Annotated in this window: 40 protein-coding genes and 3 tRNA genes (2 of these 43 only partly in view); 19 read left to right on the top strand and 24 right to left on the bottom strand. The window is 66.1% G+C overall.

The annotated features are described in order from the left end of the window. From VSR71_RS08430 to VSR71_RS08380, 11 genes are all read right to left on the bottom strand, one after another. Positions 1 to 1,855, bottom strand: partial view of an acyl-CoA dehydrogenase gene (locus tag VSR71_RS08430; RefSeq protein WP_342913421.1) — the 5' portion only. Its footprint begins 8 nt before the window's first position; 1,855 of the gene's 1,863 nt are visible here — the first part of the coding sequence; it begins with the start codon at positions 1,853 to 1,855; the stop codon falls past the left edge of the window. Positions 1,856 to 2,104: 249 nt separating this feature from the next. Continuing rightward, a complete protein-coding gene (locus VSR71_RS08425) occupies positions 2,105 to 3,283 on the bottom strand; it encodes an acetyl-CoA C-acyltransferase (RefSeq protein ID WP_342913420.1) in 1,179 nt (392 codons plus the stop codon). Between the two features lie 45 nt (positions 3,284 to 3,328). Next, positions 3,329 to 3,973 carry a bifunctional nicotinamidase/pyrazinamidase gene (gene pncA / locus VSR71_RS08420; RefSeq protein ID WP_342913419.1) on the bottom strand — a complete coding sequence of 215 codons (645 nt, stop codon included), beginning with the start codon at positions 3,971 to 3,973 and terminating at the stop codon, positions 3,329 to 3,331. Between the two features lie 30 nt (positions 3,974 to 4,003). Further along, positions 4,004 to 6,085, bottom strand: a complete 2,082-nt coding sequence (locus VSR71_RS08415) for a 3-hydroxyacyl-CoA dehydrogenase NAD-binding domain-containing protein (RefSeq protein ID WP_342913418.1) — start codon at positions 6,083 to 6,085, stop codon at positions 4,004 to 4,006. Positions 6,086 to 7,531: 1,446 nt separating this feature from the next. Next, positions 7,532 to 9,778: a TonB-dependent receptor gene (locus VSR71_RS08410; RefSeq protein WP_428979363.1), complete on the bottom strand. Its 2,247-nt coding sequence runs from the start codon at positions 9,776 to 9,778 to the stop codon at positions 7,532 to 7,534. Between the two features lie 379 nt (positions 9,779 to 10,157). Next, on the bottom strand, positions 10,158 to 10,871 hold the full coding sequence (locus tag VSR71_RS08405; protein WP_209761145.1) for an ABC transporter ATP-binding protein: 714 nt from the start codon (positions 10,869 to 10,871) through the stop codon (positions 10,158 to 10,160). Then, positions 10,871 to 11,644 (bottom strand): ABC transporter ATP-binding protein, encoded by a 774-nt coding sequence (locus VSR71_RS08400; protein WP_342913417.1) that lies wholly within the window; start codon positions 11,642 to 11,644, stop codon positions 10,871 to 10,873. Before VSR71_RS08400 ends, VSR71_RS08405 begins: the two co-directional genes overlap by 1 nt. Continuing rightward, complete coding sequence (locus VSR71_RS08395) at positions 11,641 to 12,954, bottom strand: branched-chain amino acid ABC transporter permease (protein WP_342913416.1); 1,314 nt, start codon at positions 12,952 to 12,954, stop codon at positions 11,641 to 11,643. Before VSR71_RS08395 ends, VSR71_RS08400 begins: the two co-directional genes overlap by 4 nt. Positions 12,955 to 12,958: 4 nt before the next feature. Next, positions 12,959 to 13,906 carry a branched-chain amino acid ABC transporter permease gene (locus VSR71_RS08390; protein ID WP_342913415.1) on the bottom strand — a complete coding sequence of 316 codons (948 nt, stop codon included), beginning with the start codon at positions 13,904 to 13,906 and terminating at the stop codon, positions 12,959 to 12,961. A 214-nt stretch (positions 13,907 to 14,120) separates the two neighbouring features. Beyond that, positions 14,121 to 15,371 (bottom strand): branched-chain amino acid ABC transporter substrate-binding protein, encoded by a 1,251-nt coding sequence (locus VSR71_RS08385; protein ID WP_342913414.1) that lies wholly within the window; start codon positions 15,369 to 15,371, stop codon positions 14,121 to 14,123. 140 nt (positions 15,372 to 15,511) lie between these two features. After that, complete coding sequence (locus VSR71_RS08380) at positions 15,512 to 17,137, bottom strand: 3-(methylthio)propionyl-CoA ligase (protein ID WP_342913413.1); 1,626 nt, start codon at positions 17,135 to 17,137, stop codon at positions 15,512 to 15,514. Positions 17,138 to 17,572: 435 nt separating this feature from the next. Here VSR71_RS08380 and VSR71_RS08375 point away from each other — a divergent pair, with 435 nt between their 5' ends. The 6 genes from VSR71_RS08375 to VSR71_RS08350 all read left to right on the top strand — a co-directional run bounded on the left by VSR71_RS08375 (position 17,573) and on the right by VSR71_RS08350 (position 21,827). Then, on the top strand, positions 17,573 to 19,156 hold the full coding sequence (locus tag VSR71_RS08375) for a protein adenylyltransferase SelO (RefSeq protein ID WP_342913412.1): 1,584 nt from the start codon (positions 17,573 to 17,575) through the stop codon (positions 19,154 to 19,156). A 134-nt stretch (positions 19,157 to 19,290) separates the two neighbouring features. Further along, entirely contained in the window at positions 19,291 to 19,755 is a 465-nt protein-coding gene (gene msrB, locus VSR71_RS08370; RefSeq protein WP_342913411.1) for a peptide-methionine (R)-S-oxide reductase MsrB, read from the top strand. Positions 19,756 to 19,797: 42 nt separating this feature from the next. Next, a complete protein-coding gene (locus tag VSR71_RS08365; protein ID WP_342913410.1) occupies positions 19,798 to 20,337 on the top strand; it encodes a septation protein A in 540 nt (179 codons plus the stop codon). A 38-nt stretch (positions 20,338 to 20,375) separates the two neighbouring features. Next, positions 20,376 to 20,657 (top strand): BolA family transcriptional regulator, encoded by a 282-nt coding sequence (locus tag VSR71_RS08360; RefSeq protein ID WP_342913409.1) that lies wholly within the window; start codon positions 20,376 to 20,378, stop codon positions 20,655 to 20,657. A gap of 35 nt (positions 20,658 to 20,692) precedes the next feature. Next, the gene (locus tag VSR71_RS08355) at positions 20,693 to 21,487 is read left to right on the top strand and encodes a peptidylprolyl isomerase (protein WP_209761151.1); all 795 of its coding nucleotides are present in this window, start codon (positions 20,693 to 20,695) and stop codon (positions 21,485 to 21,487) included. Between the two features lie 40 nt (positions 21,488 to 21,527). Further along, complete coding sequence (locus VSR71_RS08350) at positions 21,528 to 21,827, top strand: hypothetical protein (protein ID WP_342913408.1); 300 nt, start codon at positions 21,528 to 21,530, stop codon at positions 21,825 to 21,827. An 809-nt stretch (positions 21,828 to 22,636) separates the two neighbouring features. Here the strand turns inward: VSR71_RS08350 and purL are convergent. After that, positions 22,637 to 26,683, bottom strand: a complete 4,047-nt coding sequence (purL, locus tag VSR71_RS08345) for a phosphoribosylformylglycinamidine synthase (protein WP_342913407.1) — start codon at positions 26,681 to 26,683, stop codon at positions 22,637 to 22,639. Between the two features lie 359 nt (positions 26,684 to 27,042). Between purL and VSR71_RS08340 the strand changes: the two genes are divergently transcribed. From VSR71_RS08340 to pgi, 8 genes are all read left to right on the top strand, one after another. Continuing rightward, positions 27,043 to 28,407, top strand: a complete 1,365-nt coding sequence (locus tag VSR71_RS08340) for an amidase (protein ID WP_342913406.1) — start codon at positions 27,043 to 27,045, stop codon at positions 28,405 to 28,407. A gap of 116 nt (positions 28,408 to 28,523) precedes the next feature. After that, complete coding sequence (locus VSR71_RS08335; RefSeq protein WP_342913405.1) at positions 28,524 to 29,489, top strand: TRAP transporter substrate-binding protein; 966 nt, start codon at positions 28,524 to 28,526, stop codon at positions 29,487 to 29,489. A gap of 74 nt (positions 29,490 to 29,563) precedes the next feature. Then, the gene (locus VSR71_RS08330) at positions 29,564 to 30,115 is read left to right on the top strand and encodes a TRAP transporter small permease (protein WP_342913404.1); all 552 of its coding nucleotides are present in this window, start codon (positions 29,564 to 29,566) and stop codon (positions 30,113 to 30,115) included. Continuing rightward, positions 30,115 to 31,425 carry a TRAP transporter large permease subunit gene (locus tag VSR71_RS08325; protein WP_342913403.1) on the top strand — a complete coding sequence of 437 codons (1,311 nt, stop codon included), beginning with the start codon at positions 30,115 to 30,117 and terminating at the stop codon, positions 31,423 to 31,425. Before VSR71_RS08330 ends, VSR71_RS08325 begins: the two co-directional genes overlap by 1 nt. A gap of 54 nt (positions 31,426 to 31,479) precedes the next feature. Then, on the top strand, positions 31,480 to 32,775 hold the full coding sequence (locus tag VSR71_RS08320; RefSeq protein ID WP_342913402.1) for a D-amino acid dehydrogenase: 1,296 nt from the start codon (positions 31,480 to 31,482) through the stop codon (positions 32,773 to 32,775). A gap of 6 nt (positions 32,776 to 32,781) precedes the next feature. Continuing rightward, positions 32,782 to 34,389, top strand: coding sequence for an NAD(P)H-hydrate dehydratase (locus VSR71_RS08315; RefSeq protein ID WP_342913401.1), 1,608 nt, complete (start codon positions 32,782 to 32,784; stop codon positions 34,387 to 34,389). Next, complete coding sequence (locus VSR71_RS08310) at positions 34,386 to 35,360, top strand: DMT family transporter (RefSeq protein WP_342913400.1); 975 nt, start codon at positions 34,386 to 34,388, stop codon at positions 35,358 to 35,360. The genes VSR71_RS08315 and VSR71_RS08310 overlap by 4 nt, the downstream gene beginning before the upstream one ends. A 131-nt stretch (positions 35,361 to 35,491) precedes the next feature. Further along, entirely contained in the window at positions 35,492 to 37,135 is a 1,644-nt protein-coding gene (gene pgi, locus VSR71_RS08305) for a glucose-6-phosphate isomerase (protein WP_342913399.1), read from the top strand. 4 nt (positions 37,136 to 37,139) lie between these two features. Here the strand turns inward: pgi and VSR71_RS08300 are convergent, their stop codons facing one another. Then, positions 37,140 to 37,838: an ABC transporter ATP-binding protein gene (locus VSR71_RS08300; protein WP_133096871.1), complete on the bottom strand. Its 699-nt coding sequence runs from the start codon at positions 37,836 to 37,838 to the stop codon at positions 37,140 to 37,142. Here VSR71_RS08300 and VSR71_RS08295 point away from each other — a divergent pair. Further along, complete coding sequence (locus tag VSR71_RS08295) at positions 37,837 to 38,532, top strand: arylesterase (protein ID WP_342913398.1); 696 nt, start codon at positions 37,837 to 37,839, stop codon at positions 38,530 to 38,532. The genes VSR71_RS08300 and VSR71_RS08295 overlap by 2 nt on opposite strands. 115 nt (positions 38,533 to 38,647) lie before the next feature. Here VSR71_RS08295 and VSR71_RS08290 read toward each other — a convergent pair whose 3' ends face one another. From VSR71_RS08290 to mnmC, 8 genes are all read right to left on the bottom strand, one after another. Beyond that, positions 38,648 to 40,579 carry a SurA N-terminal domain-containing protein gene (locus tag VSR71_RS08290; RefSeq protein ID WP_342913397.1) on the bottom strand — a complete coding sequence of 644 codons (1,932 nt, stop codon included), beginning with the start codon at positions 40,577 to 40,579 and terminating at the stop codon, positions 38,648 to 38,650. 140 nt (positions 40,580 to 40,719) lie between these two features. Then, positions 40,720 to 40,796, bottom strand: a tRNA-Asp gene (locus tag VSR71_RS08285). Between the two features lie 50 nt (positions 40,797 to 40,846). Continuing rightward, positions 40,847 to 40,922, bottom strand: a tRNA-Val gene (locus VSR71_RS08280). A 181-nt stretch (positions 40,923 to 41,103) separates the two neighbouring features. After that, a complete protein-coding gene (lon, locus tag VSR71_RS08275; RefSeq protein ID WP_209761164.1) occupies positions 41,104 to 43,515 on the bottom strand; it encodes an endopeptidase La in 2,412 nt (803 codons plus the stop codon). 255 nt (positions 43,516 to 43,770) lie between these two features. Further along, positions 43,771 to 45,048 (bottom strand): ATP-dependent Clp protease ATP-binding subunit ClpX, encoded by a 1,278-nt coding sequence (clpX, locus tag VSR71_RS08270; RefSeq protein ID WP_116321012.1) that lies wholly within the window; start codon positions 45,046 to 45,048, stop codon positions 43,771 to 43,773. A 270-nt stretch (positions 45,049 to 45,318) separates the two neighbouring features. Next, complete coding sequence (gene clpP, locus VSR71_RS08265; protein ID WP_029049269.1) at positions 45,319 to 45,969, bottom strand: ATP-dependent Clp endopeptidase proteolytic subunit ClpP; 651 nt, start codon at positions 45,967 to 45,969, stop codon at positions 45,319 to 45,321. A 126-nt stretch (positions 45,970 to 46,095) separates the two neighbouring features. After that, the gene (gene tig, locus VSR71_RS08260; RefSeq protein WP_342913396.1) at positions 46,096 to 47,454 is read right to left on the bottom strand and encodes a trigger factor; all 1,359 of its coding nucleotides are present in this window, start codon (positions 47,452 to 47,454) and stop codon (positions 46,096 to 46,098) included. 210 nt (positions 47,455 to 47,664) lie between these two features. Further along, positions 47,665 to 49,638: a bifunctional tRNA (5-methylaminomethyl-2-thiouridine)(34)-methyltransferase MnmD/FAD-dependent 5-carboxymethylaminomethyl-2-thiouridine(34) oxidoreductase MnmC gene (gene mnmC, locus VSR71_RS08255; protein ID WP_342913395.1), complete on the bottom strand. Its 1,974-nt coding sequence runs from the start codon at positions 49,636 to 49,638 to the stop codon at positions 47,665 to 47,667. Between the two features lie 144 nt (positions 49,639 to 49,782). Here mnmC and VSR71_RS08250 point away from each other — a divergent pair, with 144 nt between their 5' ends. Beyond that, complete coding sequence (locus tag VSR71_RS08250) at positions 49,783 to 50,640, top strand: 23S rRNA (adenine(2030)-N(6))-methyltransferase RlmJ (protein WP_342913394.1); 858 nt, start codon at positions 49,783 to 49,785, stop codon at positions 50,638 to 50,640. A 23-nt stretch (positions 50,641 to 50,663) separates the two neighbouring features. Here VSR71_RS08250 and VSR71_RS08245 read toward each other — a convergent pair whose 3' ends face one another. Next, the gene (locus VSR71_RS08245; protein ID WP_342913393.1) at positions 50,664 to 51,035 is read right to left on the bottom strand and encodes a VanZ family protein; all 372 of its coding nucleotides are present in this window, start codon (positions 51,033 to 51,035) and stop codon (positions 50,664 to 50,666) included. A gap of 259 nt (positions 51,036 to 51,294) precedes the next feature. Between VSR71_RS08245 and VSR71_RS08240 the strand changes: the two genes are divergently transcribed. After that, positions 51,295 to 51,381 (top strand) — tRNA-Leu (locus VSR71_RS08240). 663 nt (positions 51,382 to 52,044) lie between these two features. Then, the gene (locus tag VSR71_RS08235; RefSeq protein ID WP_342913392.1) at positions 52,045 to 52,392 is read left to right on the top strand and encodes a hypothetical protein; all 348 of its coding nucleotides are present in this window, start codon (positions 52,045 to 52,047) and stop codon (positions 52,390 to 52,392) included. A gap of 153 nt (positions 52,393 to 52,545) precedes the next feature. On the opposite strand, the gene VSR71_RS08230 is transcribed toward VSR71_RS08235, so the two are convergent. Continuing rightward, positions 52,546 to 55,659, bottom strand: coding sequence for an efflux RND transporter permease subunit (locus VSR71_RS08230; RefSeq protein WP_342913391.1), 3,114 nt, complete (start codon positions 55,657 to 55,659; stop codon positions 52,546 to 52,548). 7 nt (positions 55,660 to 55,666) lie between these two features. Continuing rightward, entirely contained in the window at positions 55,667 to 56,893 is a 1,227-nt protein-coding gene (locus tag VSR71_RS08225) for an efflux RND transporter periplasmic adaptor subunit (RefSeq protein WP_342913390.1), read from the bottom strand. A 287-nt stretch (positions 56,894 to 57,180) separates the two neighbouring features. Between VSR71_RS08225 and hpnD the strand changes: the two genes are divergently transcribed. Further along, positions 57,181 to 57,671, top strand: the 5' portion of a protein-coding gene (gene hpnD, locus VSR71_RS08220; protein ID WP_342913389.1) for a presqualene diphosphate synthase HpnD. The gene runs 346 nt beyond the window's last position; 491 of the gene's 837 nt are visible here — the first part of the coding sequence; its start codon is at positions 57,181 to 57,183; its stop codon lies off the right edge, out of view.

The following is a 57,671-nucleotide window of genomic DNA, read 5'->3' as shown; positions in this document are numbered from 1 at the left end:
AGGCGTCCTGCATGTCCAGCGTGGTGCGGTCCAGCGATGCCAGCAGGTCCAGCTGAGGGCCAACCCTGGGCAGCTCGAAGCGGAAGAAGTACGCCGCCGCGGCCAGCTTGCCGCGATAGAAGTCCTGGTCTTCCTTGCCGCTCGCCTGCGCCAGCGCGGCCTGCGCCAGCAGTGCCTGCTCCAGCCAGATCCACGCGACCACCACGTGGCCGAAGGCCTCCAGGTAGACCGACGCATTGGCCAGCGTCACGTTGGCATCGCCGGCGCTCCACAGCGTCTGGGTCACTCCGGCCAGGCGCCTGGTTGCGGCACCAAGCGCGCCCGCCTGCCGCGCCAGTTCGGCATCGTCCGCGGCCAGCGCGCGGCCAATGGTGGCCTGCACGCGCTCGCCCAGCAGCCTGAACGCGGCACCGTCCTTCATCACCACCTTGCGGCCCAGCAGGTCCAGTCCCTGGATGCCGTGCGTGCCTTCGTGGATCGGGTTCAGGCGGTTGTCGCGGTAGAACTGCTCGACGTTGTATTCGCGGGTGTAGCCGTAGCCGCCATGCACCTGGATCGCCAGGTTGTTGGCCTCCAGGCACCATTGCGACGGCCAGCTCTTGGCGATCGGGGTCAGGATGTCGAGCAGCAGCGCCAGGCGCGCGTGCGTTTCCTGGTCGCCGGCGGCGGCAGCGGCCTCTTCCTCGTCCACCAGCCGCGCACAGTACAGGTTCAGCGCCAGGCCGCCCTCCACATAGCTCTTCTGTGCCAGCAGCATGCGGCGGATATCGGCGTGCTCGACCAGCTTCACCTGCGGGCTGGCGGCATCCTTGCCGCCGGGGCCGACAGGGCGGCCTTGCGGACGGTTGCGCGCGTAGTCCAGCGCATGCAGGTAGCCGGTGTAGCCCAGCATCACCGCGCCCAGGCCCACGCCGATGCGCGCTTCATTCATCATGTGGAACATGCAAGCCAGGCCCTTGTGCGGCTCGCCCACCAGGTAGCCGATCGCACCGGCCTTGCCGCCCGGCTTGTACTTCATGCCTTCGCCGAAGTTCAGCAGGCAATTGGTGGTGCCGCGGTAGCCCATCTTGTGGTTCAGGCCGGCCAGCACCACGTCGTTGTGCTCGCCCAGCGAGCCGTCCTCGTTGACCAGGTACTTGGGCACGATGAACAGCGAGATGCCCTTCACGCCTGGGATCAGCTTGCCGTCCGGGCCGGGGATCTTGGCCAGCACCAGGTGGACGATGTTGTCCGACAGCTCGTGCTCGCCGGCGGAAATCCACATCTTGTTGCCGCGCAGGCGGTATTGCGCGCCCAGCGGCGATTCGCCTTCATACTCGGCGCGCGTCGTGATGTCCGACAGCGACGAGCCGGCCTGCGGCTCCGACAGGCACATGGTGCCGAAGAAGCGTCCTTCCATCTCCGGCTTGACAAAGGTCTCGACCTGCGCCGGCGTGCCGTGCGTCAGCAGCAGGTTGGCGTTGCCGATGGTCAGGAACGGGTAGGAGCTGGTGCCGACGTTGGCGCCCTTGAAGTAGGCGAAGCCGGCCTTTTCCACTACGACCGGCAGCTGCATGCCGCCCAGTTCGTAATCCTGGCCCGCGGCCATCAGGCCGGCCTCGCAGAAGGCTTTCAGCGCGGTGCTGACCTCGGGGATGATGCTGACGGTCTCGCCGTCGAACTCGGGTTCGTGCTGGTCGTTCTTCTTGTTGTGCGGCGCGAACAGGTCGGTGGCGATCTTCTCGCAGGTGTCCAGCGCGGCATCGAAGGTCTCGCGCGAGTGGTCGGCGTAGCGCGGAATGCGGGTCAGCTCGTCGACCTTGAGCCATTCGTACAGAATGAAGTTCAGGTCGCGACGGGAAAGGATTATCGACATGGTGTCTCCATGCGGAGCGCTGCGTGGGGCGCTCGCGAATTCATGTAGCTCTCTTGCACGAACCGCCGGAACCCTGGAATACACCGCGTGGATGCTCCCTCTCCCGCTTGCGGGAGAGGGTTGGGGTGAGGGCCGGGCGGTACTACGAAGTCCGGGCCGGCGGCATGCCACCGCCTGCCCTCACCCCCTGCCCCTCTCCCGCGAGCGGGAGAGGGGAGCAAACCGGCAGCGCGCCGGCGTTGCTGGCGATTACAGGACTTCAAACAACCCAGCCGCGCCCTGCCCACCACCGATGCACATGGTCACCACCACATACTTCACGCCGCGGCGCTTGCCTTCGATCAGCGCATGGCCGACCAGGCGCGCACCCGACACGCCGTACGGGTGGCCCACCGCGATGGCGCCGCCGTTGACGTTGAGGCGGTCCATCGGGATGCCCAGCTTGTCGGCGCAGTACAGCACCTGCACCGCAAAGGCTTCGTTCAGCTCCCACAGGCCGATGTCCTCGACCTTCAGGCCGGCCTTCTTCAGCAGCTTGGGCACCGCGAAGACGGGACCGATGCCCATCTCGTCCGGCTCGCAACCGGCCACGGCAAAGCCGCGGAACACGCCCAGCGGCTGCAGGCCGCGAGCTTCAGCCACGCGTGCGTTCATCACCACGGCCGCCGAGGCGCCGTCCGAGAACTGCGAGGCATTGCCGGCAGTGATCACGCCGCCCGGCACCGCGCTGCGGATCTTGGCCACGCCTTCCAGCGTGGTGTCGGCGCGGATGCCTTCGTCGCGGTCGATGGTCACTTCCTTCGTCACCAGCTGGCCGGTGGACTTGTCGGCGACGCCGGCAAGCACCGTCATCGGCACGATCTCGTCCTTGAACTTGCCGGCTTCCTGCGCGGCGGCGGCACGTTGCTGGCTGCGCACGCCGTACTCGTCCTGGCGATCCTTCGAGATGTTGTAGCGCTTGGCCACGTTCTCGGCGGTCTGCAGCATGTTCCAGTAGATTTCCGGCTTGTTCTTGACCAGCCAGCTTTCCTGGACCATGTGGCGGTTCATTTCCTGCTGCACGCAGGAGATGCTCTCCACGCCGCCGGCGACGAAGATGTCGCCCTCATCAGCGATCACGCGCTGCGCGGCCATGGCGATGGTCTGCAGGCCCGATGAGCAGAAGCGGTTGACGGTGGCACCGGGCACGGTGACCGGGCAGCCGGCGCGCAGGGCGATCTGGCGCGCGATATTGGCACCGGTGGCGCCTTCCGGGTTGGCGCAGCCCATCAGCACGTCTTCCACTTCCGCGGCGTCGATCTTGGCGCGGGCGATGGCGTGCTGGACGGCGTGGCCACCCAGCGTGGCGCCGTGGGTCATGTTGAAGGCACCCTTCCAGCTCTTGGCCAGAGCGGTCCGTGCGGTGGATACGATGACTGCTTCGTTCATGTGTTGCTCCTCGGAATCTTGTGTCGTTCAGTTCGGTGGTTGGGTTCAGCCCTGGCCCTTGAGCACATCCGCGGACATCACGCGCGCGACGCCGGCGGCGCCGAGGTCCTGCCATGCCTTGGCCAGCGACCCTTGCAGGTCGATGGCGCGGCATGCATCCTCGATCACCGCGGCCTCGAAGCCCGCGGCGCGGGCATCGAGCGCGCTCCATGCCACGCAATAGTCCGTCGCCAGACCCGCGCAGAACACGCGCTTCACGCCATGCTCGCGCAGGTAGCCTGCCAGCCCGGTGTGCGTGGTGCGGTCCGCCTCAAGGAAGGCGGAGTAGCTGTCCACGTCGGCATGGTGGCCCTTGCGGATCACCAGCCGCGCATGCGGCACGTGCAGGCCCGCATGCAGCGCGGCGCCCGGTGTGTCCTGCACGCAGTGCACCGGCCACAGCACCTGCTCGCCGTACGGCAGTGTGAGCACCTGGAACGGCTGCGTGCCGGCATGGTTGGCCGCGAACGAAACGTGCGCGGCCGGATGCCAGTCCTGCGTCACCACCACATGCCCGAACGCGCGCGCCAGCCGGTTGATGACGGGCACCACCTCATCGCCGTTGGGCACGGCAAGCGCGCCGCCCGGCATGAAGTCGTTCTGCACGTCGATCACCAGCAGGCAATCGTCCGGTCCGATGATGGTGTTCATGGCCGCTCCTGGCTGAACCATCGTGGCGTATTAGCCGTTGAAACCCTTGCCTTCGTCCGCCAGCTTCTGCAGCAGCGGCGCGACTTGCCAGGCTTCGCCGTGATAGCCCTTGGCGTAGCGCTTCATTGCCAGCGCCACGTTGTACAGGCCGACCTGGTCCGCATACAGCATCGGGCCGCCGCGGAACAGCGGGAAGCCGTAGCCGGTCAGGTACACCATGTCGATATCCGAGGCCTTGGAAGCAATGCCTTCTTCCAGGATCTTGGCGCCTTCGTTGACCAGCGCGAACACCAGGCGCTCGACGATCTCTTCGTCAGAGATCTTGCGGCGCGTGATGCCCAGGTCCTTGGAGTGCTGCACGATCATGTCGTTGACCTGCTGGTTCGGGTACGGCTTGCGGTCGCCCGCCTTGTAGTCGTACCAGCCCGCGCCGGTCTTCTGGCCGTAACGGCCCATTTCGCACAGCAGGTCGGCGGTCCTGGAGTACTGGATTTCCGGCTTGTCCACCGCGCGGCGCTTGCGGATGGCCCAGCCGATGTCGTTGCCGGCCAGGTCGCCCATGCGGAACGGGCCCATGGCAAAGCCGAACTTCTCGATGGCCTTGTCGACCTGTTCCGGCAGCGCGCCTTCGTCCAGCAGGTAGCCAGCCTGGCGGCTGTACTGCTCGATCATGCGGTTGCCGATAAAGCCGTCGCACACGCCCGACACCACCGCGGTCTTCTTGATCTTCTTGCCGATCTGCATGACGGTGGCCAGCACGTCCTTGCCGGTCTTCTCGCCGCGCACCACTTCCAGCAGCTTCATCACGTTGGCCGGGCTGAAGAAGTGCATGCCGACCACGTCCTGCGGACGCTTGGTGAACGAGGCGATCTTGTTCACGTCCAGCGTGGAGGTGTTCGAAGCCAGGATGGCGCCCTGCTTCATCACTTCGTCCAGCTTCTTGAACACGATTTCCTTGACGCCCATTTCCTCGAACACGGCCTCGATGACCATGTCGGCGTCCTTGATGTCGTCATAGGACAGCGTGGTGCTCAGCAGGCCCATGCGCTGCTCGACCTTCTCTTGCGTGAGCTTGCCCTTCTTGGCGCTGTTCTCGTAGTTCTTGCGGATGATGCCGACGCCGCGGTCCAGCGCTTCCTGCTTGGTTTCCAGGATCGTGACCGGGATGCCCGCGTTCAGGAAGTTCATGCTGATGCCGCCGCCCATCGTGCCGGCGCCGATCACGGCAACCTTCTCGATCTTGCGCACGGGGGTGCCTTCGGGCACGTCGGGGATCTTGCTGGCGGCACGCTCGCCGAAGAAGGCGTGGCGCAGCGCGCGCGATTCCGGCGTGGTCACCAGGTACAGGAAACCCTCGCGCTCTTCCTTCAGGCCTTGCTCGAACGGCTTGAGCGAGCCGGCCACCGCTTCCAGGCACTTCAGCGGCGCCGGGAAGTTCTTGGCCATCGCGGCCACGGTGTTGCGGGCGAAGCCGAGATAGCCTTCGGGGTTCTCGTGGCGCACCTTCAGGTCGCGCACCTTCGGGTGCGGGCCGCTGGCGGCGCCAGCGTTCTGCGCGAACTTGACCGCTGCGGGCAGCACGTCGCCCTCGACGATTTCATCGAACAGCTTGGTGCCGGCGAACTTCTCGGACAGCACCGGGGTGCCGGACACGATCATGTTGGCGGCGGCCTCGAGGCCGATCACGCGCGGCAGGCGCTGCGTGCCGCCGGCGCCGGGCAGCAGGCCCAGTTTCACTTCCGGCAGCGCGATCTGCGCGCCCTTGGAGGCCACGCGGTAGTTGCAGCCCAGCGCCAGTTCCAGGCCGCCACCCATGGCGACCGAATGCACGGCGGCGACCACCGGCTTGGACGAAGCTTCCAGTACGCGGATCACCGAGTGCAGCGTCGGCTCCTGCATGGCCTTGGGGGTATTGAATTCACGGATATCGGCGCCGCCCGAGAATGCCTTGCCGGCGCCGGTGATGACGATCGCCTTGACGGCGGCATCGTCCAGCGCACGGGTCATGCCTTCGACGATGCCAAGACGGGTGCTGTGACCCAGGCCGTTGACAGGGGGATTGTCGAGCGTGATGACGGCTACGCCGTCCTGAACCTGATACTGCGCTGTCATGCTGGTTCCTTTTGCTAAAGGTTGTCTCGGGATTCGAATTCTCGAATTATTTTTTTGCTGCCAGGTGCGGGGGCGCGGTTGGCAGAGGGTAAACCCGCCGCAATTCCCACTTGCCACAAGCCGTCAGGGGCTTGGGCGAAACAAGCATACACAAAATAGCACGGTCGTTCAATTTTAATTTCGGGGGTTTTGGGGTGGCATGCGCGGGGTGAATTTCGGCCTTTATCACGGTGCATGGACGACGGGCCTGGGCGTATGAGCAATCGTTGGTCGATGACCTATCAGACACATGCGAATGTATTGAGCGCTGGCTCTAGAATCAGTATGGGATTTAAATTCGTTCTGATGCGGGGGAATTTGGAATGGCGTCGGGGGTGCCGGGGCCCGGGTTACCATGGGCGCTATTGATGACATGCCGTCGGGTGTTGAAGCTGGGTTGTCGCTGTTGATGACATGCTGTCGGCCGTTGAACCGCCTGGTTCCGCCCTCCTGGGCGGGTAACTTTTTGTCCGAGCGACAAAAAGTCACCAAAAAGCGCGTTTACGGCCCTGCGGGCGGCCACTCTTATCGTAGTGGGCCGCGGCTTTCGTACGGGGCCTGGCTTCGTCGCAGAGCAAGACCGCTGACGCCCTGGTGCGCCGCGGTGGCCGGGATTGACGCGGTGTTTGAACGAGCCCAGAGCTGTGGGTGGCTCCTGCTACGGGCGTCAACGTAGGGACGCCTTCGGCTGCGCTGCGCGCGGGTCCTAACGTGGCGGAGTTGGATTCCATGTCCTGGATTGCGCTTTGGGCTCGGCCTCGCGCGCTGGCGAGATGGCTGTGCATACGAGGTCTGGCGCGGCGACGGGGAAATTGACCGGCATTACTTCGTGGGGGCTCCGGCCCTCACCCCCGGCCCCTCTCCCGCAAGCGGGAGAGGGGAGCAAACAAGCGGCAGGGAAAGGCTTGCGACTCACCAGCGAAAGCGCCAAGCGAGCGCAGCGACGCGTTCCGTGCCCGGGCCCCTGACCTGAGATACTGCCGGCGCGCAGCGCAGCCGTAGGCGTTCCTGCGTTGACGCCGGCAGCAGGCCGCCTACGCCCTGCATGGGGATCGTTCAATAGTGGGCCGACGCAGCCACTGTCCCAAACTCACTTGGCGTAGCAGGTTTGAACCACTAGCCACATCGAACGGAAATCGCCACCGTCCGAACCACCCACGCCGCCAAATTGATAGCCAGCCGCTCAGGCGACGCGTTTTTTGGTTACTTTTTGTCGCTCGGACAAAAAGTGACCCGCCCAGCAGGGCGGAACCAGGCGGTTCAAGGGCCGACAGCATGTCACCAACAGCGACCACCGCGCTTCAACGCCCGACACTATGTCACCAAGCGCGCCCCAAAAAAACAAAAACGGCCCGCCTCCCGCCAATCGCGAGAGCCGGGCCGCAGGCCAATCCCAAAAAAAACAGCTTAGAACTTGAAGTTAGCCGTCAGCATCCCAAACCGCCCAGCCCCCAGCGCACCATAGTGGTTATGCGCCTTGGTGTAGTAGGTCTTGTCAAACAGGTTCTGCACATTCAACTGCAACGACAGGTTCTTGTTGACACGATAAGCCGCCATCAGGTCAAACCGCCAGTACGACGGCACATACAGCGAGTTAGCCGGGTTGGCGTAGACCTTGTCGACATAGTACGCACCACCGCCCACCGTCAGCGCCGGCAGCACCTGATAGGTGGTCCACAGGCTGAAGCTGTTCTTGGGCGTATTGGGGAACTGGTTCCCATTGTTGGCCGCATTGACAGCCTGCGGGCCGTTATCGATCAGTTCGCTGTTCAGGTACGTATAGCCGCCGAACAGACCCCACTTGTCCGTCAGGTTTCCGGCAAAGCCCAGCTCGAAGCCCTTCACGCGCTGCTTGCCGGCATTCACCGTGGTGTTGGCATCCACCGCCACGCGCGCATTGTTCTTTTCGATCTGGAAGATCGCACCCGTCAGCGACAGGCGCTTGGCCAGCAGATCCCACTTGGTGCCGATTTCCACCGAGCGCGCGGTTTCCGGCTCCAGGTTGCGCTGTGCCGCCGTGATGTTGTCGGCGCCGTCACCGTTGGTCGAACCCGGCGGCGTCGACGAGGTGCCGTACGACACGTAGATGCTGCCGTATTCGACCGGCTTGTAGACCACGCCGGCCTGGTAGTTGAAGAAGTTCGACTTGTTGCGGATGTCCACCTGCGCCACTGCCGCGCCGGTGTTCGGGTTGGTGTAGGCGTTGGTGAAGGCGTGCGTGTCGTAGCTGTCGTAGCGAACGCCACCGTTGACCATCCACTGCTTGGTGATCTCGACCGTATCGAACAGGTAGACCGAGCGCGTGTTGGTGGTGGTGTTGGTGGTGAATGGCATCTTGGTGATATTGCCGCGCCACGGGTCATTCGGGTTCGGGTTGGCCAGCGGCGTGCAGTCGAAGCTGGCTACCAGCGATGCGTTACAGGTGCCGGCGGCGGCCGCGGGATTGGCCGAGACGACGTTGTAAGGCGTGTTGTTGGTATCGTCGCGGCTGAATTCGAAGCCGAACAGCACGCTGTGCTTGAGGCTGCCGGTATCGAACTTGGCAGTCAGGTCAGTCTGGTTGGTCAGCGTTTCGGTGGCCGAGTCACGACTCTTGAAGTTGCGCCAGACAAAGCCGCGCGGCACGTTGCCGCGGCTGTCGTCAGGGTTGGTGACGATGTAGTTGTTGCTGGCGCGGCCCCAGCGCGTGGTGTTGCTGAACACCAGGCCGTTGCGGAAATCATGCTGGACCGTGGCCGTCGCGATATCCGACTGCGTCTTCTGGAAATCGCGATCGGTCAGGCCATAGAAGTTGTTGCGGTCGACGGCAACCGGCTGCGACGGATTTGCCTTGGTCGACTGGCTGGCCGGGCGCGAGTACGGAATGCTGTAGTCCGGCATGCCGTTGCCCTGCAGGTGGTAGTACGACAGTGTGACCTTCGTGTCGGACTTCAGGCCGAACGTCACCGACGGCGCGAAGCCCCAGGAATTCTGGTCGACCTCGTCGCGGCCCGGTACGTTGGCGGTATAGCCCAGCGCGTTCAGGCGCACGGCGGTGTTGTCGTTGACCACGTAGTTGCCGTCGGCCGTGGCGCGGAAGTAAGAATCCGTGCCCACGCCGATCGAGCCCTGCGTGAAGTTCTCCGCCTGGGGAAGTTTCGACACGATATTGATCATGCCGCCGGCCGAGCCCTTGCCGCCGAAGGCCGAGCTGGGGCCCTTGATGACTTCGATGCTTTCGATGTTGAAGGTGTCGCGGGTCTGCGAAGCGGTGTCGCGCACGCCGTCGACATAGATGCTCGACATCGAGTCAAAACCGCGGATGAAAGGACGGTCGCCGATCGGGTTGCCGCCTTCGCCGGCGCCGAAGGTGATACCGGGCGTGGTGCGCAGCGCGTCCTGGAGCGAGTTCGAGCCCGACTGCTGGATCACCTCGGCGGGCACCACGGTCACGGACTTGGGCGTATCAAGCAGCGGCGCGGTGAACTTGGGCGACTGCGCCTCTTCCACCTTGTAGACGTCCTCGCGTTTGCCAGTGACGGTGACCCGTTCCAGCGTCACCGGCGCAGCCTGGCCGGTGGTGGTGGCGGCGGCAGGCTGGCTCTCCTGCGCCGATGCACCCTGCATGGCAAACGCTGCGACGGCACCTGCCAGTGCAGCGGCGAGCGGGGTCAATTCAAACGACTTCTGATTTCCTTTCACGGTCTTGCCTTCCCTGTGTTGTCTTGTAGTTCTTGACGCGAACAAGCGTGGTCATGAAGACAAGCCCAAGGAAGCGCTACCACCATCGCCCGTGAATCAAGTCATCCATCCCCGGCGGGCGATTATAGGGATGCCGGAATCGAAGTACAAATGCGAATCATTCCCAATGCAGAATTAAGACAAATTTACAACAGTGTTACAAAGACGCTTGTTACCAACAGGAAACTTGAGTAGTCAACAGGAACGGGAGAACCCGGCGGCGGCGGGTGGTGAAGGAGCCGCTTTGAACGAAGGCGCGGGTGGAGCGTCAAGTTGCGCCGACGCTACGTGGGACGCAGCGCCGGCGGAACGCTCAAACCTCCAGCCACTCCTTCCGGATCTGCGAGTTCGCCTTGAGCTCGCCAGGCGTGCCCTCGAACACGATATGCCCGTGTCCCATGACATAGACCCGCTGCGAGATATCCAGCGCGATCGCCAGCTTCTGCTCGATCAGCAGTACGGAGACGCCCCGCTCCTTCAGCGTCTTCAGATAGTCCCCCACCAGCGCCACGATCATCGGCGCCAGCCCTTCGGTGGGCTCGTCGATAAGGACCAGGTCGGGATCGCCCATCAACGTCCGGCACAGCGTCAGCATCTGCTGCTCGCCGCCGGACAATACGCCCGCGGCGGTGTTCTCGCGCTCCCTGAGGCGGGGGAACATATTGAACATGTCCTCCACCGACCAACGCGGCCTGGGCTGCCGCGGATTGCGCTTTTCGCCCAGCAGCAGGTTCTGCCGCACCGTCAGCGTCGGGAAGATATCCCGGTTCTCCGGCACATAGCCGATGCCGAGGTGCGCGATCTCGAACGTCCGCCGCCCCAGGATCTCCTCGCCGCGGAACTTCACCGAGCCCTCGGCCTTGACCATGCCGAGGATGGCCTTGGCCATGGTCGAGCGTCCGACGCCATTGCGCCCGAGCAGCGCGACGATCTCGCCTTCGTCGATATGCGCATCGACGCCATGCAGGATATGGCTCTTGCCGTAGTAGGCATGCAGGCCCGTGACTTCCAGCATCCGCTTGCCCATCAGTGCGCTCCTTCGGTGGCGTCTTCGTCCAGCGTGGTCCCCAGGTAGGCTTCCTTGACCTTGCGGTTGCTGCGGATCGCCTGAGGGGTATCGGTGGCGATCACTTCTCCGTAGACCAGCACGGAAATGCGGTCGGCCAGTCCGAACACTACGCTCATGTCGTGCTCCACCATCACCAGCGTCTTGCCGACGGTGACCTTGCGGATCAGCTCGACCGCATGGTCGGACTCGGAGCGGCTCATGCCCGCGGTAGGCTCATCCAGCAGGATCACCTCGGCCCCGCCGGCGATGGTGATGCCGATCTCCAGCGCGCGCTGCTCGGCGTAGGTCAGCAGGCCCGCCTGGGTATTGCGCCGGTGCTGCATGCCGATCAGCTCCAGCACCTCATCGGCCCGCTCGCGCGCATCGCGCAAACCCGTCAGCCGGTGCCAGAATGAGTACTTGTAGCCAAGCGACCACAGCACCGCGCAGCGCAGGTTCTCGAACACCGACAGCCGGTGGAAGATATTGGTGATCTGGAAGCTGCGCGACAGCCCCATGCGGTTGATCACGAACGGCTGCAGCCCGCCGATCTCCTGCCCGTTCAGGCGCACCGTACCGCTGGTGGGCGCAAAGCGGCCCGAGATCAGGTTGAAGGTGGTGGACTTGCCCGCTCCGTTGGGACCGATCAGCGCATGGCGCTCGCCCTTCGGGATGCTCAGGTTCACGCCGCGGATGATGTCCGTCTGGCCGAACTTCTTGCGTACCTCGGTCAGTTCCAGTGCCGCCGTCATGCCGTGCCTCCCGCGATCTCCGCCTGCACCTTGTCCCATTCCGCGCGCGACGCGCGCACCGTCAGCCGCCACGCTGCCAGCCCCACGGCCCACAGCACCGCCGCCACCGCCCATGGCGTCCACGTCGCGGCATCGAAGCCGAAGCCGAACAGCTTCATGGCGGTGCCATTGGCGCTGTCGACCTGCACCTTGTAGACCAGCTCGACCGTCACGATCATCGCCAGCAGCAGCACCACGCCGGCCGCGCCGGCCCTGGCGTAGGACGGCAGCATGCGGCGCAGCTTGCCCTTCGCCGCCAGCGGCAATTGCATCAGCAGCAGGCTGGCCAGGCCGCCCGGCACGAACATCACCATCAGCACGAAGAACAGGCCCAGGTACAGCAGCCACGCCTTGGTCAGGTCCGACAGCGCCACGGCGAACAGCACGAACACCACCGCGCCGATGATCGGCCCGAAGAACACGCCCGCGCCGCCGATGAACACCGCCAGCAGCACGCCGCCGGAGCGCACCGCGCTGACGTTCTCGGCCGAGACGATCTCGAAGTTGATCGCCGCGAGCGCACCGGAAATCCCGGCGAAGAACGCCGACAGCACCAGCACCAGGTAGCGCACGCGCTGGGTGTTGTAGCCGATGAACTCGACCCGCTCGGGGTTGTCGCGCACCGCGTTGGCGATACGGCCCAGCGGCGTCTGCGTCCACGCGTACATGGCCACCATCGACACCAGGCACCACACCGCGATCAGGTAATAGACCTGCCGCCCGGGCCCGAAGGTGAGCCCCAGGAACGAGTCGCCGACCACGCGGTTGGTGGAGATGCCGCCCTCGCCGCCGAAGAACTCGGGGAACATCAGCGAGCTGGCGAACACCATCTCGCCGATGCCCATGGTGATCATGGCAAAGGTGGTACCGGCCTTCTTGGTGGTGACATAGCCGAAGATCACGCCAAAGAACGCGCCGGCCAGCCCGCCCACCAGCGGCAGCATCGACACCGGCAGCCAGACCTTGCCGGCGCCGACCATGTTCAGCACGTGCACGGCAATGAAGGCGCCCAGGCCGGAATACACCGCATGGCCGAACGACAGCATGCCGGTCTGCCCGAGCAGCATGTTGTACGACAGCGCAAAGATGATCATGATGCCCATCTGCGACATCAGCGTGATGGCAAAGCCCCCGGTAAACACCAGCGGCAGCACCAGCATGATGAGAATCGTCAGGCTCCAGATGACCCAGCGCGCCAGGTTCAGCGGGCGGTAGCGCAGGGTGCGGCCGGTCGACACCGGCTCGCGCGGTTGTTGCATCGCTTGCTCCATGGCCTCAGCTCTCCCGGGTTCCCATCAGTCCACGCGGGCGGAAGATCAGCATCACCACCAGCAAAAGGTACGGCAGCACCGGCGCCACCTGGGCCACCGTGAGCTTCCACAAGGCATAGAACGGCGTGGCCTCGCTGACTGCCATGCCAAGGCCGCGCAACAGCCCTGCGAGCGATGCGTCGATCGTGACCGCGAAGGTCTGCAGCACGCCAATCAGGATCGACGCGATGAAGGCCCCTACCAGCGAGCCCATGCCGCCGACCACCGCCACCACGAATACGATCGATCCCACCGCCGCCGCCATCGACGGCTCGGTGACGAAGGCATTGCCGCCGATCACGCCGGCCAGCCCCGCCAGCGCGGCGCCGCCGCCGAACACCATCATGAACACGCGCGGCACGTTGTGGCCCAGCGCCTCGACCATTTCCGGATGGGTCAGCGCTGCCTGGATCACCAGGCCGATGCGGGTACGTGTCAGTACCAGGTAGATCGCCACCAGCATGCCCAGCGACACCAGCATCATGAAGGCGCGGTATTTGGGGAACGTCGAGGTGAACACCTGGAACAGCGGCCCTTCCAGCTCGGCCGGGATGCGGTATGGCACCGCTGCCAGTCCCCACACCAGCTTGACGCCCTCTTCGATCAGGTAGGCCAGGCCGAAAGTGAACAGCAGTTCGGCCACGTGGCCGTACTTGTGCACCGTGCGCAGGCCGAAGCGCTCCACCAGCGCGCCCGCGCCCGCGACCAGCAGCGGCGCGAAGATCAGCGCCGGCCAGAAACCGACCTTGCTGGCGATGGTGTAGGCGAAATACGCGCCCAGCATATAGAAGCTGGCGTGCGCGAAATTGAGCACGCCCATCATGCTGAAGATCAGGGTCAGGCCCGACGACAGCATGAACAGCAGCAGCCCGTAGCTGATGCCGTTGAGCAGGGAGATGACGAAAAATTCCACAGCGTGTCCTTCAAGCTGGTGCCGCCGCAGTGAGGTGCGCCGGCATCCGTCCGGTTGGATTGGGGTGAGCGTCCCCCTCCGCAGGGCGCATGGCGCCCCGGACGCTACCGCTATCGATCCAGAAAGACCGAGAGTATGCACCGCCACACTGTCACGCTCGCTGTCACGTTGTACTACGCCGCGTGTCATCGTGGCCGGCCCGCCATGGACAGGATCAGCCCGGCCGCTTCATCTGGCAGGAAGTGGGCTGCGCGGACACGTACTGGTCCATCTGCGCGTTGGTCTTCCAGCCGTACCCGGTGTTCTCCTGGTCGTACTTGATCTCCTTGCCGTCGATCTTGGTCCAGGTAGCCACCACCAGCGGCTGCTGGGCCTGGTGGTCGGTATTGCGCATCTCGACCAGGCCGTTCATGCTCTCGACCTTGATGCCTTCCAGCGCCTTGGCCACCTTGATCGGGTCGGTCGAGTTGGTGTCCTTGAACGCCTTGGACAGCATGGCGATGCCGGTGTAGGACGCCATCACGTAGAAGTCATCGTTGTACTTCTTCTTGAAGCCCTCGATGACGTCGGAGCCCTTGAACCCCTTGTTGTTGGGGTTGTAGTAGCCCACGTACTTGACGTGCTCGGCGCCGGCCGCGCCCATGGCGGTCGGCACGCCGGTAGTGCCGGCGTAGTAGGTGTAGTAGTTGGTGGTCAGGCCGGCGTCCTTGCCCGCCTTGATCAGCAGCGCCAGGTCGCTGCCCCAGTTGCCGGTGATCACGGTATCGGCGCCCGAGGCCTTGATCTTGGCCGCATACGGCGCAAAGTCCTTCACCTGCGCCAGCGGGTGCAGGTCTTCACCCACGATCTGGATATCCGGGCGCTTGCGCTTCAGGTAGTCCTTGGCTGCCTTCGCCACCTGGTGCCCGAACGAGTAGTTCTGGTTGATCAGGTACACCTTCTTGACGCCGGGATCCTTGGCCAGGAAGGTGGTCAGCGCCTCCATCTTCATGTCCGAGTTGGCGTCGAGCCGGAAATGCCAGTAGTTGCACTTGGCATTGGTCATGTCCGGGTCCACCGCGGCGTAGTTCAGGTAGATGATTTCCTTGCCCGGGTTGCGCTCGTTGTGCTTGGCCACCGCATCCTGCAGCGCCAGCCCGACCGACGAGCCGTTGCCCTGCACGATATAGCGGATGTTCTGGTCGATCGCCTGCTTCAGGATGGTCAGGCTTTCCTGCGGCGAGAGCTTGTTGTCGAAGCCCACCACCTCGAATTTGTGCGCGCCGGCCCAGCCCTTCTGGTTGGCCACGTCGGCCACGAACTGCCAGCTCTTGAGCTGGTTCTGCCCAACGGGGGCCATCAGCCCCGAAAGCGGATCGATGAAGGCGATCTTCACCGTATCCGCGAGTGCCGAACCCGAAACCAGCGCAGAACCCATTGCGGCGAACATGGCCACACCAGCCACCAGCGGACGCATCTTGGTCATACTGTCTCCTTCACTCTTGTCGTTGGCTTGTCGTTGATTGCGGCCGGCGGCGCGGCGCCCTCCTGTTCGCGCCATGCAGCCGGGCCCCGGCAGCGCCATGCCGCAAGCAGGCACGGCGCACCGGTGCTGCCCTGCCGGCCTCAGGCGGTCGGCAGCTTGTAGTCCTTGAACTGTTCGCGCAGCTTGAGCTTCTGCATCTTGCCGGTGGCGGTCAGCGGAATCTCCGTGACAAAGGAGACATCGTCCGGGATCCACCACTTGGCGACCTTGCCCTCGAAGAACTGCAGCAGTTCCTCGCGCGTGACTTCGGCACCGGGCTTCTTCACCACCACCAGCAGCGGGCGCTCGTCCCACTTGGGGTGGTAGGCCGAGATGCAGGCCGCCATGTGCACCGCGGGGTGCGCGGCGGCGACGTTCTCGATGTCGATCGACGAAATCCATTCGCCGCCGGACTTGATCACGTCCTTGCTGCGGTCCGTGATCTGCATGAAGCCGTCTTCATCGATGGTGGCAACGTCACCGGTCGGGAACCAGCCGTCGACCAGCGGGTTGCTGCCGTTGCGGTAGTACTGGCCGATGATCCACGGCCCGCGCACCATCAGGTCGCCGAAGGCCTTGCCGTCCCATGACAGCTCCTTGCCTTCGCCATCGACGATCTTCATGTCGACGCCGAAGATCACGCGCCCCTGCTTCTCCAGGATCTTGTGGCGGTCCGCGTCGGAGAGTTCGTCATGCTTGGCCAGCAGCTTGCACGAGGTGCCCAGCGGCGACATCTCGGTCATGCCCCAGGCGTGGATGACTTCCACGTCCAGCGCCTCGAGCGCGCGGATCATCGCCGGCGGCGCGGCCGAGCCGCCGATCACGGTGCGGCGGAAGGTGGAGAACTTCAGGTTGTTCGACTGCACGTATTGCAGCAGGCCAAGCCAGACCGTCGGCACGCCTGCGGAGAAGGTCACCTTCTCCTGCTCGAACAGTTCATACAGCGACGCGCCGTCGAGCTTGGCGCCCGGGAACACCAGCTTGGCGCCGACCAGCGGCACCGAGTACGGCAGGCCCCAGGCGTTGACGTGGAACATCGGCACCACGGGCAGGATCACGTCGCGCGCCGAGCAGCCGAGCGCGTCGGGCAGCGCCGACGCGTACGAGTGCAGCACGGTGGAGCGGTGCGAATACAGCGCGCCCTTGGGATTGCCGGTGGTGCCCGAGGTGTAGCACAGGCTCGACGCGAGGTTCTCGTCGAACTGCGGCCATTCGTAGTTGCCGTCCTGCGCCTCGACCAGTTCCTCGTAGCAGAGCAGCGGCACCTTGCACTCGGCCGGCATGTGGGCGCGGTCGGTCATCGCGACCCAGCCCTTCACGTTGGGGCAATGCGGCGCGACACCCTCTACCAGCGGCAGGAAGGTCAGGTCGAAGAAGATGTAGCCGTCTTCGGCGTGGTTGACGATATAGGCGATCTGCTCGGGGAACAGGCGCGGGTTGATGGTATGGCAGACGGCGCCCATGCCCGACACGCCATAGTAAACCTCCAGGTGGCGATAGCCGTTCCACGCCAGCGTGCCGACGCGCTCGCCCTGCTGCACGCCCAGCGCGCCGAGCGCCTGCGCCACCTTGCGGGCGCGCAGTTCGCAATCGCGGTACGTATAGCGGTGCAGGTCGCCCTCAGTGCGGCGCGAGACGATTTCGGTCGTCCCGTAATAACGGGCGGCGTGCCTGATGATGGAGGAAATGAGCAGCGGCGCGCTCATCATTTGACCCATCAATGCCATGAAACTGCCTCCTGAAGTCTGGTGGATCCGTCTAAAAAACGAACAACCGTACTATTTTTGGGCGGTTGTCCGCCTGCCTAGAAACAGCGTCACGGTAAATCTGTTGTGCACTGCCGTACTGCTGTGGTTGGTTAAGCCGTGTGGTGAAGCGTGGTAATCGGGGCCGCAATTCTGCGAAATCCATGCACCGGATTCATGTGCGCACTGAAGGAGGGAAATAACTGCGCGGTGCTTGGCGGTCTCACCAGATGTGAGCCGTTGAGGACGTACAATACTGCGTGGCATGTTGCACCTCAACATGTCGTTTTCCCTAGCCATCTGCGCATTCCCGTGCCCCCGTCATGCGGCGCTGCACCGCCCCGTAGCGGCCCTGCGCGCCGCACCCGGACCCGCGGATTGCGCTTGCCGCGCGCCCCCTTCGCGCCCCAATTCGCGATGCCAGACACGCCCCAGTCCAACGCCTTGCACGACAACGATACCAACGATGCCGCGGCGCTCGCCGTACCCTTCGCCACCACAGCCGGCTTCTCCCTGCTTGGCGAGAAATTCTTTACGCGCCTGCAGCCAACGCCGCTGCCCTCGCCCTACCTGGTAGGCTTGGCGCCGGCCGCCGCGGCGCTGCTGGGCTGGGATGCCGGCGTCGGTGCCAAGCCAGGCTTTGTCGAAACCTTCGTCGGCAACCAGGTGCCCCGCTGGGCCGACCCGATTGCCACGGTCTATTCCGGACACCAGTTCGGCATCTGGGCCGGGCAACTCGGCGACGGCCGCGCGATCCGGCTGGCGCAGGCCGACACCGCCACGGGCCCCTGGGAAATCCAGCTCAAGGGCGCCGGGCTGACGCCCTACTCGCGCATGGCCGACGGCCGCGCGGTGCTGCGCTCGTCGATCCGCGAGTACCTGTGTTCGGAAGCGATGGCCGCGCTGGGCGTGCCGACCACGCGCGCACTCAGCATCGTCGGCTCGGACGCGCCGGTGCGGCGCGAAACCATCGAGACCTCGGCGGTGGTCACGCGCCTGGCGCCGACCTTTGTCCGCTTCGGGCATTTCGAGCATTTCGCCGCGCATGACGACGTGGCCTCGCTGCGCCAGCTGGCGGACTTCGTCATCGACAACTTCATGCCGGCCTGCCGCGACGATGCCCAGCCCTACCAGGCGCTGCTGCGCGAAGTCTCGCTGCGCACCGCCGACCTGGTCGCGCACTGGCAGGCCATCGGTTTCTGCCATGGCGTGATGAACACCGACAATATGTCGATCCTGGGACTGACCATCGACTACGGCCCGTTCGGCTTCCTCGATGCGTTCGACGCCAACCATATCTGCAACCACTCCGATACGCAGGGCCGCTACGCCTACAGCCAGCAACCGCAGGTGGCATTCTGGAACCTGCACTGCCTGGCGCAGGCACTGCTGCCGCTGTGGCTGCCCGCGGAGGACGCCGACAAGGAAGGCGCCCGCGATGCCGCCGTCGAGTCGGCACGCGCAGCGCTCGACCCGTTCCGCGACCGCTATGCCGCCGCCTTCTTCCGCCACTACCGCGCCAAGCTTGGCCTGCGCCCGCCGGCCGGCGGCGACGGGGTTGCCAACGACAAGGCCGACGAGCCCCTGCTGACCAGCCTGTTCCAGCTGTTGCACGGGCAGCGCGTGGACTACACGCTGTTCTGGCGCAAGCTGTGCGGCATCTCGTCGCAGGATGCCTCGCGCGATGCGCCGGTGCGCGACCTGTTCCTGGACCGCGCCGCTTTCGACGCCTGGGCCGCCGACTACCGCGCGCGGCTGCGCGCTGAGCAATCGGACGACGCCGCGCGCGAACTGGAAATGCTGGCGGTGAACCCAAAATACGTGCTGCGCAACCACCTTGCCGAGACCGCGATCCGGCGCGCGCGCGAGAAGGATTTCAGCGAAGTCGAGCGCCTGCTGGCCGTGCTGTCGCGCCCCTTCGACGAGCAGCCGGAGGCGGATCACTACGCCGCGCTGCCGCCGGACTGGGCCGCCGGGCTGGAAGTCAGCTGCTCGTCATGACCGGATTGCGCATGCGCCGGAGCCTGCATGCCGGCGCCGTACGGTGTAAGGTTCGCGCCAGTGCGCCGACCAACGAAGGTTCCGGGGCCAAGTTCCGAGGCCATTACCCCGGGCATGACCGTGAGGAAACCACAATGACCACCACCAAGACCGACGCCGAGTGGCGCGACCAGCTCTCCGACATCGAATACCGTGTGACGCGCGAAGCCGCGACCGAGCGCCCCTTCACCGGCCGCTACTGGGACCACTGGGAACGCGGCATCTACAACTGTGTCGGCTGCGGCACGGCGCTGTTCGAGTCCGCCACCAAGTTCGACGCCGGCTGCGGCTGGCCCAGCTATTTCCGCCCCATCAACGGCGAGGTCATTGCCGAACACGCCGACCATACCCACGGCATGGTGCGGGTGGAAGTCCGCTGCAAGGAATGCGGCAGCCACCTGGGCCATGTGTTCGAGGACGGGCCGGCCCCGACCGGCCTGCGCTATTGCATCAACTCGGCTGCGCTAAAATTCGATGACCGCGACCCGGCGCAGCGTGAGGCGGATCATGCCCACGATGCCGGCAGCGGCAACGAACCCCGGCGCGACCCGCAGCGCTGAGGACAAGCCCCGGCCCTCGGGCCGGCAACAACCTGGTATCGCATGAAATTCCTGTTCGACCTGTTCCCGGTCATCCTGTTCTTCGCCGCCTTCAAGCTGGCCGACATCTACACCGCTACCGCCGTGGCCATTGCCGCGACGGTGGTGCAGATCGGCTGGGTCTGGTTCCGCCACCGCAAGGTCGAGCCGATGCAGTGGGTCAGCCTGCTGATCATCGCCGTGTTCGGCGGCGCGACGCTGGTGCTTCACAACGAGACCTTCATCAAGTGGAAGCCGACGGTGCTCTACTGGATGTTCGCCGTGGCACTGATGGGCTCGGCGATGGTCTGGCGCAAGAACCTGATCCGCGCCATGATGGAAAAGCAGGTAACCTTGCCCGATCCGGTGTGGACGCGCCTGAATGCCGCCTGGGCCGGCTTCTTCGCGGTCATGGGCGTGCTCAATCTCTACGTGGCCTATCAGTTCTCCACCGACGTCTGGGTCAATTTCAAGCTGTTCGGCAGCATGGGGCTGATGCTGGTGTTTATCGTCGCGCAGAGTGTCTGGCTGTCGCGGCACATGCCCGAGAGCAGCCAGGACTGACGCTCCTGCCGTTTATATCCCGAGAAGGAAAACTACCAATGGCAGCCGATCCCGCCACCATCGAGGCGCTGCTGCGAGAAGCGCTCGCGCCCAGCCACCTGGCCGTGCGCGACGACAGCGCACTGCACGCCGGACACGCCGGTGCCGCATCCGGCGGCGGACATTACGACGTGACAATTGTCAGCGAGCGCTTTGCAGGTCACAGCCGGGTTGCGCGACACCGCATGGTGTATGATGCGCTGCGCAGTCTGTTCCCCGCGCAGATCCACGCCTTGGCCGTGACTGCGTACACCGACCAAGAGTACCAATCGCGCGTATAAGCGCGCTTCTTTCAGCAACTCTCAGACCAGATTCCATGAAGACCTCCGTCCTCTCGTTCAGCCTGGCGGCTGTGCTTGCAGCTGGCAGCCTGCCGGCCATCGCCCAGAATGCCGCCGTCGTGAATGGCAAGGCCATTCCGTCGGCAAAGCTGGACAAGTTGATCGCCGGCACCGGCCAGCCCGACAATCCGGAGCTGCGCAAGCGTGGCCGCGACATGCTGATCGACCGCGAACTGCTCGTGCAGGAAGCCAACAAGCGCGGTATCACCCAGCGCGACGACGTGCAGGAGCAACTGGAACAGGCACGCCTGAACGTGCTGGCCGGCGCGGTGTTCGAGGACTACGTCAAGACCCACGGCGCCAGCGACGCCGAACTGCGCAAGCAATACGACAAGATCAAGTCGCAATTCGGCAATGGCAAGGAATACCATGCCCGCCATATCCTGGTGGAAAAGGAAGCCGACGCCAAGGCCATCATCGCCAAGATCAAGGGCGGCGCCAAGTTCGAGGACCAGGCCAAGGCCGCCTCGAAGGACCCGGGCTCGGCCGCCAATGGCGGCGACCTGGACTGGGCCAACAGCAGCAGCTACGTGCCTGAGTTCTCTGCGGCCATGACCGGCCTGAAGAAGGGCCAGATGACCGATACGCCGGTCAAGACCCAGTTCGGCTGGCACATCATCGAACTGGTGGACGTGCGCGACGCCAAGATCCCGTCGTTCGAAGAGGTCAAGCCGCAGCTGATGCAGATGATGATGGGCGACCAGAACTGGCAGCGCGAGCAGTTCCAGGCCATGATGAAGTCGCTGAAGGACAAGGCGAAAATCCAGTAATCACGGACCGGTCGCCCCACCGGTTCTGCAAGGTTGAACGATGCAGCGCGTGGAGACGACCGCCCCCTACTGGCAACTGTGGCATCTCACGTCCCGGGGCATGTGCTATTGCGCGTTGGCCTGGGCGTCCTTGGACGGCGCCGCCCCCGGCTGGCGCCAGCTCCATCCCTACCTTCCCCTGCGTGACCGTTATGCGCCCGAGAAGATCCTGCATGCCGTGGTGGCGTACAAGGAGGCTCGCGGCGAGATCAAGCCGATGCCTGGCTTTGAGTCGGGGCGGATGTTGACGTATGCGTATGCGTCGTGGAGTTCCAGATTGATGGCGCCGGTTTTGGAATGAATCGATGAGCAGCAGTTTGGCTCTTGTAGATTCTCGACAGTCCTCGCAGCTGGTGATATGTTGTCGGCCGTTGAAGCGCCTGGTTCCGCCCTCCTGGGCGGGTCACTTTTTGGCCGAGCGCCAAAAAGTAACCAAAAAGCGCGTCGCCTGCGGCTGGCTGAGCCAATTTGGCGCTTCTGGTCATATTGGCGATTTTGGTCTCAGCGAGGCGTGGCCGCGGTTCCACCCTGCTACGCCAGGTGAGTGAGTGTGGGTGCCTGACGAATACCCACTTTTGAACCATCCCCAGGACGGGTGTAGGCCGCCTGCTCCATGCGGTATCGCATCATCGCCTACGGCTGCGCTGCGCGCGGCTCAGTCTCGCGGGTGAGGTGCACTGGCACGAACCCGCATCGCTTCGCTTGCTAGGCGGCGATGGTAGCCAGGGCGAGATCGGCCGCTCTGCCAACTTGGGCCCGCGCATAGCGCAGCCGAAGGCGTCCCACCAATATGGCATGCAGCAGGCGGCCTACGCCCGGCATGGGGATCGTTCAAGAGCCGGTTAACGCCAGGCACAGGCCCTGAATCACCTGGCGTTAGCAGGTTCGAACGGGCACCCAAGCCTAAACGGAAATCACCACCGCCCGATCCACCAACGCCGTCAAATTGATGGCCAGCCGCCCAGGCGACGCGCTTTTTGGTTACTTTTTGGCGCTCGGCCAAAAAGTGACCCGCCCAGGAGGGCGGAACCAGGCGATTCAACGGCTGATAACATGTCACCAGCCGCGAGATCGCTAATTGTGGTCGGGGCTTTCACCCCATCCAAAGTATTACCCCACCCACTTCCTCGCATTCCGGAACATCCGCATCCACGGGCTGGCACCATCGCCAACCTGCTTCCACGCATCCGGCGCCCAGCTCATCGTCGCCGCACGGAACACGCGCTCCGGATGCGGCATCAGCACGGTAAAGCGGCCGTCGAAGGTAGTCACCGACGTGATGCCGTCAGGCGAGCCATTCGGGTTCAACGGATAGGTCTGCGTCACCGCGCCATAGTTGTCGACGAAACGCAGCGCGACGTTGGCCTCGCCGATATTCCCCTGCTGCGAGAAGTCCGCGAAGCCTTCACCGTGTGCAACCACGATAGGAATGCGGCTGCCTTCCATGCCGGCAAAGAAGATCGACGGCGACGACTGCACCTCCACCGTGACGTAACGCGCCTCGTACTGCTCCGACTGGTTACGCGTGAACTTCGGCCACGCCCCCGCGCCCGGAATGATCGGGGCCAGGTTGCTCATCATCTGGCAACCATTGCAAACGCCCAGCGCAAACGTGTCCTGGCGGTTGAAGAACGCGGCGAACTGCTCGGCCATCTGCGCATTGAACAGGATGGTCTTGGCCCAGCCCTCGCCGGCGCCGAGCACGTCGCCGTAGCTGAAGCCGCCGCAGGCCACGAAGCCCTTGAAGTCGGCCAGGTTGGCGCGGCCGGCGATCAGGTCGCTCATGTGCACGTCGTGCGTGTCGAAGCCGGCGCGGTCCATGCTGTACGCCATCTCGATCTGCGAGTTGACACCCTGCTCGCGCAGGATCGCCACGCGCGGACGCGCGCCGGTGGCGATGAACGGCGCGGCGATGTCGTCGGCCGGATCGAACGTCAGCACCGGGCTGATGCCGGGGTCGGCCGCATCCAGCAGGCGATCGTATTCGCTGTCGGCGCAGGCCGGGTTGTCGCGCAGTCGGGCGATGCGCCAGCTGACTTCGCTCCAGTTGCGCTGCAGATCCGTACGCGACGCGCCGAACACCTTCTTGGCATCGCGGTAGATCTCGACCTGGTCGTTCGTGTTGGGCTTGCCGACCACATGGCTGCATGCCGACAGGCCGGCCTCGCGCAGCACCGCGAAGACCGCGTCGCGGTCCTGCAGGCGCACCTGAACCACCGCGCCGAGTTCTTCCGAGAACAGCGCGCGCAGGGTCTGGTCATTGCGGCGTTCGGCGATCTGCTGGGCCCAGTTCTTGGCGTCGCCGTAGTCCTGTTCCTGCTGCGGATCGAGCGCCAGCATGTCGACGTTCAGCGACACGCCGCAGTGGCCGGCAAAGGCCATCTCGGCCAGCGTGGCGATGAAGCCGCCATCGGAACGGTCGTGGTAAGCCAGCAGCTTGCCTTCGCGATTCAGGCGCTGGATCACGTTGAAGAAGTTCTTCAGGTCTTCAGCGTTGTCGACGTCCGGCGCGCTGTCGCCCACCTGCTGCGTGACCTGCGCCAGGATGCTGCCGCCCATGCGGTTCTTGCCGCGGCTCAGGTCGACAGCGATCAGCACGGTGTCGCCGGCATCGGTGCGCAGTTGGGGCGTCAGCGTGCGGTTGACGTCGTCCACCGCGGCAAACGCCGAGATGATCAGCGACACCGGCGCCACTACTTCCTTGTTGACGCCTTCGTCCTGCCACTTGGTGCGCATGGACAGCGAGTCCTTGCCCACCGGAATGCTGATGCCCAGTGCCGGGCACAGTTCCATGCCGACCGCGTGCACGGTATCGTAAAGCCTGGCGTCCTCGCCTTCCACGCCGCAGGCGGCCATCCAGTTGGCCGACAGCTTGACCTTGCCCAGGTCCTTGACCGGCGCGGCGGCCAGGTTGGTCAGCGCCTCGCCGATCGCCATGCGGCCCGAAGCCGGGGCATCGATCACGGCCAGCGGGGTGCGCTCGCCCATGGTCATCGCCTCGCCGGCATTGCCCTTGTAGTCCAGCGTGGTCACGGCCACGTCGGCCACCGGAACCTGCCACGGACCGACCATCTGGTCGCGCGCGTTCATGCCGCCCACGGTGCGGTCGCCGATGCTGATCAGGAACGACTTGCTGGCCACGGTCGGGTGGCGCAGCACGTCGCGCACGGCCTGCTCCAGGCTGATGCCGGTCACGTCCACGGCCGGCAGCGGCTGCTCGACGCGCTTGACGTCGCGGTGCATGCGCGGCGGCTTGCCCAGCAGCACGTCCATCGGCATATTGACCGCGTGGTGTTCCTTGAGCGCGGCGTCGACGCTGGCGTCGACCAGTTGCAGCTGCTTTTCCTCAGTCGCAATGCCGACCACGGCGAACGGCGAACGCTCGCGCTCGCACATCGCCTGGAACTGCGGGAAGCTGTCCGGCGCGATCGCCAGCACATAGCGCTCCTGCGACTCGTTGCACCAGATCTCCGCCGGCGACAGGCCGGACTCTTCCAGGTGCACCTGGCGCAGGTCAAAGCGCGCGCCGCGGCCGGCGCCGTCGACCAGTTCCGGGAAGGCGTTCGAGATGCCGCCAGCGCCGACGTCGTGGATCGACAGGATCGGGTTGGCGTCGCCAAGCTGCCAGCAGGCGTTGATCACTTCCTGCGCGCGGCGCTCCATTTCCGGATTGCCACGCTGGACCGAGTCGAAGTCCAGGTCGGCGGTATTGGTGCCGGTCGCCATCGAGCTGGCGGCGCCGCCGCCCATGCCGATGCGCATGCCCGGTCCGCCCAGCTGGATCAGCAGCGTGCCGGCCGGCAGCGGGTTCTTGTGCGTGTGCGAGGCGTCGATATTGCCGATACCGCCAGCGATCATGATCGGCTTGTGGTACCCGCGCACCGTGCCGCCGACGTTCTGTTCGTAGACGCGGAAATAGCCGCCCAGGTTGGCGCGGCCGAATTCATTGTTGAACGCGGCGCCGCCGAGCGGGCCGTCGATCATGATCTGCAGCGGCGAGGCGATGCGGTCGGGCTTGCCGGTCACGCCGGGCTTGTCGTCGGGGTTGCGGTGCGCCACCGGCTGGGCGGCGTCGCGGTCGTTTTCCCAGGACTCGATGGCCTCGGGCAGCATCAGGTTGGACACCGTGAAGCCGGTCAGGCCGGCCTTGGGCTTGGCGCCGCGGCCGGTCGCGCCCTCGTCGCGGATTTCACCGCCGGCGCCGGTCGAAGCGCCCGGGAACGGCGAGATCGCGGTCGGGTGGTTGTGCGTCTCCACCTTCATCAGCGTGTGCGTCAGCGCCTCGTGGCGGCCGTACTTGTGGTCATTGCCGCGCGGGAACCAGCGCTCGGCCACATCGCCTTCCATCACCGCCGAGTTGTCCGAGTAGGCCACGATCGAGCCTTGCGGATTGAGCTGGTGCGTATTGCGGATCATCGCGAACAGCGACTTGTCCTGCTGCACGCCGTCGATGGTCCAGGTGGCGTTGAAGATCTTGTGGCGGCAGTGTTCGCTATTGGCCTGCGCGAACATCATCAGCTCGACGTCGGTCGGGTTGCGCTCCAGCTTGGCGTACGCGTCGACCAGGTAGTCGATCTCGTCCTCGGACAGGGCCAGGCCCATCTCGACGTTGGCCGCGGCCAGCGCGCTGCGGCCGGCGGCGATGTCGATAAAGCGCAGCGGCTTGGCCGGCAGTTCCTGGAACAGGCCGGCGGCGTCCTCGCGCGAGGCGACCACGGTCTCGGTCATGCGGTCGAACAGGTGCGCGGCCACGGCGGCGCGGGTGTCCGCGTCCAGCGACTTGCGCCCGCGCAGCAGGCCCTTCTTGCAGATCACGGTGATCTCGATGCCGCGCTCGATGCGGTGGATATGCGTCAGGCCGCAGTTGTGGGCAATGTCGGTCGCCTTGCTGGCCCACGGCGAGATCGTGCCGAAGCGCGGGATCACGACGAAGCGGTCGCCCTCGGGCTGCTCGGCGAAGGGTGCGCCATAGGTCAGCAGCGCCGCCACGCGCGACTGGTCGTCGGCCGACAGCGGCGTCTGCGCGTCAACAAAATGCAGGAACTGGCCGTGCACCGATTCGATATCGGCATCGATTTGCCGCAGGGCGGTGAGCAGGCGTTGCTGACGGAAGGCGGAAAGCGCCAAAGCGCCGGGGAAGCACGAGAAATGCGCCATGATCGTAGCGGTCGGGAGGCGTGGAGTAAGGCTGGGAAAAGCCTGGGTAATGGCTGCTGCTTGGCCGGCACCGCTGCATGGGGTGTCCGGCTGGCGGGAAACCGCTATTGTACCTTGCCGGGCGAGGGATTTTGCATTGCGCCATCACGGCGATGCCGTGTTACATGGAATCGTGATAATGCTTATGCATCACTTTGCGCAATTTTTCGCCCGAGCGGCGTTCTCGGGCTTCCACGCGTATTCGCTCCCCGCAGAGCACTGCGTCAATGCTTATGCGCGCCATTCGGCATTTTTAGCTTGACACTTGATTCGCGAATTATGAGCATGATCACCACCCCCGGTACCGCACCATCGCGCCCATGCCATCCATGCTTCCCGATCTCGATACCCTGAACACCCGCCTGCGCGAGGGCGCTACCAGCCGCGCAGCGGTCCTTGAGGAGGCCGCCGCCGCGGCAGCCGGGCCCGCCGCCGAAGCCGTGTTCCTGCACAGCACCTTCGAGGCCGCCGCGCAGGTCGCGCGCGCCGCCGATGCCGCCAGCGGCGCCGGCAAGACGTTGCACCCGCTGGCCGGCCTGCCGGTCTCGGTGAAGGACCTCTATGACGTTGCCGGAGAAGTCACGCGCGCGGCCTCGGTCGTGCGCCAGGATGCCGCCCCGGCGACGGCGGACGCGACCGTGGTGGCGCGCCTGCGCCAGGCGGGCGCCGCCATCGTCGGCCGGACCAATATGACGGAGTTCGCCTTCTCCGGCGTCGGCATCAACCCCCACTACGGCACGCCGGCCAACCCGGCCAGCGAGCCCGGCACGCCGCGCATTCCTGGCGGCTCGTCGTCGGGCGCGGCAGTGTCGGTGGCGCTCGGGCTGGCGGTCGCGGCGCTCGGCAGCGATACCGGCGGCTCGATCCGCATCCCGGCCGCGCTGTGCGGCATCACGGGCTTCAAGCCGACTGCCCGGCGCGTGCCGCTGACCGGGGCCTTCCCGTTGTCGTACACGCTCGACACCGCGTGCGCCATGGCGCGCACGGTCGGCGACTGCGTCGTGGTCGATGCCGTGATCGCCGACCAGGCGGTGCTGCCGCGCGTCACCAGCCCGTCGGCGACGCGGCTGGCGATTCCTCGCCAGTACCTGCTGGACGATCTCGACCCCGTCGTTGCCCGCGCCTTCGACCGCGCACTCGGACGGCTGTCGGCCGCCGGCGTGCAACTGGAACATGTCGACCTGCCTGAGCTTGGCGAACTCGCCGCCCTGAATGCGCAGGGCGGCTTCAGCGCGCCCGAGGCTTATGCCATCCACCGCCATGTACTGGCCGGCAAGCGCGAGCTGTACGACCCGCGCGTGGCATCGCGCATCGACCGCGGCGCAACGGTCAGCGCCGCCGACTATATCGACCTGGGCCGCGCCCGCCTTGGCTGGATCGCCCGCATGGAAGCGCGCCTGGCCCGCTTCGACGCGGTGGTGTGCCCGACCGTGCCGATGGTTGCCCCCGAGATCGCGCCGCTGCGCACCGACGACGCGCAGTTCTTCCGCGTCAATGCCCTGCTGTTGCGCAACACCTCGGCCTTCAATTTCTTCGACGGCTGCTCGATCTCGCTGCCCTGCCACGCGCCGGACGAACTGCCGGTCGGGCTGATGCTGTCGCACGGCCCGATGCGCGATGCCGAACTGCTGGGCACGGCACTTGCGTTGGAACGGATCGTGCAACCGTCTTCGCGCGACGACTGAGGCCGCCGCCGCGCTGTTGATCTTGCGCTGACCGCGGCCCACGCCGCGGAAGGCACCAGGTAGTACGCAGACAAGCTGTACAACCGCGCCCCGCGCGCACACCAGGAGAGATCGAGATGCGAGTCAAGGCAATCGTTGCGGCCGGCCTGGCGCTGGCCGCCATGACGGTACAGGCGGATACCAAGTGGGATCTGCCCACCGGCTACCCGGCGAGCAACCTGCACACGGAAAACCTGCAGCAGATGGCCAACGACGTCGACAAGGCGACCGGCGGCAAGCTCAAGATCGTGCTGCATCCTAATGGCTCGCTGCTCAAGGCCAACGAGATCAAGCGCGGCGTGCAGACCGGCCAGGTGCAGATGGGCGAGATCCTGATGTCGCTGCTGGCCAACGAGAACCCCGTGTTCGGCGTCGATGCGGTGCCGTTCCTGGCCACCAGCTACCCCGATGCCTACAAGCTGTGGCAGGCATCGCGCCCGGTCACCGAGAAGGTGCTCGACAAGCAGGGCATGAAGCTGCTCTATGCGGTGGCGTGGCCACCCCAGGGCATCTACGCCAACAAGCCGATCAACTCGGCCGCCGACATGAAGGGGCTGAAGTGGCGGGCCTACAATCCGGCCACCTCGCGCATCGCCGAACTGGTCAGCGCGCAGCCGGTGACGATCCAGGCGGCCGACCTGGCGCAGGCGCTGGCCACCGGCACGGTCAATTCGTTCATGTCGTCGGGGGCGACCGGGGTCGACACCAAGGTGTGGGAAAGCGTGAAGTACTTCTACACCGTGGATGCGTGGCTGCCCAAGAACATGCTGGTGGTCAGCAAGAAGGCCTTCGCGGCACTGGACAAGCCCACCCAGGACGCGCTGCTCAAGGCCGTCGCCGACGCCGAGAAGCGCGGCTGGCAGGTCTCGGAGCAGAAAACCAGGGAGTACCTGGCCACCTTGTCGAAGAACGGCATGACGGTGCAGCCGCCCTCGCCGCAGCTCAAGTCCGACATGCAGAAGGTCGGCCAGACCATGGTGGACGACTGGGCCAAGACCGCGGGCGATGATGGCAAGGCCATCCTCAACGCCTATCGCAAGTAAGCAAGCACCGCAGCCTCCCGCCAGGCCGTGCAGGCTGGCATGGCGGGGATTTCCACCTTCCTGACGCTGCCATCATGCCGACTGCCCCACTCCCCAAGCGCTGGCTCGACCGCCTGCTCGACCTGTTTGCCGCGCTCGGCGCGCTCTGCATTCTCGCCGTCTGCGTGATCATGATCCTGATGTCGTTGTCGCGCGAGACCGCGGTGATCTTCAAGGGCGGCGACGATATCGTCGCCTGGCTGTGCGCGGCCTCCGCCTTTCTCGTGCTCGGCCAGACCTTCCAGCACGGCGGCATCGTGCGCGTGGAGATGCTGCTCGAAGCCGTCGGCCCACGCAGGCGCTGGGTGCTGGAGGTGGCTTCGCTGACCGTCTGCCTGGCGTTTGCCGCCTACGCCGCCTGGGCGCTCGGCACCTTCGCCTGGCAAAGCTGGGACATCGGCGATGTCTCGCAGGGACAGATCGTGATCCCGCTGTGGATTCCGCAGAGCTTCGCGGTGCTGGGCATCTTCGGCTTCCTGCTGGCGGTGGCCGATGAATGGCTGCGCGTGGTGCGCCGGCAGAAGCCGCGCTACCAGCTGGCGCAGGAAGCCAAGCTCGCCGCAGGCGATTTCGGGGAGACGATCTGATGAGCACGGTCCTGGTTGCATTGATCCTGCTGCTGGTGATGATCGTCTTCCTGGCGATCGGCGCGTGGATCCCGGTGGCAATCGCGGTCACCTCGTGGATCGGACTGGTGGTGTTCTCCGACCGCGAGGCGCTGGTAAGCCTGGCCAACGCGTGGTGGTCGTCGAGCGCGTCGTACACGCTGGCCTCGTTGCCGCTCTTTGTCTGGATGGGCGAGATCCTGTTCCGCACCAAGCTGTCAGAGCAGATGTTCAACGGGCTCTCGCCGTGGCTGAACTGGCTGCCGGGGCGGCTGATGCACGTCAACATCCTGGGCTGCGGCATCTTCGGCTCGGTGTCGGGATCGTCGGCGGCGACCTGCGCCACCATTGCCAAATCCGCGTTGCCGGAGCTGACGCGGCGCGGCTACGACGAGCGCACCACGCTCGGCTCGCTGTCGTGCGCGGGCACGCTGGGCATCCTGATCCCGCCGTCGATCACGATGGTGGTGTATGCGGTGTCGGCGGACGTGTCGATCATCCGCGTGTTCCTGGCCGGCTTTGTCCCCGGGCTGATGCTGATGCTGCTGTTCTCCGGCTACATCGTTGTCTGGGCGCTGGCCAACCCCGACAAGACGCCGGCGCCGGATCGCTTCGACTGGCATGCGCGGCTGGCGTCGATCCGGCAGTTGCTGCCGTGCATCGTGCTGATCGCCTTTATCACCTGGGTCATGGTCACCGGCTACGCCACCGCGACCGAGGCCGCGGCCTATGGCGTGGTGGCGTCGCTGGGGCTGGCGTGGGCCGGCGGCTCGCTGACGCGCGCGGCGTTCTGGGACAGCCTGATGTCGGCGACGCGCCTGACCGCGATGATCATGTTCGTGCTCGGCGCCACCTCGTTCCTGTCGGTGACGATGAGCTTTACCGGCATCCCGCGCGCGCTGGCCGAGTGGGTGGCCGCGCTGCAGCTGTCGCCGTGGGCGCTGATCGCGGTGCTGACGGTGATCTACATCGTGCTCGGCACCGCGCTCGACGGCATCTCGATGATCGCGCTGACCACCGCTACCGTGCTGCCGATGGTGCAGGCGGCCGGGTTCGACCTGGTCTGGTTCGGCATCTTCATCGTGCTGCTGGTGGAGATCGCCGAGGTGACGCCGCCGGTCGGGTTCAACCTGTTCGTGCTGCAGAGCATGACCGGCAAGGACAGCAACTATATCGCCCGGGTCTCGCTGCCGTTCTTCATGATGATGGTGGTCGCCATCGGCATCATCACGATCTGGCCGCAGGTGGTGACGTGGCTGCCTGACCTGGTCATGCAGCAGGAGGTCAAATAGCATGGGCCAGACGCCGCCTTTAAGCCGATGCGCCGCGCGGAGGCGGCTGACCGCATGCACGTGATTGTCATCGGCGCCGGCGCAATCGGCGTCTGTTCCGCGTGGTACCTGCGCCAGGCCGGTTTCGACGTGACCGTGCTGGAGCGGCGCGCCGCGCCCGCGCAGGAGACCAGCTTCGGCAATGCCGGCATGATCGCTCCGGGCTATGTCACGCCGTGGGCGGCGCCGGGCATGCCGGGCAAGGTGCTGCGCACGCTGTTCGCGCGCGAGGCGCCGGTGGTGTTCCGCCCGTCGGCGGACCCGGCGATGTGGCGCTGGATCGCGCGCTGGCTGCGCGAGTGCAATCTGGAAAGCTATCGCGCCAACAAGCTGCGCATGCAACGGCTGGCCTTCTACAGCCGCGCCTGCCTGCACCGGCTGCGCAGCGAGCTGGAGATCGACTACGAGCAGTCGCAGGGCTACCTGCAGCTGTTCCGCACCGCGCGCGACCTGGACCTGGCGGGCCCGGCGGTGGCGCTGCTGCGCGAGAACAACGTGCCGCACCGGCTGGTCAGCGCGCAGGAATGCCGGCGCATCGAACCTGGCCTGGCCGCCGATACGCCATTGGCCGGCGGCCTGCACCTGCCCGAGGATGAGTCCGGCAACTGCCCGATGTTCGTGCGCGCGCTGCACCGGCATGCCGAGGCGGCAGGCGTCGCATTCCGCTTCGAAACTCAGGTGGCGCGCATCATCCGGCCGGACCAGTGTGGCAAGCTGCAGGTCGAACTCGCGCACGGTCAAAATGGGAGCCCGCCGGTGCTGGCTGCCGACCGCGTGCTGGTCGCCGCCGGCGTCGACAGCGCCCCGCTGCTGCGGCCGCTGGGCCTGCGCGTACCGCTGTATCCGGTCAAGGGGTACTCGATCACGCTGCTGGTGCGCGACGAACTGCAGGCGCCGCTGGGCGCGCTGATGGACGAGTCGTACAAGATCGCGATCACGCGGCTGGGCAACCGCATGCGCGTCGCCGGCACGGCCGAGCTGGGTTCGCGCCGGCTCGACCTGCGCCCCGCCGCGCTGCGCACGCTGGTCAAGGTGGCGCGCGACTGGTTCCCGGTGGCGGGCAACTACCAGGAAGCCACGCAATGGGCCGGAGCGCGCCCGATGCTGCCGGACGGGCCGCCGCTGATCGGCCCCACTGCCGTGCCCGGCCTCTTCCTTAACCTCGGCCACGGCTCGACGGGCTGGGCGATGAGCTGCGGATCAGGCAAGATTGCGGCTGACCAGATCGCCGCCAGCGCCGGCGCGGCACGCGGGCCCGACATCGACATGGAGGGCCTGCTGCCGGACCGCCACGGCCTTGGCCCCAGATAGCCACACATGAGCCACCCTGCCGCTTCCACCGCCGCGCCGCAAGACCAGGGCGACGGCTGGTTTGAGCTCGACGCCGCTTTGCCATTGGCGGTTCCGCTGTACGACGTCGCAGCCATTCGCCGCATCGAGAACGCCGCATTCGCACGACTGCCTTCGTTCACGCTGATGTCGCGCGCCGGCGCCGCCGCCGCGGACTGGCTGGCGCGGCATGCGCCGGCGGGTCCATTGCTGTTTCTTGCCGGGCCGGGCAACAACGGTGGCGACGCGCTGGTGGCCGCGACGCTGCTGCACGGCACGGGCCGCGCGGTGCAGGTATGGATCGCGGCGGACCCGGCCCGGCTGCCGGCCGATGCGGCGATCGCATGGCAGCAGGCGCAGGCGGCAGGCGTGCCGATACGCGAAGTCGGGGAGATGCCGGCGTCCGTGTCGGATCCCGCACCGGAGTGGCCGCCACAGGCGGCCGCCATCGTCGACGGCCTGCTCGGCATCGGGCTGAACCGCGCGGCCAGCGGCGCCGTGGCGTGGTGGATCGAACAGGTCAACCGCAGCGGCCTGCCGGTATTCGCGCTCGACATTCCCAGCGGGCTGTTCGCCGACACCGGTGCGGGGGCACCGGCGATCCGCGCCCGCCGCACGCTGACCTTCATTGCCGCCAAGCCCGGCCTGCTGACGCTGGATGGCCGCGATTGCGCCGGCGCCGTCGACATCGCGCCGATCGGCCTCGACTACCCTCCGGCTCAGCCGCCGCATGCACTGGCCAATGGCACAGCGCTGTTCGGCGCAGCGCTGCCGCGACGGCACCATGCCAGCAACAAGGGCACGCATGGCTCGCTGGCGGTGATCGGCGGAAACCATGGCATGACGGGCGCGCCCTTGCTCGGCGCCCGCGCTGCGCATTTTCTGGGCGCGGGCAAGGTCCATATCGGCTTTCTCGCGCAGCCGGCGCCGCTGCTCGACCCTGTGCATCCGGAACTGATGCTGCATGCGCTGGACGGCCTGGCGCTGGGGGCGATGTCGGCACTGGTGATCGGCCCGGGACTTGGCACCGACGCCACGGCGCAGCGGCACTTCGCGCGGCTGCTGCAGGCACTTGCCGCGGTGCCGGTGCCGACGGTGCTCGACGCGGACGCGCTCAACCTGCTCGCTGCCGATCCCGCCCATGCAGGCGCGCTGGCCGCCGCCCGCGCACCCTGCGTGATGACGCCGCACCCGCTTGAAGCGGCGCGCCTGATGGGCACCTCGGTGGCAGACGTGCAGCGCGACCGCATCGCAGCGGCCACCGCGCTGGCCAGGCAATGGCAGGCAGTGGTCGTACTGAAAGGCTCGGGATCGGTGATCGCGGCGCCGGACGGCAGCCCCGCCACACTGAACCCGACCGGCAACGCGGCGCTGGCCAGCGCCGGCACCGGCGACGTGCTGGCCGGCATGATCGGCGCATTGCTGGCGCAAGGCATGCCGCCGCTGCCGGCCGCGCAGGCGGCGGTATGGATCCACGGCCAGGCGGCGGACGACCTGGTCGCGCAAGGCACCGGACCGGCCGGCGTGACCGCCAGCGAGTTGTATCTGCCGGCACGCGCCGTGTTCAACCGCTTGCTTGCGGTGGGCGGCGCATGACGACTGGCGCGGCATTCCTGCGCGACCCGTCCGACCGCCGCCAGCTGCTGGCCGGCATCGCCCTGCTGGTGATCGGCCAATGGGTGCTGAGCCTGCTTGACGCCACCAGCAAGACGCTGACGCAGCAAGGGCTGCCGCTGGTCGCGGTGGCATGGGTGCGCTATGTCGGCCATGTCATCGCAATCTTCCTGCTGCTGGGACCGGCCGGCTGGCGGCGTCACTGGCGCCCGGCAAAGCCCGGCCTGCAGTGGCTGCGCGGTGCCCTGATGCTGGTGTCGACGCTGGTGTTCTTCAGCGTGCTGATGCTGATGCCGCTGGCGCAGGCCACGGCGCTGAATTTCTGCGCGCCGCTGTTCGTGGTTGCGCTGTCGCCGTGGCTGCTCGGCGAGCGCCCCGGGCGGCACGCGCGCTGGATGCGCTGGACTGGCGTGATCGTCGGCTTTGCCGGCATGCTGGTGGTAGTGCGCCCCGGCGGGCAGCTCAGCCCGCTTGGCGTTGGCCTCGGACTACTCTCCGCAATGGTGTTCGCGCTGCTGCAAATGCTGACGCGCCGCATTGCGGCGCACGACGCGCCCATGACCACGCTGATCCAGAGCGGCGTGACCGGCGCCTGCCTGACCACGCTGATCGTGCCCTTCTTCTGGTTCACCGCGTGGCCCACGCCGCTGCAATGTGCGCTGCTGCTGTCGGCGGGCATCACGGGGTCGCTGGGCCACTATTTCGTCATCCGTGCGTTCCAGCACGCCGATGCCTCGTTCCTGAGTCCCTTCCTGTACCTGCAGATCATCTCGGCCACCGTGATCGGCTACCTGGCATTCGGGCAGTTGCCTGACTGGACCACGGCGGCAGGGATCGGTGTCATCTGCCTGGGTGGACTGTGCGTTGCCGGCGGCGAGCCGGTGTTGCGCGCGGTGGCGGCGCGGCTGCGCGCCCGGCCGGTCACGACGGGGCCGTCAGACAATGTCCGATAGCTGGCCGGCACGCCGGATGCTATGTTGCAAGTGGTAACGATATGGCGTAGCGGCCTGCCCAAATGGTCACATTGCTGACGCTATACTTTCGCCTGCGACTCGGTTCGCCCCTGCAACCTGAATTGTCCTGCATGCCCACTGACCTTCACGCCTGGAACGCCCTGCTTCGGCACCATGACACGATTCGCGATGCACAGATGCGCGAGTGGTTCGATGCCGAAGGCAAGCAGCGCGTCTCGCAGTTCTCGCTGGAAGCCGCCGGCCTCTATCTGGACTACTCGAAGAACCGCATCACGCCCGAGACCATGCGGCTGCTGGTGCAGCTGGCGGCCGAATCCGGCGTGCCGCTGCGGCGCGACGCGATGTTTGCCGGCGAGCATATCAACACTACCGAAGATCGCGCGGCACTCCATGTCGCGCTGCGCGCGACGGCCGGCGATGGCTACAAGGTCGACGGCGAAAGCGTCATGCCGGCAATCCAGAAGGTACTGGTGCGCATGCGCAGCTTCTCCGAGCGCGTGCGGGGCGGCGACTGGAAAGGCGCCTCGGGCGAACGCATCACCGATGTCATCAACATCGGCATCGGCGGCTCCGACCTCGGGCCGCGCATGGTGTGCCGCGCGCTGTCGCACCTGTCCGACTCCGACGGCCAGTACGGCCCGCGCATGCACTTCGTCTCCAATGTCGATGGCACCGACCTCGCCGAGACGCTGGTGCGCCTCGACCCCCAGCGCACGCTGGTGATCGTCTGTTCCAAGACCTTCACCACGCTGGAAACCATGGCCAACGCGCGCAGCGCGCGTGCCTGGTTCATCGCCAACGGAGTGGCCGAGAACGACCTGGCCAAGCATTTCGTCGCGGTCTCGACCAATACCGAAGCCGTGCGCGAGTTCGGCATCGATCCCGCCAACATGTTCGAGTTCTGGGACTGGATCGGCGGACGCTTCTCGCTGTGGTCATCGGTCGGCCTGTCGATCACGCTGGCGGTGGGCTTCAGCGCTTTCGCCGACCTGCTCGCCGGCGGCCGCGCCATGGACGAACACTTCCGTACCGCGCCGCTGGAACGCAACATGCCGGTGATCCTCGGCATGCTGGGCATCTGGTACCGCAATTTCTGGCACCTGCCGACCAGCTGCATGGCGCCCTACTCGACCTCGCTCGAACTGTTCCCCGCGTTCCTGCAGCAGCTGGAGATGGAGAGCAACGGCAAGTCGGTGCAGCTCGACGGGCAGCGCGTGCGCACGCATACCTCGCCTGTGGTGTGGGGCACGGCCGGCACCAATGGCCAGCATGCCTACTTCCAGCAGATTCACCAGGGCTCGCAAGTGGTGCCGGTGGACTTCGTCGCGCCGCTGGTGCCGCCGCGCCGGCTGCCGGGCCATCACGCCAAGCTGCTCGCCAACTGCTTCGCGCAGGCCGAGGCGCTGATGCGCGGCCGCAGCGCGGACGAATTGCGCGCCGCCGGCCTGACCGACGAAGTGCGCATCGCGCATATGGTGTTCGATGGAAACCGGCCCAGCAATACCTTGCTGATGGAGGACCTGACGCCGCACGTGCTGGGCGCGCTGATCGCGCTCTATGAGCACCGCACCTTCGTGCAGGGCGTGGTGTGGAAGATCAATTCGTTCGACCAGTGGGGCGTTGAGCTGGGCAAGATCCTGGCCCGGCCGATCGAGGCCGAGCTCACTGGCGCCGGCACGGGCCAGCACGATGCCTCGACCTCGGCGCTGATCGAGCGCGCCCGCGCGGTATTGAAGGCAGGCGCTGCCAGCTAGCGCGTCAGACCTCCGCGCCCATCCATTCGTCGCTGGCAACGCGGCCGGCGTCGATGGTCAGGATGCGCCCGCAGCGTGCCGCCACCGAGCGGTCATGCGTGACCAGCACCAGCGTCGAGCCGGCATCGCGGTTGAGCGCGAACATCAGCGCGATCACCGCCTCGCCGGTGGCCGTGTCGAGGCTGCCGGTCGGCTCATCGGCAAACAAGATGTCGGGACGCGCGACGAACGCGCGTGCCAGCGCCACGCGCTGCTGCTCGCCGCCCGACAACGTGCGCGGATAGTGACTCAGGCGCGCACCCAGGCCGACGCGCTGCAGCATGTCCACCGCGCGCTCGCGCACCTGCGACGTTTCACCGCGCAACTCCAGCGGCAGCATCACGTTTTCCAGCGCGGTCAGGTGTCCCACCAGCTGGAACGACTGGAACACAAAGCCGACATGCCGGCCGCGCAGCGCCGCGCGCTGGTCCTCGTCCAGTGCATACAGATCCTGCCCGTGCAGGCGCACCGTGCCCGCGCTGGGCAGGTCCAGCCCGGCCAGCAGTCCCAGCAGTGTCGACTTGCCCGAGCCGGACGCGCCCACGATGGCCAGCGTTTCGCCCGGCGTGACGGAAAACGACACCTCGTGCAAAATCGTCAGCGAACCTGTCGTGTCGGCTACGGTCTTTCCAAGGGACTCGACGGCAAGAATGGAAGAGGACATGGATAAAGTGATCCGAGTGATCCGAGTGATCCGAGTGATCCGGGGCAAAAGGCGCAGGCTGTTGCTGGCAGCCGCGGTGACGCTGACGATGTTGGGCGGGATGCAGCCCGCACAGGCAGCACAGGCCGCAGCGCCTGCGCTGCTGGTGCTGGGCGACAGCCTGTCCGCCGAATACGGCATCACACGCGGCACCGGCTGGGTCACACTGCTGCAAGACCGGCTCAGGCAAGAGCGCTTCGATTATAACGTCGTCAATGCCAGCATCAGCGGCGAGACCACCATCGGCGGCAAGACCCGCTTGCCGGACCTCTTGTCGCGGCACAAGCCGGCCATCGTGGTGGTGGAGCTGGGTGCCAACGACGCCCTGCGTGGCCTGCCGCTGCAGACCACGGAGTCCAACCTGCGCCAGATCGTCAGCAGCGCGCAGAAGGCCGGCGCCGGGGTGCTGCTGGTCGGCATGCGCATCCCGCCCAACTATGGCCAGGACTACACCGAAAAGTTCTTCTCGCTGTATCCGAAGCTGGCCGGCGAATACAAGGTGCGGCTGGTGCCGTTTTTCCTCGACAAGGTGATGGCCAGGCAGGACTGGTTCCAGCCGGACCGCATCCACCCCACTGCCGAGGCGCAACCAGCGCTGCTGGAGACGGTGTGGCCGCAGCTCAAGCCGATGCTCAAGCGCAGCGCCGACAGGTAGACGCTGGCAGGAAGACGTTACGACGAAGCTTCCAGCAACAAAAAAACCCCTGCCGCCATGGCAGGGGTTTTTTTGCTTGCGACGCGCCACGTGGCGCGGTGGCGCGTAGCCGGCCTTACTCGGCGCCCTGCGCTTGCTTGCCCGCCGGCGTCAACAGCTTGACCTTGGAGCGCGCTTTCAGGCTTTCATAGAAGGCCTGAAGGTCGGCCTGGCCAGCGAGCTGCGACAGTTGCTGTGCTTCGGCCTGGCGTTGCGCCGGGTTGGCTTGCGCCGGCTGGCTGACCTTGGAGATGCGATAGATGGCATAGCCATCGGCGCCCAGGTCCACGCCAACCACCGCGGGCAGCTTGGTGGCATCGGCCCGCATCACTGCCTCGACCGCCTTCGGCGGCACGCCATCGGCCTTGGCGCGCGACACGGTCTGCACCGCGCCGAAGCCATCGGCACTGTCGGCCTTCTTCAGCGCCTCGACGCGCGCCTCGCCGTCCTTGCGGGCCAGTTCCGCGGCCTGCTGGGCGACATAGCCTTCGCGCACCTTGGCCTCCACTTCCTCGAACTTGCGCACGGTGGCCGGGCGATAGTCGACGATGCGGGCCGCGACCAGCGTATTCGGCGCGACCTGGACGGCTTCGGTATTGCGCTTCTTCTGGATCGACTCTTCGCTGAACAGTGCCTTCAGCACCTTGTCGTTGTTGAGCGGGTTCTGCGCGCCCAGGGCCGGGTTGGGCTGGCGGGTCACGTTGTCGGCGGTCTGGATCGTCAGCTTGAACTTGTCGGCGGCTGGCTTCAGGCTGTCAGCCTGTTCGTACACCATGTTGCCGAAGGCGTCGGCCTGCTCGGCGAACTTCTTGTCGGCCAGCTGCTTGCGCAGTTCGGCTTCCAGTTCGGTACGCACGGCTTCAAGCGGTTTGGTTTCCGACGGCTTGGTGCCGGTCAGCTTGATGATGTGGTAGCCGTAGTCGGTTTCGACCACGTCGCTGATCTGGCCATCCTTGAGCGCGTACATCGCGTCCTCGAACGGCTTGACCAGCGCGCCCCGGCCCATGAAGCCGAGGTCGCCGCCCTTCTCGGCCGAGCCCGGATCCTGCGATTGCTTCTTCGCCACGTCGGCAAAGGTCTCCGGATGCTTGCGCAGCTCTTCCAGCAACTTGGCCGCCTTGTCCTTGGCAGCCTGGCGTTCGGCGGCCGGTGCATCCTTCGGCGCGACGATCAGGATATGGCTGGCGCGGCGCTGCTCATCGGTACGGAAGCGCGCGATGTTGCTTTCGTAGTACGACCTCAGCTCTTCCGGCGTGACCGCCTGCGCGGCGGCAAGCGCTTCGCCCGACAGCACCAGGTATTCGACCTTGGCCTGCTCCGGCAGCGAGAATGCCGACTGGTGGCTGTCATAGTAAGCCTTCAGCGCGGCTGCATCGGGCTGCACCTTGGCGGTGTAGCTGGCCGGCTTGAACACCAGCGCCTGCACATCGCGCTGCTGGTCGCGCACGGCGATCAGGCGCTCCAGCAGCGACTTGGGCATGAATGCCGTGGCGGCCACCGAAGCGCCCAGTTGCTGCGTCGCCAGCTCGAAGCGCATGCGGGCATCGAACTGCTCGGGCGTCATGCCCTGCGACTGCAGCAGCTGCAGGTAGGCCTTGTCGTCGACCTTGCCGTCCGCCTTGCGCGGCAGCTGGGCGATCGCCGGCAGGTTGCTGATTTCCTCGAGCAGCTTGGCATCCGACACGGTCAGGTGCTCGCGCGCCACGGTATTGGCCATCACGCGCTGCAGGATCAGCTGGTCCAGTACCGCCTTGCGGGCTTCCGGGCCTTCGAACTGGCGCGGATCGTAGCTGTTGCCCAGGATCTGGCGCGCACGCTCGCTCTGGTCACGCACGACGTTGTCGACTTCCTGCACGCTGATGGCCCGGCCATCGACCTTGGCCGCATCGTGCGAGCTGTCCATGAAGCGCGAGTAGCTCTCCACGCCGAAGAACACGAACGACGGGAAAACAAGCACCAGCAGCAGCAAGAGCATCAGGCGCCGGTTGTTGCGTACGAAATCAAGCATGCGGATTCGGGTAGTGGATTGGCACGAAAGACAAACTCCGCGATTCTAGCAGGAGCCGGTGGTGGCGGACCTTTTGTGGCGGGCGCGAAACTCGGGCCCTGAAATGAAAAACGCCCGCAGAAGCGGGCGTCTTGTAATGCTGGCGGAGTGGACGGGACTCGAACCCGCGACCCCCGGCGTGACAGGCCGGTATTCTAACCGACTGAACTACCACTCCTTTGTCGGTTGCTTCCTGCCGCATGTTTGCCGCGATTGCGATGGGGAACGTGGTGGGTGCTGAGGGGCTCGAACCCCCGACCTACGCCTTGTAAGGGCGCCGCTCTACCAGCTGAGCTAAGCACCCGTTCGACCATCGCAGGCAGGCTGCCTGCAGGTTGCTTTCGCTTCGCACCTCGCGGCAGTTGCCGTGGTTTGCGTTGCGAGGGCGCAAGTGTAATACAGGAGATTTCGGTTTGCCAAGGCCGTGCGCATAAAAAAACGCCGCCGGGCATCGCTGCCCAGCGGCGTTCATTCACGCAGCCCGATCAGTGGTGCAGACGCTCCACCTTGGCCGTGGCCTTGTCCGCCACGTCAGCAGGCTTGGCATCTTCTTCCGCCAACGGCTCCGGCTTGCGCTCGAGCGCCAGTTCGAGCACCTTGTCGATCCAGCGCACCGGCACGATCTCGATGGCGTTCTTCACGTTGTCAGGGATCTCGGCCAGATCCTTGACGTTTTCCTCCGGGATCAGCACCAGCTTGATGCCGCCACGGTGGGCCGCCAGGAGCTTTTCCTTGAGGCCACCGATCGGCAGCACCTCGCCGCGCAGCGTGATCTCGCCGGTCATGGCGACATCCGCGCGCACCGGGATGCCGGTCAGCACCGACACCAGCGCGGTGGTCATGGCACCGCCTGCCGACGGGCCGTCCTTGGGCGTGGCGCCTTCAGGCACGTGGATGTGGATGTCGCGCTTCTCGAACATCTCATCCGTAATGCCCAGGCGGCGTGCCCGCGAACGCACCACCGAACGCGCGGCCTCGACCGACTCCTTCATCACATCGCCCAGCGAACCGGTGCGGGTGATGTTGCCCTTGCCCGGCATGATCGCGGCTTCGATGGTCAGCAGGTCGCCGCCCACCTCGGTCCAAGCCAGGCCGGTCACCTGGCCAACCTGGTTTTCCTTGCCGGCCAGGCCGAAGTCGTACTTGCGCACGCCCAGGAATTTGTCCAGGTTCTCGGAATCGACCTTGATCGTGCCAGACTCCTTCCTCAGCAGCAGCAGCTTGACCGCCTTGCGGGCAATCTTGGACACCTCGCGCTCAAGCGAACGCACACCGGCTTCGCGCGTGTAGTAGCGGATGATGTCGCGAATCGCAGCATCGGTCACCTCGATCTCGCCAGCCTTCAGACCGTTGTTCTTGATCTGCTTGGGCAGCAGGTAACGCGTGGCGATGTTGAGCTTCTCTTCCTCGGTGTAACCCGACAGGCGGATCACCTCCATACGGTCGAGCAGCGGCGGCGGGATGTTCAGCGAGTTCGACGTCGCCACGAACATCACGTCCGACAGGTCGAAGTCCACCTCGATGTAGTGATCCTGGAACGTATGGTTCTGTTCCGGGTCCAGCACCTCGAGCAGCGCCGACGACGGATCGCCGCGGAAATCCATGCCCATCTTGTCGATTTCATCGAGCAGGAAGAGCGGATTGCGCACGCCGACCTTGGACAGGCTCTGCAGGATCTTGCCCGGCATCGAGCCGATGTAGGTACGGCGGTGGCCACGGATCTCGGCCTCGTCACGCACGCCACCCAGTGCCATGCGCACGAACTTGCGGTTCGTCGCGCGCGCCACCGACTGGCCGAGCGAGGTCTTGCCCACGCCGGGAGGCCCGACCAGGCACAGGATCGGCGCCTTCACCTTGTCCACGCGCTGTTGCACCGCGAGGTACTCGAGAATGCGTTCCTTGACCTTCTCCAGGCCGTAGTGGTCTTCATCCAGCACGCGCTCGGCGTTGGCCAGGTCGTTGTTGACCTTGCTCTTCTTGCGCCACGGCAGGTTCACCAGCGTGTCGATGTAGTTGCGCACGACGGTGGCTTCGGCCGACATCGGCGACATCAGCTTGAGCTTCTTGAATTCGGCGTCGGCCTTCTTCTTGGCCTCCTTCGGCATGCGCGCGGCCTTGATGCGCTTGTCGAGTTCTTCCAGGTCGGCGCCTTCTTCGCCCTCGCCCAGTTCCTTCTGGATGGCCTTGACCTGCTCGTTCAGGTAGTACTCGCGCTGGCTCTTCTCCATCTGGCGCTTGACGCGGCCACGGATGCGCTTTTCAACCTGAAGGATGTCGATCTCGCCCTCGAGCTGCGACAGCAGGCTTTCCAGGCGCTCGGTCACATTGACCATCTCCAGGATCTTCTGCTTCTGCTCGAGCTTGATCGGCAGGTGCGCGGCAATGGTGTCGGCCAGGCGCCCTGCCTCGTCGATGCCCGACAGCGAGGTCAGGATCTCCGGCGGGATCTTCTTGTTGAGCTTCACGTACTGGTCGAACTGCGACACGATCGCGCGGCGCAGGGCCTCGGTCTCGGCGCTTTCGCCAGGTGCGGGCGGCACGGGCACGGCTTCGCACATGAAGTGCGACTCGTCCTCGCTCACCTCGCGGATATTGGCACGCTGCGTACCTTCGACCAGCACCTTCACGGTACCGTCGGGCAGCTTCAGCATTTGCAGGATATTGGCGATGCAGCCGACCTCGTACAGGTCGTCGGCGGTCGGCTCGTCCTTGGCCGCCGTCTTCTGGGCTACGAGCATGATGCTCTTGCCCGCCTCCATCGCAGTCTCAAGCGCCTTGATGGACTTCGGGCGTCCCACGAACAGCGGGATCACCATGTGCGGAAACACCACCACGTCGCGCAGCGGCAACAATGGGAGGCGAATCGGCTCGGCCGGGAGGAGTTGTGTTCCGGACATCATTTTCCCCAAGTCAGTCATTTAAGGCGTAAATTGGGCCGCCTGATTCGATTACAAGATACATGCCAATCGATTCACCAAGACAGGAAGATGCCGCTCCCTGCACTTGCAGGCCCCTCTGAAACAGCATACCCGCGTTTCCTCCTTCTCGTCGGTGGAAATAAACAAAAAAAGCCGCTCGCTTCTACGCGAACGGCTTTCTCGCCTCGCTGCCGGTGTGGTCCCAAACACTTACCACCGTTGGCAGCTCTCGCGTCAGTTGGAGCCTGCCACTTTCGGCTGCTGCTCTTCGTACATCAGCAGCGGCGGCGCGTCCCCGGTGATCGTATTTTCATCGATCACCACCTTTTGCACGCCCTTGTAATTTGGCAGGTCATACATGACGTCCATCAGCGATTGCTCGAGGATCGAACGCAGGCCACGGGCGCCGGTCTTGCGGCGGATCGCCTTGCGCGCGATCGCGGTCAGCGCACCCGGGCGGATTTCCAGCTCGACGCCTTCCATCGCCAGCAGCTTCTGGTATTGCTTGACCAGAGCGTTCTTGGGCTCGACCAGGATCTGCATCAGTGCGGCCTCGTCCAGCTTGGACAGCGTGGCGACCACCGGCAGGCGGCCGATCAGTTCGGGGATCAGGCCGAACTTGATCAGGTCTTCCGGCTCGGTCTGCGGCAGGACTTCGCTGACTTCGCGCTCTTCCTTGCTCTTGACCTGCGCGGCGAAGCCAATGCCGGTCTTGTCCGAGCGCTGCATGATGACCTTTTCCAGGCCATCGAACGCGCCGCCGCAAATAAACAGGATGTTGGTCGTGTCGACCTGCAGGAAGTCCTGGTTCGGATGCTTGCGGCCACCCTGCGGCGGCACCGAGGCCATCGTGCCCTCGATCAGCTTCAGCAGGGCTTGCTGCACGCCCTCGCCCGAAACGTCGCGCGTGATCGACGGGTTGTCGGACTTGCGCGAGATCTTGTCGATCTCATCGATGTAGACAATGCCGCGCTGCGCCTTCTCGACTTCGTAGTTGCAGTTCTGCAGCAGCTTCTGGATGATGTTTTCGACGTCCTCGCCCACGTAGCCCGCTTCGGTCAGCGTGGTCGCGTCGGCGATCACGAACGGCACGTTGAGCAGGCGCGCCAGCGTCTGTGCGAGCAGCGTCTTGCCGGAGCCGGTCGGCCCGATCAGCAGGATGTTGCTCTTGGACAGCTCGACATCGTCCTTCTTGCCGAGGTGCTTCAGGCGCTTGTAGTGGTTGTAGACCGCGACGGCCAGAATCTTCTTGGCCTGTTCCTGGCCGATCACATACTGGTCCAGGCTTTCGCGGATTTCGTGGGGCGTGGGCAGGTCCGAGCGCGCGGCCGCGGCGGCGTCTTTCTCGGTCGCGGTGGCTTCGTCACGAATGATCTCGTTGCACAGGTCGATGCATTCGTCACAGATGAACACCGAGGGGCCCGCGATCAGCTTCTTGACCTCATGCTGGCTCTTGCCACAGAAGGAGCAGTAGAGAAGCTTTTCGCTGGATGAACCTTTTTTGTCCGCCATAGGAATCAGTCACTTTTGCATTGCGCACACCGCGGGGCGAAAGGCTCCCCGGCGATACGCTTTAAACGGATCATACGCCAAAACAATTGGCCTCACCGGCGCTCTCCCCCGGCTGTGGGGCAAAAGCAAAAAACGAGGCCCAAGGCCTCGTTCCGGTGTAGCCTTCGCCATTTGGGCAATGCTGCCGCGCCACGGCGCTCCGCGCAATGCGGGTTTCCCGGCAGTCCGGCATAGCCGCCGTTGCGGGTAGCGCCGCGGCGGCCCGTGGCATCAGCCGCGGCGGGCGATGACCTTGTCCACCAGGCCGTAGTCCACTGCCTGGTCGCCGCTCATGAAGTTGTCGCGATCGGTATCGCGCGCAATCTTCTCGACCGGCTGGCCGGTCACTTCCGACAGGATGCTGTTCAGCCGCTCGCGCAGGTAAAGGATCTCGCGCGCCTGGATCTCGATATCCGAGGCCTGGCCGCGCGCGCCGCCCAGCGGCTGGTGGATCATGATGCGCGAGTTGGGCAGCGCGAAACGCTTGCCCTTGGCGCCGGCCGCAAGCAGGAAGGCGCCCATGCTCGCTGCCATGCCCATGCACAGCGTGGACACGTCCGGCTTGATGAACTGCATGGTGTCGTAGATCGCCAGCCCTGCCGAGACGGAACCGCCCGGCGAGTTGATGTAGAGCGACACGTCCTTGTCGGGGTTCTCGCTCTCCAGGAACAGCAGCTGTGCCACCACCAGGTTGGCGGTCTGGTCGTTGACCTCGCCCACCATGAACACCACACGCTCCTTCAACAGGCGCGAATAGATGTCATAGGCGCGCTCGCCCCGGCCGGACTGCTCGACGACCATCGGCACCAGCCCCAGGCCCTGGGTTTCCAGTGCCGACGCCTGCGTGGTGGCGAGACGGTCAAGCAAATCATTGCGGGTCATGCAGGTTCTCCATGGATTCGTCGGATCGCAAGGCAATCAGTCACTCGGGACACCGGCCCGCTTTCGCTTGCCTCCGCGCCGTGGCGCGGAAGAAAGAAGTAGCGGGCTCGCGGGTTATCCCCGGCCTCAGGAAGCTTGCTGCTGGTTGCCTTCGGCGGTGAGTTCCTCGAAGGACACCTTCTTGTCGGTGACCTTGGCCTTGTCGCACACGAAATTTACCACGTTGTTTTCGAGCACGTAGGCTTCCATTTCAGCCAGGCGCTGCTGGTCGCCGTAGTACCAGCGCATCACTTCCTTCGGGTCTTCGTAGCTCTTGGCGAAGTCCTCGATCTCGGCCTTGATCTGGTCGGCCTTGGCTTCCAGGCCGTTGGCCTTGACGATCTCGGCCAGGATCAGGCCCAGCTTGACGCGGCGCTCTGCCTGCTGCGCGAACATCTCGGCCGGGATCGGCATGTCCTTGGCATTGGGCATGCCACGCTGTTCCAGGTCGCGGCGGGCCATCTCGACCAGGCGCTCCTGGTCCTGTTCGATCAGGGCCTTCGGCACGTCCAGCTCGCTCGCCTTCAGCAGGGCTTCCATGACCTGGTCCTTCAGCATCGAATGCGTGCGGCGCTTGACTTCACGCTCCAGGTTCTCGCGGATGTCGGCGCGCATCTTCTCCACGCTGCCGTCGGCGATGCCCAGCGACTTGGCGAAGGCTTCGTTGACTTCAGGCAGGTGGGCCCACTCGATCTTCTTCAGCGTCACGGTGAACTCGGCGGTCTTGCCGGCCACTTCCTTGCCGTGGTAGTCCTCCGGGAAGGCCAGCGGGAAGCTCTTGCTCTCGCCAACCTTCAGGCCCAGCGTGGCCTGCTCGAACTCGGGCAGCATGCGGCCTTCGCCCAGCACGAACGGGAAGTCCTCGGCCTTGCCGCCGGCGAATTCTTCACCGTCGATCTTGCCGACGAAGTCCAGCGTCACGCGGTCGCCGTTCTGGGCCGTGACGTCGGTACCGCCGTCGCCATGCTCGCCGGCTTCGCCGCGGGAGTGGTAGTGCACGCGCTGCTTGCGCAGGATGTCGACGGTCTTGTCGACTTCGGCGTCGGTGATCTCGGTGCCGGTGCGGGTGACTTCGGCGGCCGACAGGTCGCCGATCTTCACCTCCGGGTACACCTCGAAGGTGGCATCGAACGCGACTTCGTCAGCGTCCACGCCTTCGGTCTTGATCTCGAACTTGGGCTGGCCGGCAACCTTGACGTCCTGTTCCTTGGTGATGTCGAAGAACTTGCGCGCGGCCTTGTCGAAGCGCACTTCGAACTCGACCTGCTGGCCGTATTGCTTCTCGACCATCTTCATCGGCACCTTGCCCGGACGGAAGCCCGACATCTTCACGGTCTTCGACAGGCGAACCAGGCGCTCCTGCTTTTCCTTCTCCACTTCGGCCTTGGGGATGGCCAGGGTCACCTTGCGGTCCAGCTTGCCGAGGTTCTCAATCACGTTCGACATGGTCGTAGATCCAATCCAGAAATGTAGTTGTGTTCGTTGGCGCTACCGCTTGCGCTGCGCCATATGCAGCACTGCCTGGGGCCGCCGCGGCGCGACGGCGCACGGAGGGCTCCGCGCAAACGGAAAACGAGGATTATCGCACGGTTTTGGTTCGGTTCCGGCGTTTTTACCCTGACGCAGGCTCTGAACCGCTTTCCGGCACTCTCGCCGCTACCCCGCCTGGTTGTGGCGCAGCGCGCGCAGCAGCAGGCGTGCCGGATCGATGGCATCGGCGAGGTCGGCCTCGAGCGGCAGCGGCTCGCCTTCGATCTGGCTGGCCAGCAGCTCGCCCCCCAGTGCCGCCCATGTGAGGCCGCGCGACGCATAGGCAAGGGCCGCGTACAGGCCGGGGACACGCGGCAGGTCGCGCAGGTGCGCGCCGCGCAATGCACCCGCGTGCACAATCGCCGCCGCTTCGTCGGCGACCTGCCCGATCAGCGGCAGCCGGTTGTGCGTGACCGTGCGCACGCCAACATAGCCGCTCAGCGCGGCGGGGTCGATCCCGGCCACCGCGCCGGCCTGCCGCGGCAGCAGGCCGGCCAGCCGTGCGAGGTTGGCGGCATGCACGTCGGGACGTTCGGCGAGCGGCCCTTCGTCGGGGTCGTAGCTGGAGCCGACGCGGCCCGTGCCGTCCGCGGCACGCGGCAGCAGGTAGCCGGCGCCCGTGACCACGCAGTCCGGCCAGCCGCCCAGCGCATCGACCTGCGCGGCCGGCAGCGTGGTCAGCTGGCCGCGCACGCGCCGCATGGTCCAGTGCTGCTGCGGCAGCAGTTGCTGTGCCTCGTGCGCATTGGCCAGCACCAGCACCGGCGCCGACGCCAGCGCGGCGCCGTCGGCTGCGAGCGCGCGCCACTGGTCATCGCCGCGCGCGATGCTTGCCACGCGGCAACCGAAGCGCGCGGCGACTGCATCGCCCGCACGCGCCAGCTGCGCCACGCAGACATCGGGAGGCGCAACCCAGCCGCCGGCCGGGAACCACAGCCCCCCTCGCGGCACGCCGGCCCGGTGGACGGACGCCGCCTCCTCGGCGCTCATCCAGCGCACGAACGATTCCGGCAGGCCCATGGCCGCAAGCGCGGCGCGCTGGGCCTCGCCCTCGGCTTCGTCCTCGCCGATCTGCAGCACGCCGCAGCCGTGCCAGTCGACCGGATACCCGGCGTCGCGCAGCGCCGCCCAGGCTCGCAGCGCGTACTGGTTGCCGGCGCGCGAAAGGCGCGACAGCAGGCTGTCGTCGGCCGACAAATGGGCATGCATGGCTGCCGCGCGATGCGCCGAGGTCTGCTGCGCCGGGCCGTCATGGGCATCGAACAGCGTAATGCGCCAGCCGCGCGCGGCCAGGCGCTCGGTCACGGCACACCCGGCCAGGCCGGCACCGATCACGATGGCATGCCGGTCGGGCCATTGCGCCGCCAGCGGCGGCGCATGGCGGCGCGACTTCCACAGCGGGCGGAAGCGCGCGACCGTCATGTCGCGCTTGCCCCCGAAACCTGGCGCCTTGCTGACTTCGAAACCGACTTCCTTCAGCCCGCGCCGGACAAACCCGGCGGCGGTGTAGGTGGCCAGCGTCGCGCCCGGCCGGGCCAGCCGGGCCAGCCCGCGGAACACCGGCGGCGACCACATGTCCGCATTGCGCGCCGGAGAAAAGCCATCGAGGTAGAAAGCGTCGGCGCCCACGGCCAGCCTGGGCAGCAGTTGCCCGGCGTCGCCAAGCGCAAGCGTCAGCACCACCTGCCCCCCGTCGAAGGCAAGCCGGTGCAGGCCCGGCAAGGCCTCGGGCCATTGCGCCTGCAGCGCCTGCGCGAGCGGCTCCAGCCCTTGCAGGCCGGCATGCAGCCGGGCCAGGCCCTCGCGCGTGAAGGGATGCTTCTCGATCGAGACGAAATGCAGCGTGCCGCAGCGCCGGGGATCGGCGCGCCACGCCTGCCAGGTCGCCAGGAAATTCAACCCCTGGCCGAAGCCGGTCTCGACGATGACGAACTGGCGCCGGGCGGCCCACGCCAAAGGCAGGCCGTTGCCGCCAAGGAAGACATGGGCGGCCTGCGCCAGCCCGCCTTCGGTGCTGTGGTAGACGTCGTCGTAGCGAGGGGAATACGGGGTGCCTTCGGCAGACAGGATGGGCTCGGCGGGCTCGAGTGCGCGCGGCATGGGATACGGATACTTTGGGCCCGGGCGGAGGTGCCGGACATGGGGAGGGGGCGACTCGCCGCGGATGGTAGCATAGCGGCCTTCCCCGCAGTGGCCACGCCGCCCTGCTCCCGATCTTGCGCCCCAGCGGCGCCCCGCTTCGCCATGCTCAGCTATCGTCACGCCTTCCATGCCGGCAACCATGCCGATGTCCTCAAACATGCCGTCGTCGTGCAGTTGCTCGAGCATCTCACGCAGAAGGACAAGGCGTTCTGGTACATCGACACCCACGCCGGCGCCGGTCTTTATGCGCTCGAGCACGAGTGGGCGCAGAAGAAGGCCGAGTTCGAGACCGGCATTGCACCCCTGTGGCAGGCCGCCGCCAGCGGCACCGACCTGCCACCGCTGCTGGACGAGTACCTGGACCAGGTCCGCGCACTGAACCAGGATGGCAACCTGCGCCACTATCCCGGTTCGCCATGGCTGGCCTGGCAGATGCTGCGCGAGCAGGACCGGCTGCGCCTGTTCGAGCTGCACAGCACCGAAATCCAGGTGCTGCGCGACAACTTCCGCGGCGCCGGCCGCCGCGTGATGCTGTACGACGGCGACGGCTTCGGCGGCATCAAGGCGATCCTGCCGCCGCCGCCGCGGCGCGCGCTGGTGCTGGTGGACCCGTCCTACGAAGACAAGCAGGACTACGCCCGCACCGTGCAGACCGTGCGCGACGGCCTGGAGCGCTTCGCCACGGGCGTCTACGCGGTCTGGTACCCGCAGGTGCAGCGGCGCGAATCGCTGCAGCTGCCGGTGCAACTGAAGGCCCTGCCACTGAAGAGCTGGCTGCACGTGACGCTGACCGTCAGGAACCCGGTCGAAGGCGGCCTGGGCTTGCACGGCAGCGGCATGTTCATCGTCAACCCGCCGTGGCGGCTGAAGGAGATGCTGCAGCAGGCGATGCCGCTGCTGGTCGACCTGCTCGGCCAGGACGATGGCGCGAAGTTCACGCTGGAAGCCGAAGAGCGGTAGCGCGACAGGCGCCGCCGCGCGAGCTAGCGCGGCAAGCGCCGGCCGCGGCCGCGCCGCAGCCGGTCCAGCGCCAGGCCAGCCAGCACCCCGCAGGTGTCCGCCACCAGATCGAGCCAGTCGGCCTCGCGGTAGCCGGTCATGCCCTGCAGCAGCTCGATGACGCCGCCATAAACGACCAGCGCCAGCAGCAAGGCCAGCCAGTGGCCGGCAAACGCGCGCCGCCCCAGCAGCGCCAGCACACCGAAGGCCAGCAGGTGATTGCTCTTGTCCCAGCCGGTTGTCGGCAACTGCTGGGACGGCGGCATCAGCGACAGGGCCAGCACGGCGGCGGCGCAAGCCCAGAACAGCAGGCGCCATGGCGGCGCCTTGAGGAAGGAAATCTGACCAGGGGGCATCGGACGGGGAGCGCGCCGCCCATGCGGCACGCGTTGGAAATGCCGACAATATATATCGCTGGCCGGCAGGGCTGGATTCCCCCCGCGCCTTGCGCTACAATCCGCAGCCTCGTTGCGCTGCAGGCGCACAACCTGCCACGGCAGGCGCCGGCAGAGCGGACCGATGAAGGGCGGGCAGTTCCAGCCGCCTTTTTTGCTTTCGTGTCTAGCGCAGGCAACGAGCATCGCGGCCGCCCGTCCGGGCTGCGCCGCAAGGACCGCGAGGGTGGCGAAATTGGTAGACGCACCAGGTTTAGGTCCTGACGCCAGCAATGGTGTAGGGGTTCGAGTCCCCTCCCTCGCACCATCCGCCCTTCCTGTGGCGGCGCCAACACATCCACCGACGCTGACAATGCCGCAGCTGGCCGCGCCGACCGGCATGACCAGAAGTCCTGCTCAGCGGACAATCCAAGCGCTTGAGGCGCCCGGCCACGTCGACAAGCATCCGCGGACACACCGCTTCCGCCTGACGCCGCGAATGATGGAAACCCATCCCGATTTATTGCAGCGGTTCCGGCCGCGCCGGCCTTAGTACGCTGCCCGACGCGAAGGTTGGAACAATCCGAGCGCGTTGCCCGTACGCCGGTGACGCTGACTGACGTGTCGGCGATCGTGGCCCGCGTCGCGGAATGCCGCCGGGTCTGCAATGAGGAGGAACTTTTCCTCGGCGACATGGGTCGTCGCGCTTATCGTCACCAGCGAGGCCACGCGGTCTTGCTGCCCGCAAGCCGCTGAACCATGGCCGATGCGAGGAAAATACTGGCGCCCCGGTGCCGGAATGCGCGTTGGCGATCCCCAGTTCCATCGCGCACTGATCGCTGGCGCCGCCGCACCTCGCGGGAGGTGGTAGAACACCTGAGTGCCAACGGCTTTCGCAGCTCCTCGCTGCCATCTATGCTGAAGATGTTGGAGCGGTGTTGCGCACTTCGCCAGCCACTTCAGTCTTCACCTCAGCCCTATCGGAGGGCATATGAAAGTTTCCGCCTTACTGTTGGCCGCGTCGATGGCCGCTGGCTGGTCATCCCTCGCCCAGGCTGCCGGATGCCAGTACGACATGCAGTGCAAAGGGGAGCGGATCTGCCAGCAAGGGCAGTGCGTATTCCCTGATGCCGAAGAAACGGCCGAAGCCGGCGGGCCAGCCCCGGCGCCGACCCTCAAGCGCACGCCGATGCCGCCACCGCCGCGCGGCTGCTGCACGGTGGCGGGCAAGCTCAAGCTGTCGCCGGCTTCGGCCTCCGACACCAGCCTGGTCAACGGCGACGCTTGCCAGGGCCTGACCAATTCAGGCAAGCCGGTTCCCGGCACGATCTGCAACTAAGACCAGGCGCGCCGGCCTGGCGGCCAGCGCCTGCGATTGCCGCGCGCTCGCCGCGCGGCATTTTCGCTGCCGGGATCGGCCGGCAGCGACCAAAGCCCGGTTGCTCAGGCAAGATCGCCGCAACGCGGGCCTCAGGCCGCGGCGCCGCGGCCCTCAACCTGCCAGCGCCCCCACCCCTGCCTCGGGCCGCCTGATGCGGAACCACGCCGCGTACAGCGCCGGCAGGAACAGCAGCGTCAGCACGGTGGCGATGATCAGCCCGCCCATGATTGCCACCGCCATCGGCCCCCAGAACATCGAGCGCGACAGCGGGATCATCGCCAGCACCGCCGCCGCCGCGGTCAGGATGATCGGGCGGAAGCGGCGCACCGCGGCTTCGACGATGGCGGTCCAGGGCGGCACGCCCGCGCTGATGTCCTGCTCGATCTGGTCGACCAGGATCACCGAGTTGCGGATGATCATGCCCAGCAGCGCTGTGATCCCCAGCTGCGCCACGAACCCCATCGGCGCGCGCAGCAGCAACAGCGTCGCGGCGGCGCCGATCAGGCCCAACGGGCCGGTCAGGAACACCATCAGCGCGCGCGAAAAGCTGTGCAGCTGCAGCATCAGCAGCGTGAAGATCAGGAAGATGCACAGCGGCAGCTGCGCGGCGATCGACGCGCCGGCCTTGCCGCTTTCTTCTTCCGCGCCGGCCACGGTGATGCGGTAGCCCGCCGGCAGGTGCGCCCGCAGCCGGTCCAGCTGCGGGTTGATCTGCGCGGTCACGGTCGGGCCCTGGATGCCATCGACCACGTCCGCCTGCACGGTCACGCCGAAGTCGCGGTTCTCGCGCCAGACCACGCCGGGCTCGGACTTCAGCGCCACGCGGGCTACCTGGGTCAGCGGCACGGTGCGGCCGGTATTGGTCGGCACCAGCACGTTGTTCAGGTCAGAAATGGCATCGCGCTCGTTGCGCGGCGTTCGCATCAGGATCTCGATCAGCTTGTCGCCGTCGCGGTACTGGCCTACCTGCACGCCGGTCAGCACGGTCTGCGTCACGCGCGCGATCGCGCTGGTGGTGACGCCCAGCGCGCGCGCCTTGTCCTGGTCGATCTCCAGGCGCAGCATCTTGACGTTCTCGTTCCAGTTGTCATTGACGCCGACCGTGTTCGGGTTCGCGCGCATCAAGGCCTTGACCTGGTCGGCCACCTGGCGCACAGCGCCCGCCTCCGGGCCGATCACGCGGAACTGCACCGGATACGCTACCGGCGGCCCGTTCGGCAGCAGCTTGACGCGGCCGCGCAGGTACGGGAATTCGGTGTCGAGCAGCTTGATGATGCGACGGCGCAGCGCATCGCGCACCTCGGTGCTGACCGGCATCACGATTACCTGCGCCACGTTGCTCTGCGAAAAGATCTGGTCCAGCGGCAGGTAGAAGCGCGGCGCGCCGGTGCCGACGAAGGTGGTCAGGCTTTCCACCTGCTTGTCCTTGCCCACCAGCCGCTCGAAGCGCCTGGCTTCGGCTTCCATCTGCACAAAGCTGGTGCCTTCCGGCATCCACAGCTCCACCATCAGCTCGGGCCGGCTGGAGTCGGGAAAGAACTGCTTCTCGACGAACTTGAACGCGTAGATGCCCAGCACGAACGTCACCAGCGTGATGGCGATCACGGTCTTGCGCCACGTCACGCACCAGTCCACCAGCCGGCGGAAGCGCGCGTAGAACGGCGTATCGAACACCTCATGATGCTCGCCCGCGCCCGCGCCGCGCGTCTTGAGCAGCAGGTAGCCGAGGTAAGGCGTGAAATACACCGCCGCCAGCCACGACAGCACCAGCGCCAGCGCGGTCACGGCAAAGATGGCGAAGGTGTACTCGCCCACGGTCGAGCGCGCCAGCCCCACCGGCAGGAAGCCCGCCGCCGTGATCAGCGTGCCGGTCAGCATCGGCATCGCCGTCGAGGTGTAGGCAAAGGTGGCCGCCTCCATCTTGGAGAAGCCCTCTTCCAGCTTGCGCACCATCATCTCGACCGCGATGATGGCGTCATCGACCAGCAGGCCCAGCGCCACGATCAGCGCGCCCAGCGAGATCTTGTGCAGGCCGATGCCGAAGACGTGCATGAACAGGAAGGTCACCGCCAGCACCAGCGGAATCGTCAGTGCCACCACCAGCCCGGGCCGCGCGTCAAGCCGCAGCGGCCGCGTATGCAAGCCCAGCGCGACGAAGCTGACCGCCAGCACGATCACCACGGCTTCGATCAGCACGCGCACGAACTCGCCCACCGATTGCTTGACCGCCTTGGGCTGGTCCTGCACCTGGTCCATCTCGATGCCGACCGGCAACTGGCCGCGCAGCTTCTCGAAGGCCGCGCGCAGGTCCTTGCCGAGCTGGATGATGTCGCCGCCCTTCTGCATCGAAATGCCCAGCCCGATCACATCCTTGCCGTTGAAGCGCATCCGCGTCTGGGTCGGGTCGACATAGCCGCGGTACACCTGCGCGATGTCGCCGAGACGGATATTGGCGATGCCGTTGGGCCCACGCAGCACCAGGTTCTCCAGGTCTCCGACGCTGGCGAACTGGCCGGACAGGCGCACCTGCAGGTTGTCGCTCGGCGTGACCAGCACGCCGCTGCCGGTCAGGTTGTTCTGCTGCGAGATCTGGTCGGCGATGGCATTGATGTCCAGCCCGAGCTGGGCGAAGCGCGCCTGGTTGAACTCGATATAGACCTTCTCGTCCTGCAGCCCGATCAGCGAAACCTTGGCCACCGACGGCACGCGCAGCAGCTCCTGCCGCACCAGGTCGGCATACTCGCGCAGCTCCTTGTAGCTGAAACCGTCGGCGGAAAGCGCATAGATGGTGCCGTAGACGTCGCCGAACTCATCGTTGAAGAACGGCCCGCGCACACCCGCGGGCAGCGTGTGCTGGATATCGCCGATCTTCTTGCGCACGGTGTACCAGATCTGCCCGGTTTCCTTCGCGGGCGAGGTGTCCTTGAGCTGGAAGATCACCGTGGTCTCGCCGGGCTTGGAGAAGCTGCGGATCTTGTCGGCGTAGGGCACTTCCTGCAGCTGGCGTTCGATCTTGTCGGTCACCTGCACCGCGATCTGCTCGGCGGTGGCGCCCGGCCAGAACGCCTGCACCACCATCACGCGGAAGGTAAAGGGCGGATCCTCGTCCTGGCCCAGCTGGAAAAACGCCAGCAGGCCGCCCAGCAGCAGCACCACCAGCAGGTAGCGGGTCAGCGGCTGGTGCTCGAGCGCCCAGCGCGACAGGTTGAAGCGGGAATGATCCATGCCGACCTCAGCCCTGCCCAGGCGCTGTGGCAGGGGCTGCGGCAGGTGCCGCGCTTGGCGCGGAAGCAGGCGCCACGGTCTGCAGCGGCCGCACCTTCTGCCCCGGGCGCAGCAGGTGTACGCCCGCGGTGACGATGCTCTGGCCCGGCGCCAGCCCCTGGCGCACTTCCACCTCGTTGCCAACGGCGTCGCCCAGCGTCACCGTGACCGGCTTGACCGTGCCGGCGGCGGCGTCATAGATCCACACCTGGTTGCGCCCCGCTTCCTGCAGCAGCGCGGTCAGCGGCACGCCGATCGCGGGGGTAGCCCCGGTCCGCACGAACGTCACCACGGCGGTCATGCCGAGCTTGAGGTCGGCGGGCGGATTGGGAATGGTGACGCGGGTGGCATAGGTGCGCGTGACCGGGTCGGCAGCAGCGGCAATCTCCCGCACACGGCCGGGCAGCGCACGCTTCGGCTCGGCCCAGGTGTGGATGCTGACATCGGTAATGCCGCGCAGCAGGTCGACCTGGTCTTCCGGCAGGCCGATCGCCACCTCCTTTTCCGCGGTCTGGGCCACGCGCACCACCGGCTGGCCCGGCGTGACGACCTGGCCCACCTCGGCGTCGATGGCCGTGACCACACCGTCGGCATCGGCATGGAGCACGGCGTAGGCGGTCTGGTTGGCCTGGCTGCGCAGGCCGGCCTGGGCCTGGCGCAGGCGCGAGTCGGCGGCCTCGAAACTGGCCTGGCGACGGTGCTGTTCGGCGGCGCTGATAAAGCCCTTGGCGAACAGGTCGTTGTAGCGCTTCAGGTCGGACGCGGCGAGGTCGCGGTCGGTCTTCGCCGCCTCGAACTGGGCGCGCGAGCCTGCTTCGGCCAGCGAAAGGTCGGTCGGATCGAGCCGGGCCAGCGGCTGGCCTTTGGTGACGACGGCACCGACGTCCACCAGGCGGGCGGCGATCTTGCCACCCACGCGGAACCCCAGCCTCGATTCGACGCGCGGACGCACGTCGCCGGAAAACTCGAAGGCGGTCTTGCCGCTGTGCTGGCTGAGCTGCATCAGGCGCACCGGACGGATTTCCGGAGCCGGCTCGACCTTTTTGCCGCAGCCCGCGACCGCAACGGCGGCGAGGGTCACCAGCGCGGCAGCCGCGCAGCGCCCCAAACGCCCAGAACGCGCGCGGCGTAACGATTTTGTGTCAAAAAGAGTCGCTGCGGCCGCAACTTCCGGCACTGGGCAAAGCACTGGCATCGGTAAGCTAGGAGTCGGATGGAACAGCTGGCAAGGCAGGCCGTTGGCCGCGGAGGCCAGTGCGGGGTAATAAATAACTGGCCGGTCAGTAATATAGCGATCCCCACGGGGGTGCGTCAAACGACAGGCGACCAAACGTCTGGAATGCCTCCTCAGGTGCCGTTCCTGGCGGATGAGCCGCGGTCAGATGCCTGCCGCCCGGCAATCCGGCGGCGCCCGGCTGTCCGGGTCTGCGATGCTACAATCGGCGCCCCGCGCTCCCCCACCATCTTCAGACCGAGACCGGCGTGACGCCCGATCAGTATTGCCAAGAGAAAGTCGCCCAGAGCGGCTCCAGCTTCTATTACAGCTTCCTGTTCCTGCCTGCCGAACGCCGGCGCGCCATCACCGCGCTGTATGCCTGGTGCCGCGAAGTCGACGACGTGGTCGACGATACGCATGATACTGGCCTGGCGCACCAGCAACTGGGCTGGTGGCGCGCGGAACTGCGGCGGCTGTTCGACGGCGCGCCCACGCACCCGACCACCCAGGCGCTGCAGCCGCATGTTGCCGGCGCCGGCCTGCCGCAGGGCGAAATGGCCGAAGTGCTCGACGGCATGGAGATGGACCTGACGCAGACGCGCTACCTGGATGAAGCCGGACTGAACCGCTACTGCCATTGCGTCGCCGGCGTGGTCGGCACGCTCAGCGCGCGCCTGTTCGGCTATACCGACCCGAAGACGCTGGAATTTGCCGAGAAACTCGGGCTGTCGCTGCAACTGGTCAATATCCTGCGCGA

This window comes from Cupriavidus oxalaticus (assembly GCF_038900635.1).
Lineage (GTDB): Bacteria > Pseudomonadota > Gammaproteobacteria > Burkholderiales > Burkholderiaceae > Cupriavidus > Cupriavidus oxalaticus_B.
Note: the sequence above shows the minus strand (reverse complement) of the source record. Positions and strands in the feature narration are given on the sequence as shown.

What these genes read in the sequence shown, in the direction of transcription:
- VSR71_RS08350 (WP_342913408.1), top strand. Translation starts at nt 21,528, where the DNA reads ATGCAGCGCGTGGAGACGACCGCCCCCTACTGGCAACTGTGGCATCTC.
- VSR71_RS08400 (WP_342913417.1), bottom strand. Translation starts at nt 11,644, where the DNA reads ATGACGGCGGCACTGGAACTGACCGAGGTACGCAAGAAGTTCGGCCAG.
- VSR71_RS08330 (WP_342913404.1), top strand. Translation starts at nt 29,564, where the DNA reads ATGCCGACTGCCCCACTCCCCAAGCGCTGGCTCGACCGCCTGCTCGAC.
- VSR71_RS08250 (WP_342913394.1), top strand. Translation starts at nt 49,783, where the DNA reads ATGCTCAGCTATCGTCACGCCTTCCATGCCGGCAACCATGCCGATGTC.
- VSR71_RS08325 (WP_342913403.1), top strand. Translation starts at nt 30,115, where the DNA reads ATGAGCACGGTCCTGGTTGCATTGATCCTGCTGCTGGTGATGATCGTC.
- VSR71_RS08235 (WP_342913392.1), top strand. Translation starts at nt 52,045, where the DNA reads ATGAAAGTTTCCGCCTTACTGTTGGCCGCGTCGATGGCCGCTGGCTGG.
- VSR71_RS08320 (WP_342913402.1), top strand. Translation starts at nt 31,480, where the DNA reads ATGCACGTGATTGTCATCGGCGCCGGCGCAATCGGCGTCTGTTCCGCG.
- msrB (WP_342913411.1), top strand. Translation starts at nt 19,291, where the DNA reads ATGACCACCACCAAGACCGACGCCGAGTGGCGCGACCAGCTCTCCGAC.
- VSR71_RS08375 (WP_342913412.1), top strand. Translation starts at nt 17,573, where the DNA reads ATGCCAGACACGCCCCAGTCCAACGCCTTGCACGACAACGATACCAAC.
- mnmC (WP_342913395.1), bottom strand. Translation starts at nt 49,638, where the DNA reads ATGCCGCGCGCACTCGAGCCCGCCGAGCCCATCCTGTCTGCCGAAGGC.
- VSR71_RS08315 (WP_342913401.1), top strand. Translation starts at nt 32,782, where the DNA reads ATGAGCCACCCTGCCGCTTCCACCGCCGCGCCGCAAGACCAGGGCGAC.
- VSR71_RS08335 (WP_342913405.1), top strand. Translation starts at nt 28,524, where the DNA reads ATGCGAGTCAAGGCAATCGTTGCGGCCGGCCTGGCGCTGGCCGCCATG.
- VSR71_RS08415 (WP_342913418.1), bottom strand. Translation starts at nt 6,085, where the DNA reads ATGACAGCGCAGTATCAGGTTCAGGACGGCGTAGCCGTCATCACGCTC.
- VSR71_RS08290 (WP_342913397.1), bottom strand. Translation starts at nt 40,579, where the DNA reads ATGCTTGATTTCGTACGCAACAACCGGCGCCTGATGCTCTTGCTGCTG.
- VSR71_RS08245 (WP_342913393.1), bottom strand. Translation starts at nt 51,035, where the DNA reads ATGCCCCCTGGTCAGATTTCCTTCCTCAAGGCGCCGCCATGGCGCCTG.
- tig (WP_342913396.1), bottom strand. Translation starts at nt 47,454, where the DNA reads ATGTCGAACGTGATTGAGAACCTCGGCAAGCTGGACCGCAAGGTGACC.
- VSR71_RS08295 (WP_342913398.1), top strand. Translation starts at nt 37,837, where the DNA reads ATGGATAAAGTGATCCGAGTGATCCGAGTGATCCGAGTGATCCGGGGC.
- purL (WP_342913407.1), bottom strand. Translation starts at nt 26,683, where the DNA reads ATGGCGCATTTCTCGTGCTTCCCCGGCGCTTTGGCGCTTTCCGCCTTC.
- VSR71_RS08385 (WP_342913414.1), bottom strand. Translation starts at nt 15,371, where the DNA reads ATGACCAAGATGCGTCCGCTGGTGGCTGGTGTGGCCATGTTCGCCGCA.
- VSR71_RS08425 (WP_342913420.1), bottom strand. Translation starts at nt 3,283, where the DNA reads ATGAACGAAGCAGTCATCGTATCCACCGCACGGACCGCTCTGGCCAAG.
- VSR71_RS08355 (WP_209761151.1), top strand. Translation starts at nt 20,693, where the DNA reads ATGAAGACCTCCGTCCTCTCGTTCAGCCTGGCGGCTGTGCTTGCAGCT.
- VSR71_RS08380 (WP_342913413.1), bottom strand. Translation starts at nt 17,137, where the DNA reads ATGGCATTGATGGGTCAAATGATGAGCGCGCCGCTGCTCATTTCCTCC.
- VSR71_RS08405 (WP_209761145.1), bottom strand. Translation starts at nt 10,871, where the DNA reads ATGGGCAAGCGGATGCTGGAAGTCACGGGCCTGCATGCCTACTACGGC.
- VSR71_RS08230 (WP_342913391.1), bottom strand. Translation starts at nt 55,659, where the DNA reads ATGGATCATTCCCGCTTCAACCTGTCGCGCTGGGCGCTCGAGCACCAG.
- VSR71_RS08225 (WP_342913390.1), bottom strand. Translation starts at nt 56,893, where the DNA reads ATGCCAGTGCTTTGCCCAGTGCCGGAAGTTGCGGCCGCAGCGACTCTT.
- clpP (WP_029049269.1), bottom strand. Translation starts at nt 45,969, where the DNA reads ATGACCCGCAATGATTTGCTTGACCGTCTCGCCACCACGCAGGCGTCG.
- VSR71_RS08340 (WP_342913406.1), top strand. Translation starts at nt 27,043, where the DNA reads ATGCCATCCATGCTTCCCGATCTCGATACCCTGAACACCCGCCTGCGC.
- VSR71_RS08395 (WP_342913416.1), bottom strand. Translation starts at nt 12,954, where the DNA reads ATGGAGCAAGCGATGCAACAACCGCGCGAGCCGGTGTCGACCGGCCGC.
- clpX (WP_116321012.1), bottom strand. Translation starts at nt 45,048, where the DNA reads ATGGCGGACAAAAAAGGTTCATCCAGCGAAAAGCTTCTCTACTGCTCC.
- pgi (WP_342913399.1), top strand. Translation starts at nt 35,492, where the DNA reads ATGCCCACTGACCTTCACGCCTGGAACGCCCTGCTTCGGCACCATGAC.
- VSR71_RS08360 (WP_342913409.1), top strand. Translation starts at nt 20,376, where the DNA reads ATGGCAGCCGATCCCGCCACCATCGAGGCGCTGCTGCGAGAAGCGCTC.
- VSR71_RS08310 (WP_342913400.1), top strand. Translation starts at nt 34,386, where the DNA reads ATGACGACTGGCGCGGCATTCCTGCGCGACCCGTCCGACCGCCGCCAG.
- lon (WP_209761164.1), bottom strand. Translation starts at nt 43,515, where the DNA reads ATGTCCGGAACACAACTCCTCCCGGCCGAGCCGATTCGCCTCCCATTG.
- pncA (WP_342913419.1), bottom strand. Translation starts at nt 3,973, where the DNA reads ATGAACACCATCATCGGACCGGACGATTGCCTGCTGGTGATCGACGTG.
- VSR71_RS08365 (WP_342913410.1), top strand. Translation starts at nt 19,798, where the DNA reads ATGAAATTCCTGTTCGACCTGTTCCCGGTCATCCTGTTCTTCGCCGCC.
- VSR71_RS08300 (WP_133096871.1), bottom strand. Translation starts at nt 37,838, where the DNA reads ATGTCCTCTTCCATTCTTGCCGTCGAGTCCCTTGGAAAGACCGTAGCC.